The organism is Kitasatospora sp. NBC_01560 (genome assembly GCF_045208415.1).
Classification (GTDB): domain Bacteria; phylum Actinomycetota; class Actinomycetes; order Streptomycetales; family Streptomycetaceae; genus Kitasatospora.
Genome location: NZ_CP109364.1, coordinates 1,891,153 through 1,946,841, shown reverse-complemented (window position 1 = coordinate 1,946,841; position 55,689 = coordinate 1,891,153). Strand labels below are relative to the sequence as shown.

51 protein-coding genes and 3 pseudogenes (2 of these 54 cut by a window edge) are annotated in these 55,689 nt (G+C 74.9%); 26 read left to right on the top strand and 28 right to left on the bottom strand.

The window, feature by feature from the left end:
• From OH807_RS08010 to OH807_RS08000, 3 genes are all read right to left on the bottom strand, one after another.
• On the bottom strand, window positions 1-153 hold the beginning of the coding sequence (locus tag OH807_RS08010; RefSeq protein WP_406195678.1) for a RidA family protein. The gene continues 255 nt to the left of window position 1, outside the view; the window shows 153 of its 408 coding nt (coding positions 1-153); its start codon is at window positions 151-153; its stop codon lies beyond the left edge, outside the window.
• Window positions 154-264: 111 nt separating this feature from the next.
• Window positions 265-1,017 carry an IclR family transcriptional regulator gene (locus tag OH807_RS08005; RefSeq protein WP_406195675.1) on the bottom strand — a complete coding sequence of 251 codons (753 nt, stop codon included), beginning with the start codon at window positions 1,015-1,017 and terminating at the stop codon, window positions 265-267.
• Window positions 1,014-2,207: a sugar kinase gene (locus OH807_RS08000; protein ID WP_406195672.1), complete on the bottom strand. Its 1,194-nt coding sequence runs from the start codon at window positions 2,205-2,207 to the stop codon at window positions 1,014-1,016. The genes OH807_RS08005 and OH807_RS08000 overlap by 4 nt, the downstream gene beginning before the upstream one ends.
• 128 nt (window positions 2,208-2,335) lie before the next feature.
• Here OH807_RS08000 and OH807_RS07995 point away from each other — a divergent pair, with 128 nt between their 5' ends.
• The 5 genes from OH807_RS07995 (at window position 2,336) to OH807_RS07975 (ending at window position 8,838) form a co-directional block, all read left to right on the top strand.
• Window positions 2,336-3,649 (top strand): alanine racemase, encoded by a 1,314-nt coding sequence (locus OH807_RS07995; protein ID WP_406195670.1) that lies wholly within the window; start codon window positions 2,336-2,338, stop codon window positions 3,647-3,649.
• The gene (locus tag OH807_RS07990) at window positions 3,649-5,307 is read left to right on the top strand and encodes an amidohydrolase family protein (protein ID WP_406195668.1); all 1,659 of its coding nucleotides are present in this window, start codon (window positions 3,649-3,651) and stop codon (window positions 5,305-5,307) included. Before OH807_RS07995 ends, OH807_RS07990 begins: the two co-directional genes overlap by 1 nt.
• Window positions 5,304-5,954, top strand: coding sequence for a bifunctional 4-hydroxy-2-oxoglutarate aldolase/2-dehydro-3-deoxy-phosphogluconate aldolase (locus tag OH807_RS07985; RefSeq protein ID WP_406195666.1), 651 nt, complete (start codon window positions 5,304-5,306; stop codon window positions 5,952-5,954). Before OH807_RS07990 ends, OH807_RS07985 begins: the two co-directional genes overlap by 4 nt.
• A 322-nt stretch (window positions 5,955-6,276) precedes the next feature.
• Entirely contained in the window at window positions 6,277-7,857 is a 1,581-nt protein-coding gene (locus OH807_RS07980; RefSeq protein ID WP_406195663.1) for an alpha-amylase family glycosyl hydrolase, read from the top strand.
• Between the two features lie 108 nt (window positions 7,858-7,965).
• Entirely contained in the window at window positions 7,966-8,838 is an 873-nt protein-coding gene (locus OH807_RS07975) for a hypothetical protein (protein WP_406195661.1), read from the top strand.
• A gap of 118 nt (window positions 8,839-8,956) precedes the next feature.
• On the opposite strand, the gene OH807_RS07970 is transcribed toward OH807_RS07975, so the two are convergent.
• On the bottom strand, window positions 8,957-10,264 hold the full coding sequence (locus OH807_RS07970; protein ID WP_406195658.1) for a CaiB/BaiF CoA transferase family protein: 1,308 nt from the start codon (window positions 10,262-10,264) through the stop codon (window positions 8,957-8,959).
• A gap of 385 nt (window positions 10,265-10,649) precedes the next feature.
• Between OH807_RS07970 and OH807_RS07965 the strand changes: the two genes are divergently transcribed.
• The gene (locus tag OH807_RS07965; protein ID WP_406195656.1) at window positions 10,650-11,615 is read left to right on the top strand and encodes a hypothetical protein; all 966 of its coding nucleotides are present in this window, start codon (window positions 10,650-10,652) and stop codon (window positions 11,613-11,615) included.
• 43 nt (window positions 11,616-11,658) lie between these two features.
• On the opposite strand, the gene OH807_RS07960 is transcribed toward OH807_RS07965, so the two are convergent.
• From OH807_RS07960 to OH807_RS07950, 3 genes are all read right to left on the bottom strand, one after another.
• Window positions 11,659-12,189 (bottom strand): hypothetical protein, encoded by a 531-nt coding sequence (locus OH807_RS07960; protein WP_406195654.1) that lies wholly within the window; start codon window positions 12,187-12,189, stop codon window positions 11,659-11,661.
• Window positions 12,190-12,339: 150 nt separating this feature from the next.
• A complete protein-coding gene (locus OH807_RS07955) occupies window positions 12,340-13,068 on the bottom strand; it encodes a (2Fe-2S)-binding protein (protein ID WP_406195652.1) in 729 nt (242 codons plus the stop codon).
• A gap of 272 nt (window positions 13,069-13,340) precedes the next feature.
• Entirely contained in the window at window positions 13,341-13,628 is a 288-nt protein-coding gene (locus tag OH807_RS07950; RefSeq protein WP_406195650.1) for a hypothetical protein, read from the bottom strand.
• 249 nt (window positions 13,629-13,877) lie between these two features.
• On the opposite strand from OH807_RS07950, the gene OH807_RS07945 reads away from it, so the two are divergent.
• The 4 genes from OH807_RS07945 (at window position 13,878) to OH807_RS07930 (ending at window position 16,665) form a co-directional block, all read left to right on the top strand.
• Entirely contained in the window at window positions 13,878-15,176 is a 1,299-nt protein-coding gene (locus OH807_RS07945) for a sensor histidine kinase (RefSeq protein ID WP_406195647.1), read from the top strand.
• A 66-nt stretch (window positions 15,177-15,242) separates the two neighbouring features.
• On the top strand, window positions 15,243-15,494 hold the full coding sequence (locus OH807_RS07940; RefSeq protein ID WP_406195644.1) for a hypothetical protein: 252 nt from the start codon (window positions 15,243-15,245) through the stop codon (window positions 15,492-15,494).
• Window positions 15,495-15,629: 135 nt separating this feature from the next.
• Window positions 15,630-16,289, top strand: coding sequence for a response regulator (locus OH807_RS07935; protein WP_406210788.1), 660 nt, complete (start codon window positions 15,630-15,632; stop codon window positions 16,287-16,289).
• Between the two features lie 73 nt (window positions 16,290-16,362).
• Window positions 16,363-16,665 (top strand): hypothetical protein, encoded by a 303-nt coding sequence (locus OH807_RS07930; RefSeq protein WP_406195642.1) that lies wholly within the window; start codon window positions 16,363-16,365, stop codon window positions 16,663-16,665.
• 378 nt (window positions 16,666-17,043) lie between these two features.
• Here the strand turns inward: OH807_RS07930 and OH807_RS07925 are convergent, their stop codons facing one another.
• On the bottom strand, window positions 17,044-18,867 hold the full coding sequence (locus OH807_RS07925; RefSeq protein ID WP_406195640.1) for a helix-hairpin-helix domain-containing protein: 1,824 nt from the start codon (window positions 18,865-18,867) through the stop codon (window positions 17,044-17,046).
• Between the two features lie 338 nt (window positions 18,868-19,205).
• Here OH807_RS07925 and OH807_RS07920 point away from each other — a divergent pair, with 338 nt between their 5' ends.
• From OH807_RS07920 to OH807_RS07910, 3 genes are all read left to right on the top strand, one after another.
• Window positions 19,206-19,901 carry a hypothetical protein gene (locus OH807_RS07920; protein ID WP_406195639.1) on the top strand — a complete coding sequence of 232 codons (696 nt, stop codon included), beginning with the start codon at window positions 19,206-19,208 and terminating at the stop codon, window positions 19,899-19,901.
• A gap of 141 nt (window positions 19,902-20,042) precedes the next feature.
• Window positions 20,043-20,762 (top strand): ArsR/SmtB family transcription factor, encoded by a 720-nt coding sequence (locus tag OH807_RS07915; protein WP_406195636.1) that lies wholly within the window; start codon window positions 20,043-20,045, stop codon window positions 20,760-20,762.
• A complete protein-coding gene (locus tag OH807_RS07910; RefSeq protein ID WP_406195634.1) occupies window positions 20,759-22,147 on the top strand; it encodes an MFS transporter in 1,389 nt (462 codons plus the stop codon). The genes OH807_RS07915 and OH807_RS07910 overlap by 4 nt, the downstream gene beginning before the upstream one ends.
• 17 nt (window positions 22,148-22,164) lie before the next feature.
• On the opposite strand, the gene OH807_RS07905 is transcribed toward OH807_RS07910, so the two are convergent.
• The 3 genes and pseudogenes from OH807_RS07905 to OH807_RS07895 all read right to left on the bottom strand — a co-directional run.
• Complete coding sequence (locus OH807_RS07905; protein ID WP_406210785.1) at window positions 22,165-22,566, bottom strand: DUF6629 family protein; 402 nt, start codon at window positions 22,564-22,566, stop codon at window positions 22,165-22,167.
• Window positions 22,567-22,694: 128 nt separating this feature from the next.
• A pseudogene (locus tag OH807_RS07900) lies at window positions 22,695-22,808 on the bottom strand (DUF6629 family protein); the annotation flags it as partial.
• Between the two features lie 243 nt (window positions 22,809-23,051).
• Window positions 23,052-23,891 (bottom strand): annotated as a pseudogene (locus OH807_RS07895) (DMT family transporter); the annotation flags it as partial.
• 420 nt (window positions 23,892-24,311) lie between these two features.
• Here OH807_RS07895 and OH807_RS07890 point away from each other — a divergent pair.
• Entirely contained in the window at window positions 24,312-24,575 is a 264-nt protein-coding gene (locus OH807_RS07890) for a dsRBD fold-containing protein (protein WP_406195632.1), read from the top strand.
• A 138-nt stretch (window positions 24,576-24,713) separates the two neighbouring features.
• Here OH807_RS07890 and OH807_RS07885 read toward each other — a convergent pair whose 3' ends face one another.
• A complete protein-coding gene (locus OH807_RS07885; protein ID WP_406195630.1) occupies window positions 24,714-25,031 on the bottom strand; it encodes a hypothetical protein in 318 nt (105 codons plus the stop codon).
• Window positions 25,032-25,092: 61 nt separating this feature from the next.
• Window positions 25,093-25,920 carry an oxidoreductase gene (locus tag OH807_RS07880; RefSeq protein WP_406195628.1) on the bottom strand — a complete coding sequence of 276 codons (828 nt, stop codon included), beginning with the start codon at window positions 25,918-25,920 and terminating at the stop codon, window positions 25,093-25,095.
• Window positions 25,921-26,014: 94 nt separating this feature from the next.
• Here OH807_RS07880 and OH807_RS07875 point away from each other — a divergent pair, with 94 nt between their 5' ends.
• Complete coding sequence (locus OH807_RS07875) at window positions 26,015-26,458, top strand: MerR family transcriptional regulator (protein ID WP_406195625.1); 444 nt, start codon at window positions 26,015-26,017, stop codon at window positions 26,456-26,458.
• A gap of 63 nt (window positions 26,459-26,521) precedes the next feature.
• Here OH807_RS07875 and OH807_RS07870 read toward each other — a convergent pair whose 3' ends face one another.
• Window positions 26,522-27,427 (bottom strand): alpha/beta fold hydrolase, encoded by a 906-nt coding sequence (locus tag OH807_RS07870; RefSeq protein ID WP_406195622.1) that lies wholly within the window; start codon window positions 27,425-27,427, stop codon window positions 26,522-26,524.
• 200 nt (window positions 27,428-27,627) lie between these two features.
• Complete coding sequence (locus OH807_RS07865; RefSeq protein ID WP_406195620.1) at window positions 27,628-28,617, bottom strand: alpha/beta fold hydrolase; 990 nt, start codon at window positions 28,615-28,617, stop codon at window positions 27,628-27,630.
• A 116-nt stretch (window positions 28,618-28,733) separates the two neighbouring features.
• Here OH807_RS07865 and OH807_RS07860 point away from each other — a divergent pair, with 116 nt between their 5' ends.
• A complete protein-coding gene (locus OH807_RS07860; RefSeq protein WP_406210783.1) occupies window positions 28,734-29,168 on the top strand; it encodes a MarR family winged helix-turn-helix transcriptional regulator in 435 nt (144 codons plus the stop codon).
• 49 nt (window positions 29,169-29,217) lie between these two features.
• Here the strand turns inward: OH807_RS07860 and helR are convergent, their stop codons facing one another.
• Window positions 29,218-31,368 (bottom strand): RNA polymerase recycling motor ATPase HelR, encoded by a 2,151-nt coding sequence (gene helR / locus OH807_RS07855; RefSeq protein WP_406195617.1) that lies wholly within the window; start codon window positions 31,366-31,368, stop codon window positions 29,218-29,220.
• A 409-nt stretch (window positions 31,369-31,777) separates the two neighbouring features.
• Window positions 31,778-32,716 (bottom strand): AEC family transporter, encoded by a 939-nt coding sequence (locus tag OH807_RS07850; protein ID WP_406195614.1) that lies wholly within the window; start codon window positions 32,714-32,716, stop codon window positions 31,778-31,780.
• A 115-nt stretch (window positions 32,717-32,831) separates the two neighbouring features.
• Between OH807_RS07850 and OH807_RS07845 the strand changes: the two genes are divergently transcribed.
• Window positions 32,832-33,281, top strand: a complete 450-nt coding sequence (locus OH807_RS07845) for an HD domain-containing protein (RefSeq protein WP_406195612.1) — start codon at window positions 32,832-32,834, stop codon at window positions 33,279-33,281.
• A gap of 257 nt (window positions 33,282-33,538) precedes the next feature.
• Here OH807_RS07845 and OH807_RS07840 read toward each other — a convergent pair whose 3' ends face one another.
• Complete coding sequence (locus OH807_RS07840) at window positions 33,539-33,913, bottom strand: transglycosylase SLT domain-containing protein (RefSeq protein WP_406195610.1); 375 nt, start codon at window positions 33,911-33,913, stop codon at window positions 33,539-33,541.
• 498 nt (window positions 33,914-34,411) lie between these two features.
• Window positions 34,412-35,203, bottom strand: coding sequence for an NAD(P)H-dependent oxidoreductase (locus tag OH807_RS07835; protein WP_406195608.1), 792 nt, complete (start codon window positions 35,201-35,203; stop codon window positions 34,412-34,414).
• A 98-nt stretch (window positions 35,204-35,301) separates the two neighbouring features.
• Between OH807_RS07835 and OH807_RS07830 the strand changes: the two genes are divergently transcribed.
• Complete coding sequence (locus OH807_RS07830; protein WP_406195606.1) at window positions 35,302-36,348, top strand: helix-turn-helix domain-containing protein; 1,047 nt, start codon at window positions 35,302-35,304, stop codon at window positions 36,346-36,348.
• A gap of 90 nt (window positions 36,349-36,438) precedes the next feature.
• On the opposite strand, the gene OH807_RS07825 is transcribed toward OH807_RS07830, so the two are convergent.
• The 3 genes from OH807_RS07825 to OH807_RS07815 form a co-directional block, all read right to left on the bottom strand.
• Window positions 36,439-37,971, bottom strand: a complete 1,533-nt coding sequence (locus tag OH807_RS07825) for a carboxyl transferase domain-containing protein (RefSeq protein WP_406195603.1) — start codon at window positions 37,969-37,971, stop codon at window positions 36,439-36,441.
• A gap of 253 nt (window positions 37,972-38,224) precedes the next feature.
• Window positions 38,225-38,977 carry a sirohydrochlorin chelatase gene (locus OH807_RS07820; protein WP_406195601.1) on the bottom strand — a complete coding sequence of 251 codons (753 nt, stop codon included), beginning with the start codon at window positions 38,975-38,977 and terminating at the stop codon, window positions 38,225-38,227.
• A 95-nt stretch (window positions 38,978-39,072) separates the two neighbouring features.
• On the bottom strand, window positions 39,073-40,221 hold the full coding sequence (locus tag OH807_RS07815; RefSeq protein WP_406195599.1) for a uroporphyrinogen-III synthase: 1,149 nt from the start codon (window positions 40,219-40,221) through the stop codon (window positions 39,073-39,075).
• Between the two features lie 469 nt (window positions 40,222-40,690).
• On the opposite strand from OH807_RS07815, the gene nirB reads away from it, so the two are divergent.
• The 3 genes and pseudogenes from nirB to OH807_RS07800 all read left to right on the top strand — a co-directional run bounded on the left by nirB (window position 40,691) and on the right by OH807_RS07800 (window position 45,077).
• The gene (gene nirB, locus OH807_RS07810; protein ID WP_406195596.1) at window positions 40,691-43,288 is read left to right on the top strand and encodes a nitrite reductase large subunit NirB; all 2,598 of its coding nucleotides are present in this window, start codon (window positions 40,691-40,693) and stop codon (window positions 43,286-43,288) included.
• Window positions 43,285-43,569, top strand: a pseudogene (nirD, locus tag OH807_RS07805) (nitrite reductase small subunit NirD); the annotation flags it as partial. The gene nirB and the pseudogene nirD, both read left to right, overlap by 4 nt.
• 146 nt (window positions 43,570-43,715) lie before the next feature.
• Window positions 43,716-45,077, top strand: coding sequence for a nitrate/nitrite transporter (locus OH807_RS07800; protein ID WP_406195593.1), 1,362 nt, complete (start codon window positions 43,716-43,718; stop codon window positions 45,075-45,077).
• Window positions 45,078-45,144: 67 nt separating this feature from the next.
• On the opposite strand, the gene OH807_RS07795 is transcribed toward OH807_RS07800, so the two are convergent.
• Both OH807_RS07795 and OH807_RS07790 read right to left on the bottom strand, forming a co-directional pair.
• On the bottom strand, window positions 45,145-46,263 hold the full coding sequence (locus OH807_RS07795) for a hypothetical protein (protein WP_406195590.1): 1,119 nt from the start codon (window positions 46,261-46,263) through the stop codon (window positions 45,145-45,147).
• Between the two features lie 285 nt (window positions 46,264-46,548).
• Entirely contained in the window at window positions 46,549-47,337 is a 789-nt protein-coding gene (locus OH807_RS07790) for a DNA alkylation repair protein (RefSeq protein ID WP_406195587.1), read from the bottom strand.
• A 331-nt stretch (window positions 47,338-47,668) separates the two neighbouring features.
• Here OH807_RS07790 and OH807_RS07785 point away from each other — a divergent pair, with 331 nt between their 5' ends.
• Together OH807_RS07785 and OH807_RS07780 are read left to right on the top strand one after the other, a co-directional pair.
• Complete coding sequence (locus OH807_RS07785) at window positions 47,669-48,244, top strand: universal stress protein (RefSeq protein WP_406195584.1); 576 nt, start codon at window positions 47,669-47,671, stop codon at window positions 48,242-48,244.
• A gap of 170 nt (window positions 48,245-48,414) precedes the next feature.
• Window positions 48,415-48,804 (top strand): hypothetical protein, encoded by a 390-nt coding sequence (locus OH807_RS07780; protein WP_406195581.1) that lies wholly within the window; start codon window positions 48,415-48,417, stop codon window positions 48,802-48,804.
• Here the strand turns inward: OH807_RS07780 and OH807_RS07775 are convergent.
• Window positions 48,794-49,519, bottom strand: a complete 726-nt coding sequence (locus OH807_RS07775) for an alpha/beta hydrolase (RefSeq protein WP_406195578.1) — start codon at window positions 49,517-49,519, stop codon at window positions 48,794-48,796. The two genes, OH807_RS07780 and OH807_RS07775, sit on opposite strands and share 11 nt — an antisense overlap.
• A 452-nt stretch (window positions 49,520-49,971) precedes the next feature.
• Window positions 49,972-50,952, bottom strand: a complete 981-nt coding sequence (locus tag OH807_RS07770) for an IclR family transcriptional regulator (protein ID WP_406195575.1) — start codon at window positions 50,950-50,952, stop codon at window positions 49,972-49,974.
• A 323-nt stretch (window positions 50,953-51,275) separates the two neighbouring features.
• Between OH807_RS07770 and OH807_RS07765 the strand changes: the two genes are divergently transcribed.
• From OH807_RS07765 to OH807_RS07755, 3 genes are all read left to right on the top strand, one after another.
• Entirely contained in the window at window positions 51,276-52,589 is a 1,314-nt protein-coding gene (locus OH807_RS07765; protein WP_406195572.1) for an extracellular solute-binding protein, read from the top strand.
• 75 nt (window positions 52,590-52,664) lie between these two features.
• A complete protein-coding gene (locus tag OH807_RS07760) occupies window positions 52,665-53,648 on the top strand; it encodes a carbohydrate ABC transporter permease (RefSeq protein ID WP_406195568.1) in 984 nt (327 codons plus the stop codon).
• Complete coding sequence (locus OH807_RS07755; protein ID WP_406195565.1) at window positions 53,645-54,493, top strand: carbohydrate ABC transporter permease; 849 nt, start codon at window positions 53,645-53,647, stop codon at window positions 54,491-54,493. The genes OH807_RS07760 and OH807_RS07755 overlap by 4 nt, the downstream gene beginning before the upstream one ends.
• Window positions 54,494-54,735: 242 nt before the next feature.
• Here OH807_RS07755 and OH807_RS07750 read toward each other — a convergent pair whose 3' ends face one another.
• Both OH807_RS07750 and OH807_RS07745 read right to left on the bottom strand, forming a co-directional pair.
• Window positions 54,736-55,512 carry a VOC family protein gene (locus OH807_RS07750; protein ID WP_406195562.1) on the bottom strand — a complete coding sequence of 259 codons (777 nt, stop codon included), beginning with the start codon at window positions 55,510-55,512 and terminating at the stop codon, window positions 54,736-54,738.
• Window positions 55,513-55,600: 88 nt separating this feature from the next.
• A protein-coding gene (locus OH807_RS07745; RefSeq protein ID WP_406195559.1) for an alpha-ketoglutarate-dependent dioxygenase AlkB crosses the window boundary here: on the bottom strand, window positions 55,601-55,689 show its 3' portion. Its footprint extends 553 nt past the window's final position; 89 of the gene's 642 nt are visible here — the last part of the coding sequence; its start codon lies beyond the right edge, outside the window; it ends in the stop codon at window positions 55,601-55,603.

Below are 55,689 nucleotides of genomic sequence, written 5' to 3'. Positions count from 1 at the left end.
CTTCACGTCGCCGTGGTGCAGGTACTCGCCGGTGGCCGGGTCCTGCGGGCCCTGGCCGGAGACCTGGAGGATCGGGCCCTTGCGGACGCCCTGGGAGAACATCCACGCCGGGGCGGGGGCGTTGTCGGTGCGGATCTCGGTCTTGTCGCTCATGGGCTTCCTCGGCAGGGGACTCGGTGGGAGTGGGACTCGGTGGGACTCGGTGGGAGCGGAAGGGCCGGGCCGGCCGTGGGTGTCCGGCCCGGGCAGCGGCCCCCGGCGGGGTCAGCCGGCCGGGGGCCGCTGCCCGCAGTCGGCGGAGACCGCCCGGGCGGCGGCGAGCAACTGCGGCAGCAGCTCCAGCACCTGCTCGTACGGGAGGACGACGTCCGGGACGGAGATCGAGGCGGCCGCGACGACCCGGCCGCTTGCGTCCCGGATCGGTGCGGCCACGCAGTTGATGAAGGCCTCGTGCTCGGCGTGGTCCTGGGCCCAGCCCTGGGCGGCGACCTTCTCCAGCTCGCCGAGCAGCGCCTCGGGGGTGGTCAGCGTGCGGGGGGTGTGCGGGGTGAAGTCGATGCCGGCCACCACGCGGCGGCGCTCGGCCGGCGGCAGGTCGGCCAGCAGCACCTTGGAGACGGCCGCACTGTGCAGGGCCGCGCGCAGCCCGATCCGTGAGTACATCCGCACCGGGTGCCGCGAGTCGTACTTGTCGATGTAGACCACCTCGCCGCCCTCGTACGCGGCCAGGTGCACGGTCTGGCCGGTGGCGGCGTTGAGCTCGGCGAGGTGCGGGGCGGCGATCCGGCGGACGCCGCGCTGCTCCAGCGCGAGGCCGGAGAGGGCGAAGAGGCCGGCGCCCAGGTGGTAGCGGTAGGCAGGGTCCCGGTAGACGAAACGTTCCTCTTCGAGGCTCTGGAGCAGCCGCAGCACCGTGGTCTTGTGGACGCCGAGCACCTCGGCGAGCTGGTCCAGCGAGCGCTCGCCCTCACCGAGCTCGGCGAGGATGCGCAGGGCGCGGGTGACGGTCTGGCTCATGGTGCTCCAAGGGCCGGGGAGGGGGCCGGTCGAGGGTCCGCGGCAGGGCGGGGGCGGGCGTCGCCGCCCGCGGCCGCGGGCAGTACGGGAGACACGATGCCATCCGCCGACACCCGGGTGGCCGCCCAGTCCTCGGCGGAGGCCGCCAGCAGGGCGTCGACCACCGGCGCCGGCGGTAGTTCGGCCTGGTCCCCGTGCGCGGTCAGCGCGCAGGCGGCGCTGAGGTGGCCGAGCCGGAGCCGGCGGCGCTGGTCGAGACCGCGCAGGGTGGCCGCGAGGTAGCCCGCGGCGAAGGCGTCGCCCGCACCGGTCGCCTCGACCACCTCCACCACCAGGGCCGGCTCGGTCACGCCGGCGCCGTGCCGCTCCAGCGCGGTGACCGTCCGGGCGGCGTCCTTGACCACGACCGTCGCCGGGGAGGGGAAGCGGCGGCGCAGCTCCAGCGGATCCCCGGTGCCGAAGGCGGCCTCGGCCTCGTCCGCGCCGAGCAGCAGCAGGTCGGCGGCGTCCAGCAGCGGCGGCAGCACGGACGGGTCGCGGTCGCGCCACAGGGCCGGGCGCCAGTTGAGATCGAAGCTGACCAGCCGGCCCGCGCGGCGGTCGGCCAGCAGGGCGCGCAGCAGGGCCAGGCAGTCGTCGGAGAGGGCGGCGGTGATGCCCGACAGGTGCAGCAGCCGGGCGCCGGCCAGCAGCCGGGCGGCGTTCGGATCGGCCAGCAGGGCGGGGGAGAGCGCGGCGGCGGCCGAGCCGCGGCGGTGGTAGTGCAGCCGGCTGCGTCCGGGCCCGAGGTCGTGGCGGCTGCCCGTGCTGCCGCCGACCTCCTTGAGGTAGAGCCCGGTCGGACGGTGCTGGTCGACCGCGACCGCCGAGACGTCGACCCCGCGCGCGGCCACCTCGGCGACCAGCCGGCGGCCGAAGCCGTCGTCACCGACCCGGCTGATCCACGCGCTCGGCACGCCGAGTGCGGTCAGCGCGCCCGCCACGTTCGACTCGGCCCCCCCGGCCGAGAGGCTGAACCGCTCCACCGACTCCAGCGGGCCCGGGCGGTCCGGCAGCAGCACCGCCATCGACTCGCCCACGCAGACCGCGGCCGGGCCCTGGGCGGCTGCGCCCCCCACGGCCGGGCTGCCCAGGGGCGGAACGCCCGGGTTCGCGGTGCCCGGGCTCGCGGCGCGGTCCTGTCGGGGCATCTGTGGGGCTCCTCGTGTGCGGCTGCCGAACCGTTCCGTTGACCTTGGTCCGGCGCCGATGCTAGAACCGTGACGCCAGCATGTGCAACCCTCGTTGCGCATGTTGCAACAGCACAAGGAGGAAGACGGTGGACCAGACCTTCGCAGGCACCTTCGCCAGCACCGGCACCGGCCCGGGGATCGACCCCGACAAGGTGGCGGCCCTCGCGGACGAAGTACTCGACTGGCGGTTCAAGGCGCTGCCGCCCGCCGCCTGGGGCCTCAGCGTCCGCGACTACCTCGCCACCGGACCGGCCCTCGCCGGGTTCGGCACCCCGCTGCTCACCCTGGACGCCGCCGCCCTCGACCACAACCTCCGCACCATGGCCCGCTGGTGCGCCGAGGCCGGCGTCGCACTCGCCCCGCACGGCAAGACCACGATGGCGCCCGCGCTCTGGCAGGCGCAGCTGGAGGCCGGCAGTCACGGCATCACGCTGGCCAACCTGCCGCAGGTCCGGGTCGGGCGGGCCTTCGGCGTGCAGCGCATCCTGCTCGCCAACACCCTGATCGACCCGGCCGGGCTCGGCTGGCTCGCCGCCGAACTCGCCGCCGACCCGGCCTTCGGCTTCACCTCCTGGGTGGACTGCACCGAGAGCGTCCGGCTGATGGACGAGGCGCTGCGCGCGGCCGGGGCCGGGCGCCCCGTCGAGGTCCTGGTCGAACTGGGCGGGCCCGGCGGGCGGACCGGCGCCCGCAGCGTCGACGCCGCGGTCGAGGTGGCCGCCGCGGTGCTGCGCGCGCCCACCCTGCGGTTGGCCGGCATCGCCGGGTACGAGGGCGCCCTCGCGCACGACGCCGGGGAGCAGGGGCTCGCCACCGTCCGCGGCTACCTGCGCGACCTCGCGGACCTGCACGGGCGGCTCGCCACCGCCTACTCCGACGCGGCGCCGCCGGTGGTCACCGCCGGCGGCAGCGCCTACTTCGACCTGGTGACGGAGGAGCTGTCCGCCCTGCCGGATGCCGCCGTCGTGCTGCGCTCCGGCGCGTACCTCGCCCACGACGACGGGTTCTACCGGGGCATCTCGCCGCTCGCCCGCGGCACCGGCGCGACACCGTTCCGCAGCGCGTTGCACGGCTGGGCCCGGGTCGTCTCCCGGCCGGAGCCGCAGCTCGCCCTGCTCGACGCCGGCAAGCGCGACCTGCCCTTCGACGAGGGCCTGCCCGAACCGCAGCTCGTGCGCGGCGGAGCCGAGCTGACGGGCACCGCGGCGCGGATCGGCGCACTCAACGACCAGCATGCCTTCCTGCGCGACGCGGGTGACCTCGCCCCCGTCGGCGCCGTGCTGCGGCTCGGCGTCTCGCACCCGTGCACCGCCTTCGACAAGTGGGCGCTGATCCCGGTGCTGGACGACGCCTCGGCGGCGGAGCCGAAGGTCACCGGCCTGGTCAGGACGTTCTTCTGATGGCCGGGGGTGGTGCGGGCGCGGCGGGCGGAGCCGGAACGGAGGCCGGTGCCGGGGCACCAATTGTCTTCAGGGGCGCCACCGTCGTCGACGGCACCGGCGCGGACCGGTACCGCGCCGACGTCCGGATCGAACGGGGCCTGATCGCCGGGATCGGCCCGGGCCTCGGCGCCGCCCGGGTGGTCGACGCCGACGGGCTGGTGCTGGCCCCGGGGTTCATCGACCTGCACGCCCACTCCGATCTCGCCCTGCTCCTCGAACCCGAGCACCCCGCCAAGGTCACCCAGGGCGTCACCTGCGAAGTCCTCGGCCAGGACGGCCTGTCCTACGCGCCGGTCGACGACACCACGCTGCCCGCGCTGCGCCGCCAGATCGCCGGCTGGAACGGGGACCCGGACGGCTTCGACTGGGACTGGCGCACCGTCGGCGAGTACCTCGACCGCCTCGACCGGACGGGCACCGGCGTCAACGCCTGCTATCTCGTCCCGCACGGCTCGCTGCGGATGCTCGCGATGGGCTGGGCGGACCGGGCACCGACCCCGGCCGAACTCGACCGGATGCGCACCGTCCTGGCCGAGGGGCTGGCCCAGGGCGCGGTCGGGATGTCGAGCGGGCTGACCTACACCCCCGGGATGTACGCCGGCACCGCCGAGCTGGTCGAGCTCTGCCGGGTGGTCGCCCACCACGGTGGCTTCCACGCCCCGCACCAACGCTCCTACGGCGCAGGGGCGTTGGAGGGCTACGCCGAGATGGTGGAGATCGCCCGGCAGTCCGGCTGCCCCGTCCACCTGACCCACGCCACGATGAACTTCGGCGTCAACCAGGGCCGGGCCGGCGAACTGCTCGACCTGGTCGACCAGGCGCTCGCCGACGGCGTGGACCTCACCCTGGACAGCTACCCCTACCTGCCCGGTTCGACCACCCTGGCCGCCCTGCTGCCGAGTTGGGCCACCGAGGGCGGCCCGGCGGCCACCCTGGCCCGGCTGGCCGACCGGGACATCTGCGAGTGGATCCGGTACGAGGTGGAGGAGAAGGGCAGCGACGGCTGCCACGGCGTGGTCACCGACTGGGCGACCATCCAGCTCTCCGGCGTCCGAAACCCGGCGCTGGCCACCGTGATCGGCCGGACCGTCGCCGAACTCGCCACCGAGCGGGGCGCGACCGGCACCGACGTCTTCCTCGACCTGCTGCGCCGCGACGAACTGGCCACCACCATCCTTCAGCACGTCGGCCACGAGGAGAACGTCCGCGCGATCATGCGCCACCGGGTGCACACCGTCGGAAGCGACGGGCTGCTGGTCGGCGCCCGGCCGCACCCGCGCGCCTGGGGCACGTTCCCCCGGTACCTGGCCCGCTACAGCCGGGAGTTGGGGGTGCTCACCCTGGAGGAGACGATCGCCCGGATGACCGGCCGCCCGGCCGCCCGGCTCGGGCTGGACCGGCGCGGCGTGATCGCCCCCGGCCACCACGCCGACCTGGTGCTCCTCGACCCCGACACCGTCCAGGACACCGCCACCTTCGAGCACCCGCGGCGGCCCGCCGCCGGCATCGAGCACGTCTACGTCAACGGCACCGCCGTCGTCCGGCAGGGCCGCACCACGGGCGCCCGGCCCGGGCGCGCCCTGCGTCGAACCGATCGAGGAACCCGAGCCCTATGAACCCCACGCCTTCCGTGCTCGCCCGTCTCCGGGCGGTGCTGGCCGCCTCGCCCGTCATCGCCGTGGTCCGCGCCCCCCGGATACCGGACGCCGTCGCCCTCTGCGCCGCGCTCGCCGAGGGCGGCATCAATCTGACCGAATTCACCTACACCACACCGGATGTGACGGACCATCTGCGACGCGCCGCGCGGGAGGGGTGGCGGGTCGGCGTCGGTACCGTGCTGACCGCGGAACAGGCCGAGGAGGCGATCACCGTCGGTGCCTCGTTCCTGGTCACCCCCGGACTGCGGCCCGAGGTGGCGCGGGTCGCGCATGCCGCCCGGGTACCGGTGGTGCTCGGTGCGCTCACACCGACCGAGGTGCAGCAGGCCACCGACCTCGGCGCCGCCGCCGTCAAGATCTTCCCGGCCCGGGCGTTCGGCCCCGGCTACTTCAAGGACCTGCGCGGCCCGTACCCGGACGTCCCGCTGGTCGCCTCCGGCGGCGTCAACGCGGGCAACGCCGCGGAGTTCCTGGCCCAGGGCGCGCTCGCGGTCTGCGCGGGGACGGACGTGGTGGCGCCGGACGTCGTCGCGGCGGGCGACTGGGCGGAGATCACCCGGCGGGCGAAGGTGTTCACCGAGGCGTGCGGGGCGCGGGGCGCGTAGCGGCGGGGGCCGGGGCCGGGGCCGGAGGGCGGTGGGCGGTGGTCGGGGTCGGGGGCCGGTGGTTGTGGCGGGTGGTTGTGGCGGGTGGTCGTGGCGGGTGGTCGTGGCGGGGGCGGCGGGTGGCGGCGGCCGGCGGTGTGTGCCGAGGCGGACTGTCGGGACGGCCGGGATTGGACGAGAATCGGGGCCCTGGACACTGGGCCGGGTGCTCGGTGCTCGGTGCTCGGTGCTGGGTGTCCGGTGCTGGGTGTTTGGTGCTTGGTGCCCGGCGCTCCGGTGTTCGGTCTCAAGGCCTTCGGTACTCGGCAGGAGGATCCACCTCATGACCTCGACCCGCCCCGGCCCCGACTGGCTGGCCGACGCCGTCCTCTACCAGATCTACCCGCAGACCTTCGCCGACTCCGACGGCGACGGCATCGGTGACTTCGCGGGCATCGCCGAGCACCTCGACCACCTCGCCTGGCTCGGCATCGACACGGTCTGGCTCAACCCCTGCTTCGCCTCGCCGTTCCGCGACGCCGGGTACGACATCAGCGACTACCTCGCGCCCGCGCCGCGCTACGGCACCACGGAAGGCCTGGCGGCACTGGTCGAGGAGGCCCGCCGCCGGGGTATCCGGCTGCTGCTCGACCTGGTCGCCGGTCACACCTCCGACCGCCACCCCTGGTTCCGGGCCGCCGCCGGGGATCCGTCCGACCACCGGTACATCTGGTCCGACCGCCCGGTGGACGGCTTCGTCCCCTCGCCCGGCAGTCGCCCCGGCTGGTACCGGCCGAACTTCTTCGACTGCCAGCCCGCACTCAACTTCGGCTACGCGCGCACCCGTTCCGACCAGCCCTGGCGCCAGCCGGTGGACGCCGACGGCCCGCGGGCCAACCGCGCCGCGCTGCGCGGGATCATGGCGCACTGGCTCGGCCTCGGGGTGGCCGGCTTCCGCGTCGACATGGCCTCCTCGCTGGTCAAGGACGATCCCGGGTACACCGAGACCTCCAAGCTCTGGACCGAGCTGCGCGACTGGCTCGACCGCGCCCACCCGCAGGCCGCGCTCTTCGCCGAGTGGGGCGACCCGGCCACCGCCGTCGCGGCCGGCTTCCACGCCGACTTCTTCCTCCAGTTCGGCGGCGCCGACCACGGCCTGCCGCTGCGCTCGCTGTGGAACAACAACGCCGGCACGGTGGAGGAACACTGGAAGCAGGGCCCCTGCTACTTCGAGGCGGAGGGTCGCGGCACTCCGCAGCTCTTCCTCGACGCCTGGCGCTCGGCTGCCGAACTCACCGAGGGCGCCGGGTACATCGCCCTCCCCACCGCCAACCACGACTTCTCCCGGCTCGCCACCGGCCCGCGCACCGCCGGTCAACTCGCCCCCGCCTTCGCCCTCCTGCTCACCTGGCCCACCCTGCCGGCGGTGTACTACGGCGACGAGATCGGCATGCGCTACGTACCGGGCCTGCCCGACGTCGAGGGCAGCGTGCTCGGCCCGCAGTACAACCGGGCCGGATCGCGTACCCCGATGCAGTGGGAGCCGGGCCCGAACGCGGGCTTCTCCACCGCGCCCGCCGACCGGCTCTACCTGCCCGTCGACCCCGACCCGCACCGCCCCGACGTCGCCGGCCAGCGGGCCGACCCGACCTCGCTGCTGCACACCGTCCGCCGGCTGATCGCGCTGCGCCGGGCCCATCCCGGTCTCGGCTCCGGTGGCTCGGTGGAGGTCCGGCACGCCGGGTACCCGCTGGTGTACGTCCGGGCCGGCCGGTACCTGGTGGCCGTCAATCCGCGGCGGGAGCCTGGGGCGGTTGCACTCGGGCCGGTCACGGCACGGCCGTTGGACGTCCAGGGGGTGCGGGTGACCGGCGGGGAGCTGCAGGCGGAGGGCTTCTCGTACGGGGTGTTCGAACTGGACTGAAGGACGCGGTAGGGGTGAGGCCCGGGGGTGAGGCCCCCGGGCTTTCGCATGCGCCCGATTTTGGTTGTACACTGCACCCAGGTTGTTGCATTTACCATCCAATGCAGCGTGCGGCCGCCCGCGAGGACGGTTCGTCACCGACGACAGCAACTCCGCGACCGCGACCTGGTCGGTGCCTTCCTGCCCGACCCCCGGCAGCCCGAGCTGCTGATCGCCAAGGCCGGCTCGGACACCTCCGCGATGGCGGCCGAAGCGGTGTTCCGGAACGTCACGGACAGGGAGGGCGTGCCGCTGCACGTCACCGACCTCGCCGCTCCGGGCAAGGGCGACCCGACCGGGCAGGGCCTGTTCTTCCTGCTGGTCGCGCTCAGCATCGGCTCCTACGGCAGCGTGGCGGTGATCGGCGCGGCCGGCGCGGCGCTGCGCATGCGGATCCGGGCCCTCGTCGGCCTGGCCGCCTCGCTGGCGGTCAGCGTGATCGGGGCCGTCACCGCCGGGCCGGTCTTCCATGTCGTCGACCACGACCTGGCGGCGGTCTGGGTACTCGGCTGGCTCTACTCGGCCGGCGTCGTCGCCATCGGCATCGGCCTGCACAGCTTCTTCAAGCGGTGGACGACGCTGGTGATGATGGTGCTGTTCGTCATGCTGAACTTCACCTCCTCCGGCGGTGTCTACCGGCCCGAGCTGCAGAACGGCTTCTTCGGCGGCCTGCACTCCTTCTGGACCGGCGCCGGCTTCCTGGAGGGCGCCCGCAGCCTGCTGTACTTCGACGGCGGGGCCGGCTTCGGCGGCCACCTGCCGACCCTGGTGCTCTGGCTGGTGCTCGGCGGCCTGGTGATGGCGGCCACGGCCCGCTTCGAGCGCCGCGAGCGGTCCGCCGCCCGGCGCGGGGGCGCGGCGGAGTCCCCGGCCGGTTCCGGGACGGCCGCCTGGGCCGAGGAGGAGGAAGAGATGGCGGAGGCGGTGGCGGTGGCGGTCTGACCGCGACCGCGGACGGAGCGTCCAGGGGCAGGCCGGCAGGCCCGGTGCGGCCCGGGGTGCCGACCCCGCGGGGCGCGCACGAAGCGAGCGCCGTCGAACCGCGCGCCGAGGGGCCTGCTCATGCGGAATCCCCGTGGCCCCCGGAGTCGGTGGGGGCGGGGGAGGGGAGGGCGGCGTCCAGCCAGGCCCGGAGCTCGGCGGTGTGCTCGCCGAGCCGGGGCGGGCGGCGCTCGTAGCGTGGTGGTGTGCGGGAGAGGCCGATCGGGTTGGCGACCAGGTCGATCGGCTCGTCGTCCGGGCCGGTGGCGGCTTTGGTCTTGGTGCCGGTGCCGGTGCCGGTGCCGGTGCCGGTGCCGGTGCCGGTGCCGGTGCCGGTGCCGGCTCCGGGGACGGTGGCGCGGGGCGCCAGGCCCAGCGTGTCGGCCAGGGCGAACGCGTCGGCCAGGTCGTTCACCGGCCCGCACGGAACGCCGAGCGGGGTCAGGAGGGCGAACCAGTCGGCGGCGGTGCGCTGTCGGAGCCCGGCGGACAGCTCGGCCGTGAGCACGTCCCGGTGCGCCACCCGGTCGGCGTTGGTGGCGAACCGGGGGTCGGCCGCGAGCTGCGGCGCGTCCAGCCCGTGGCACAGCGCGGCGAACTGGCGGTCGTTGCCGACCGCGACGACCACCGGCCGGTCCGCGGCTGCGAACACCTCGTAGGGCGCGATCGACGGGTGCCGGTTGCCGAGGATGCCCGGCACCACGCCGGCCAGCGTGTACCCGGCGGACTGGTTCACCAGGCTGGACAGCAGCGTGGAGAGCAGATTGACGTCCACCGACTGGCCCACCCCGGTGGCGTCCCGCTCGCGCAGCGCGGCCAGCACCCCGACGGCGGCGTGCAGCCCGGTCAGCACGTCGACCAGGGCGACGCCGGCCTTCACCGGCCGGCCGGGCTCCGGGCCGGTCACGCTCATCAGCCCGCCGACCGCCTGCACCAGCAGGTCGTAACCCGGAAGCGCGGCACCCGGCCCCGAGCCGAAGCCGGTGATCGAGCAGTACACCAGGCGCGGGTTGAGCAGCCGCGCCCGCTCGTAGTCGAGGCCGTGCTTCGCCATCGTGCCCGGGCGGAAGTTCTCCACCAGCACGTCGGCGCGGCGGACCAGCTCGACCGCGCGGGCGTGGTCCGCCGGGTCGCGCAGATCGAGGGTGATCGAGCGCTTGTTGCGGTTGACGGAGAGGAAGTAGGTGGCTTCGCCCCGCGCGTGCGGCGGTCCCCAGGCGCGGGTGTCGTCCCCCGTCCCGGGCTGCTCGACCTTCACGACGTCCGCGCCGAGGTCGGCGAGGAGCATCGTGGCGTACGGCGCGGCGAGCACCCGGCCGAAGTCGGCGACCAGGAGACCGGAGAGGGGGAGGGACGCGGGGTTCGGCGGGTTCGGCGGGGTCGTCATGCTGCGCCTCCGGGGGTGGGGTGCGGTGCGGCGGGCCGGTGCGCCGGTGAGTGTCGCTCGGGGCGCCCTCGTCGGTGCGCCGGTGCGGATCATTGTGGGGCGGCGGGACGGTGCTGTGCAGTGGCCGGGCAGTCGTTTCGTCGGCTGGTCGTTCCATCGGGCGGTCGGGCGGTTGTGTCGTCGGACGGGCCGTCGGGCGGTCGGGCGGTCGGGGGCGGTCGTTGCGTCGGGCGGCTCCTGGAGCGGTGTCCCCCCGAACGGTGGTGGTCCGAGCGGGGGACCGTCGGGTGGCACGGCGGCGGAGCTCCTGCGGCGGGGTGCCCGGCGATGCTCTGCTGGCAGGTACGCGTCCTGCCCCGCCCCGTTCGCACCGAGGAGAGCCCCCATGCCCCGCCCGCCCCACCGCCTCGCCGGACTGCTCGGCACCGCGACAGCCGTCTCCGCCGTCCTCGCCCTGCTGGCCGCGACGCCGGCCGTCGCCGTGGCGCCGCCGCTCTCCGACCCACGGGTCATCGCCCACTTCGACCTGGCCGAAGGCCTCCAGCCGGAGAATCTCGCGGTCGAGCCGGACGGCTCCGTCGACCTCACCTTCGTCTACGCCCGCGCGGTCGGCCGGGTGGACCGCGACGGCCGCCTCACCCTCCTGGCCACCATGCCCGCTCCCGCCGTCCCGGCCACCCCGCTGGTCGGCGTCGCGGCCGTCACGGGCCTGGCCCGCGCGCACGACGGGACCCTCTACTTCACCTACGCCACCGGCACCGACGACCTCACCGGCATCTGGCGGCTCTGCCCGGGTGGCACGCCCGAGCGGATCTCGGCGTTCCCGGCGAACAGCCTGCCCAACGGCCTCGCCCTCGACGAGCGCGCGGGCCGGCTCTACTCGGCCGACTCGGTGCTCGGCCTGGTCCGGTCCGTCCCCGTCGAGGGCGGCGCGCCGACGGTCTGGTCCGACGACGCCCGGCTCCGGCCCGTCGCGGCCTTCGGCGCCAACGGCCTCAAGGTGCACCACCACGCCGTCTGGGTGGGCAACAGCGACACCGGCACGCTGCTGCGCATCCCGGTCCGGGAGGACGGCTCGGCCGGCCCGGCCGAGCCCCGCGCCACCGGGCTCGCAGGCCTGGACGACTTCGCGTTCGTCGGGCGGGGCGACAGCGTGATCGCCGCGCTCAACACCTCCAGCCAGGCCGTCCTGATCGCCCCGGACGGGACGTCCCGCCCCGTGCTCGACGCCGGGGACGGCCTCTCCAACCCCACCTCGGTCGCGGTCGCCGGGAGCACCGTCTACGTCGCGAGCGCGGCGTTCGCCACGCGGACCGACCCGAACCTGCTGCGGGCGACCTTGAAGCGGTAGCGGGTAGCGGCCGGGCCGCGAGCGCCGACCGGCCGGGAGGGGCTCAGGACGGCGTGCTGCCGTCGGCGATCGAGGGGCTGATGGTGTCGAACCAGAGCAGGTCGGTGGCCGGGTCGAGGTAGAAGGTGCCCACGTACTGGGACTTCGTGATGCTCCGGTCGTACGCCGGGCTGGTCAGCCAGTGCGCGGCGCGGACGAGGTCGCCGTCCAGCGCCGGTGGGAGGTCACCCGGCGTGCCGGGGTGGAACGCGTACGCGGGGTCGGCGGTGAGGGTGGCGGCCGTGCCGACGGGGAGGTGCGCGAGACCGGCCACCCTGACCTGCGGATCCGGGTCGGGAACGGTCACCCGGCCGCCGTCGTCGTCCTTGTCGTACCCGACCCAGCGGGGATCGGAGAGCTGCCCGATCGCGAGGAAGCGACGCTGGAGCGGTTCGACGTCGGTCCGTACCTTGGCGCTCGCCGGATTCACCCCCTTGGCGGGAGCCCCGGACGGTCCGCCGGAACAGCCGGCGGCCGTGCCGGCGAGGAGCAGCCCCAGGACGGCGGAGGGCAGTGCGCGCGGCGGCCGGGTCATTCCGGCATTCTACCGTCCGGCAGTTCTCCTGCGCGGGAGCCGAGTTGGCGCTGCCGCCGGCCGGGCGACGGCCCGGCGGGGCAGTGGTCGGGCGGGGCAGTGGTCGGGCGCGCCCGAGCGGGGCGCGCGCAGGCACGGCCGGGGGTACGTTCAGGGGCGGCCGGGCGGACGGGTGAAGCAGCAGTCACCGCAGACCCCGGCGCCCGGGCCCACCCGGTAGTACAGGCAGCAGCTGTTCCGCCGGAAGCCGGCGCCCCGCAGCGTCCCCGTACCGGCCAGCGGCGGCCGGTCGAGCAACTCCGTCACGAGGGCGCGGGCCCGGCCGGGTGCCGCGTGGGGTTCGAGCATCCGCAGGGCGCCCGCCAGCGCGGAGGCGGCATTGCCGTGCAGCAGCCGCTCGGAGAGCGGCACCGCGGCGCGGACGGCGGCGGCGAGCGGCTCCAACTGGTCGTGCACGAGCGCGTGGTGGAGCCGGTCGACGGGCGGCGGGCCGTCCGTGGGGCCCGGCCCGTCCGGCGCCGCGGGGCAGGGCGTCCAGAGGTCGATCGGGCCCTGCTCCGGCACGCGCACGTACGCCCGGTCCGGTGCCAAGTCCGGGACGGCGCCCAGCAGGACGGCCGCACCCAGGCTCGCCGAACAGAACCGGGCGGCCAGTCCGAGGTGCAGGATCGAGGCCGCCACCCGCGGCTCGTTGCTGCCGAGCCGCCGCCCGAACTCCCGGACCCGTGCTGCCAACGGCGCGTCCGGCCCGGGCGCGTAGAACTCGCGCAGCGGCCGGAACCCGGCCGGCGGCAGGTCCGTGGGCGCGGTGGCGGCGTCCAGGGCGAAGTACGGGCCGACGGCGGCGAGCCGACCGTAGCCGGGTGCGGTGCCGCTCACCGGACGGCCGCCTCCGCGGCCCCGCGGGCCGGGGCGGGCCGGTGGCGGCCCGGGGTGGCGGTGGCCGGTGGGCGGCGGTGGGGCATCGGGCGGTCCTCCGGCAAGCGGGTCGGGCGGGTGCTGCGGTCGGGGCGGGGCGCCCCGTACGGTGGGGCGGCCGCGGTGGGCACCGCTGAACGCTATCGTGCCCGGGTGTCCCCGCGGTCGGGACGCCGGGGGCGCCGCAGCACCGACCGCCCGGCGGGGCCCTCGTCATCGGGTCAGTCGCCGGGTCAGTCGCCGGGGCGGCCGTCCTCGGCAGCGGGCGGGCCGGTCGGCACGAAGAGGCTCAGCCGGTAGGTGGTTGGCTGCACCGACCGGCCGCAGAACGTGTCCATCCGGACGGCCGTCCAGTCGATCCGCGTCCTGCCGGCCCGCAGGCGCCGCACCTCGGCGAGCCATGCCGACTCGTCCTGGGTCTCGAAGAGGACCTCCCACCGCCCCGTCCCGGGGGCGAAGCGGGCCGCCGCCTGCCGATGCGCCTCCTGCTGACGCTGCTTGCGCTTCCGTTGTCCCGGCACGGGTCCAGCATCGTGGCGGGCGGCCGCCCGGGCAAGGCCGGCGCCTGTGCTCACCCGGCGTCGGAAGGCCGGTCGTCCGGCGGGCCGTAAAGCCGCCGATCGCCTGTCGATCTCCTGCCGACCACCGGGCCGGCGCGGCGGTGGCGCACCCGTAGGCTCAAGGCCATGCGTACCGAAACCCCGCCGCCCGGAGCCCGGTTCACGTCGGCCGCCCCGGCCCGGCCGGGCTCGCCCCGGCCCGGGAGGTCCGTGGCAGAGCGGCTCCGCGGGCCGCTGGCGGTCGTCATGGTGCTCGGCCTGCTGGCGCCGGTGGTGCTGGCGCACCCGGGCGACCGGGCGGCCGCACTGCTCCTGGCGACGGCGGCCGCGCTGGTGTCGGCGGTGGCGATCCTGCCGTGGCCGCTCCGCCGGGTGACGCTCGTCCGGGCCGCAGGTACCGTCGCGGTTGGGTCCTTGCTGCTGGACGCCGGCTACCCGGGCTCCCACCAACTCGCCGCCCTCTGGCTACCGTTCGAGTGGCTCGCCCTGCTGGTGCTGCTGGGCCGGGCGGCTCGGCGGGCGTCCGGCCGGTGGGCCGGGCCGGCCGGAGCGGCGGTCGCCCTGGCCGTGCTGCTGGTGCCGCTCCGCTTCACCCTCCGGGTGCCCACCGGCAGTTGGGGCGGCTCGCTGATGGCGCTGCTGCTCTCCTTCGTGCCGGCGGTCGGCGTGGCGGGCGCCGGGTTCTACCTCCGGGCCCTGGACGCCCGCCGGGAGCGCGCGGTGGCCGGTGCCCGGCGCGAGCAGCGGCTCGACGTGGCCCGCGGCCTGCACGACTTCGTCGCCCACGAGATCACCGGCATCGTGCTGGAGGCCCAGGCCGGCCAACTGCCCGGCCAGGACGGCGTGGAGACGGCCGCGTTGCTGCGCCGCCTGGAGGAGGCCGGTCTGCGCGCGCTGGACTCGATGGACGAGATGGTGGGCGCGCTGCGCGATCCGCAGGCCGACGGGGTGGCGGAGGGGGCGGCCTTCGGCGCCACCCGGCGGTACGGGCTGGCCGACCTGCCGGAGCTGGTCGGCCGCTTCTCGGGGACGGGCGCCGCCCGGGCCGTCGTCGAGCCGGCGCCGGACGCCACCGGGCTGCTGTCACCCGAGGCCGAGGCCACCGCGTACGCCGTGGTGCTGGAGGGGCTGACCAATGTGCGGCGGCATGCGCCCGCCGCGGCCGGGGTGGTGGTACGGGTACGGGTACGGGGCGCGTCCGGCGGGGAGCCGCGGACGGGCGGTGGCGGGGCGGACGGCCGCGCGGAACTCGGTGACGGCTCGCCCGCGGGTGGCGGGGCCGGAGCGGCCGGCCGGCGTGGGGCGGAGGGCCGATGGGTGGAGGTGTCGGTGACGGACGGCGGCGGCCGGGGGCGCGGCCCGAAGGGCCTGCTGCTCCGGCGCCGGGGCAGTGGCGGTACCGGGTTGGCGGGGCTGGCCGAGCGGGTGGCCGCCCACGGCGGGACGCTGGTCGCGGGGCCGCACCGGCCGTCGGGCTGGCGCATCGACTGCGTGCTGCCGGTGCTGTAGTGCCGATCGGCAGGGTTTCGGTCGTGGTGTTCGCCCAGCGCCTACAGCGGCACCACGCTCAACGTCGTGGCCCGGCACGAGGTCCCGACCGACCTGGTGGCGACGGACCGTCATGACGTCAAGGTCATCCGCTGGTTCACGGCGGACGTCATCGGCAAGCAGAGGAGCGAGTGGGTGCTGGAGGGCGACACCCTCACGCTGGAGCCGAGCTGCAGCGGCTTCGCCAACTGCGATGCCAGGTTCCGCGTCGAGGTCCCACCGCACATAACCGTCCTGCGCGACGGTCGGGCGACGGAGCTCAAGGGCAGCGCCTCCTGAGCCGTTGGGCAGCCCCGGGTGGGCCGGTCGGGGCGTGCGAGACTGCTCCCCGTGACGAGTCCCGACCCGGAGTACAGCCAGGTGCCCGCCGCGCCGTCCGCCACTGCACCGTCCATTCCGGCGCCGTCCGTTCCTGTGCCCATCCGGACGTTGATCGCGGACGACCAGGAGGCGGTCCGGCGGAGCGTGCGGCGGATCCTGGAGGCGCAGCCCGACATCATCGTGGTCGGCGAGGCCGCCGACGGCGTCGCCGCGCTCGAACTCGCCGGACAACTGCGGCCGGACGTTGCGCTCGTCGACATCCGGATGCCGCGGATGGACGGCCTGGAGCTGACCAGGCGGCTGGCCGGTCCGGGCGCCGTGACGCCGGTGCGGGTGGTCGTCTTGACCACCTTCGACCTCGACGAGTACGTCTACCCGGCCCTGCAGCACGGCGCGTCCGGATTCCTGCTGAAGCGGTCCGGTCCGGCCCTGCTGACCGAGGCGGTCCGGGCGGCGGCGAGTGGTGAGAGCCTGATCAGCCCGTCCGTCACGGTCCGGCTGCTGCGGCACGTCACGGCCCCGCGACGCCCGGAGACCCGGCGGGCACCCGTGGTGCCGCTCACCGAACGGGAGGTCGAGATCGCGGGCCAGGTGGCGGCGGGCCGGACCAACGCCGACATCGCCGCCGAGCTCTTCATCTCGCCGGGCACGGTGAAGACCCACGTCGCGAGCATCCAGCGCAAGCTGGGTGTGCAGAACCGGGTCGGCATCGCCGTGTATGCCTGGGAGATGGGCTACGCGGTGCCGGCGTAGGGCGGGAGGAGTTCGGAGGCCGCGTTTTCCCGTCATGGCACGGACGGGCGAGCATACGGGGGTGAGATCCGAGGTGCAGTACTTCATCGCAGAAGGACCTCTTCCTGACTGGAACGGCAGCGAAGTGGACATCGACAGGCGGGCCCGGCAACTGGACGGGATTCCCCGACCGGTCACGGCCGAGGAAGCGGCGGCGCTGGCAGCCTGCTTCGGCCCGGACGACTGCTACGGCGTCGCCTGGACCCTCCTCCATCTCATCGAGACGGGGCCCGGGCCGGTGCCTGCCGTGTCCGCGCCCGGTCCTGATGCCGACGACAACGACTGGGGGCACATTCTCCGGGGCCGGTGGGGGAGACGCGGGGAGAACTCGGTCTGACGGGGTCCGTGGCCGGCTCGCGCTTCGGGCGGGCCGCGGGAACCGGCGGTGCGGCGGCGACGGGTGCGCGTGGACGGACCTGCGAGGAGGGGGATGGCCTCCGGACGTCCCGTCCTCCGGCCTGTCAGTTCGATCGTCGACCGAGGTACCAGCGGCAGACCCTGATCCGTCTCGATCTGTCGCCACTGCCTCCTGCGGTCGAACTCCCTCGGCTGCCTCGCAGGTCCACCTCCATCATGCTCCTCCCCTTCCTGGCGCACCAGCTTTTTCCGACACGGAATCGGACAATTCGGTCGGCATGGCGGGCCGATGCGGGGGCCGGCGCGCCCGGCCCGCCCGCGTCCTTGCGCGCGCCCGTGCCCGTGCCCGTCGCCGTTGCTACCGCAGGGCGTCCTTGCGCAGGAAGCGCTTCAGCCGCTGCCACGGCCAGGTGTTGATCACGTCCTCGGCGGTCAGCCAGGCCCGTTGGGCGGTGCCGATTCCGTACCGGGGGTAGGCGAGGTGCCCGGTGGCGTGGGCGTCGCTGTCGATCGAGAACTTCACGCCGAAGCGCTTCGCCCGCAGGACGTCCTCGTCGCGGAGGTCGAGCCGCTGCGGCGAGCTGTTGATCTCGATCGCGGTGCCCGTCCGGGCGGCCGCTTCGAAGACGGCGTCCAGGTCGACGTCGATCGGGCCGCGCCGGCCGATCCGCCGGGTGGTGAGGTGGCCGATGACGTGCACGTGCGGGTTCTCGCAGGCGCGGACCAGCCGGCGGGTCTGGGCGGCCCGGTCGGCGCCGAAGTGCGAGTGGACGGACGCCACGCAGACATCGAAGCCGGCCAGGAACTCGGCGGGCCAGTCCACCCCGCCGGCCGGGCCGATGTTCAGCTCGGTGCCGTGCAGCAGGCGCATCCTCCGGTGCCGGCCGGCGAGTTCGCGCAGCCGTTCGCGCTGGGCGAGCATCTTCTCGTCGGTCATCCGCTGCATGACCAGGTCGGGTGCGTGATCGGTCACCGCGTAGTAGGCGTAGCCGCGGGCGGCCGCCGTGTCGATCATCTCCTCCAGGGTGGCGAGCCCGTCGGTCAGGTCCGTGTGGGTGTGCAGGTCTCCGCGCAGGTCCGCCTCGGTGACCAGCTCGGGGAGTCCGCCGCGCAGCGCCGCCTCGATCTCGCCGCGGTCCTCGCGCAGCGGCGGTGCGATCCACGGCAGCCCGAGGGCCGCGTAGACCTCCTCCTCGGTCGCCGAAACGACCTTCCTGCCGTCCTTGCCGTCCCTGCCGCCGCCGTTGTCGTCCCCGTCGTTCCCGCTGTCGTCGCCGCTGCCGTCCCCGCTCCCGCTTCCCTCGCCCGGCTCGCCGCCGGCGGCTTCGAACAGCCCGTACTCGGAGAGCTTCAGACCCGCGCGGACGGCCATCGTGCGCAGTTTGATGTTGTGCGCCTTGGAGCCGGTGAAGTACACCAGCGCGGCGCCCCAGTCCCCCTCCGGCACGACCCGAAGGTCCACCTGGAGCCCCTTCGTGGTGCGGACCGAGGTCTTCGTCGGGCCGCTCACGACCACCTCGGCGACGGAGGGCAGCCCGGTGAGTGCGGCCATCAGCGGCGCGGAGTCCTCGGCGGTGGCGAGCACGTCGATGTCGCCGACGGTCTCGCGCATCCGGCGCAGCGAGCCCGCGTACGCGCAGCGCGTGCAGCCGGGGACGGCCGAGATCGTCGCGACGATCTGTTCGGCCTGCTCGGTGGCCGCGTCGAGGAGCGTCCGGCCACCGGACTGCCGCATCAGTTCGATGCCGTGCAGGATCCTCTCGCCGCTGCGCTCGCCGAATCCGGCGACCCCGCTCAGCCGGTCGGCCCGGACGGCCTCGGCGAGTTGGTCGACGGAGGCGATGTCGAGGTCACGGTAGAGCGCGAGGGCGCGTTTGGGGCCCACGCTGGGGACGGCCATCATCTCCCGCACCCCGGGCGGGATCTTGGCGCGCAGGGTCTCCAGCGCCTCCATCCGGCCGGTGGCGAGGTACTGGGCGATCTTCTCCGCGGTGGACTTCCCCACACCGGGGATCTGCTGGAGGCCCTTGGCGTCCAGGCCGGCGATGTCCTCCGGGTACCCGGCCACGGACCGGGCGGCCTTCTCGTGGGCGCGGGCCCGGAAGGCGTCCCCGCCGGTGATCGAGATCAGGTCGGCGTACTCCTGGAGCAGCTCCTGGACCTGGTCGTTGAGCCGGGTCATGGGGTCAGTCTAGGTTCGGCGGGCCGATCGGGCCGGGCGGGGCGGCGACCTCCCGGCGGCGCCTCCGGGAGGTTCCCCGCAGCCCCTCCCGGCGGGGTGCCGGGGGCCGCCGCCCCGCGGACGGGCGTCCGGGCGCGGTCCGGTCACGGGCGGGCCCGCCCGTAGGGGCAAGCCGGTACCCGCCGACCGGCGGGGTACGGCGGCCGTTCTGTGCCCTTCAGCCGGATTGTCACCCGGGTGGCGGGGGCGCAGGCTTGGCGGAGGGGCCGGAACAGCGGTCCGGTCCGGCCGGCCGCGGGTCTTCGCGGCGCCGGTCGGTGACGTACGAGGGGTAGACGATGGCACGCGGGAAGCTCTGGGGCTATGTCGCGTCGGGCGCCAGGGTGTTCGGCGGGTTGGGCGCGTTCGGGGGCGTCGGCGGGGCCGGGGCGGGTGGCGGTCACGGCGGTGGCGCGGACGGCGACGCGGCCGCGGCGGGCGGTCCGGTCCGCCTTCCGCGCGGTCCGATGGCCGGACCGCGCGCCCTCTCCCGGTCCGAGCTGGAGCGGGTGCACTGGACGGACCGGGGGGACGGTTGCGGCCCGCAGGCGCCGCACGTCCAGGTGGCCGAGTCGGTGCGGCGGGTGCTGCGCGGCGGTGGCCGGGCGGGCGCGGTGGTGACGCGGATACCGGCCGGCCTGCCGGTCGTGGTGGCGGACGGTCGGCAGCTGGAGTCCGCGCTGGCCGGGCTGGTCGACCACGCGATCCGGCGCAGCCTGCCGGGGGACAGGGTGCTGATCCGGGCCGACGTGGTGCCGGGGCGCCCCGGCTCCGGCGTGGCCGGCCGGGCCCGGGTGGAGCTCCGGGTGGTGGACCGCGGTTCCTCCGTGCTCCCGGAGGCCCGTCAGTGGTTGCTGGCGGGCCTGCCCGCGGCCGGCCCGGCGGGCGCGACCGGGGACGGACTGGTTCGGGCGGCGGGCGGGCGGCTGGCCGTCGAGCAGACACCGGGCGGCGGCCTCACCGTGGTGCTGACCCTGGCGGTGGCCCTCGACTGAAAGCTGGTCGGGTCGGGTCGGGTCGGGCCGGCGCGGGCCGGGGCGGGTCGGGGTTGCGGCGGGCTCCCGGGAAACAAACCGCAAAGACTTCTTCGCAAATAACCCTTTGCGAAGAAGTCTTTGTGGTTCTACTCTGCTGCCATGACCGAGGAGCAGCGGTGGCCGCACGGCCCGGATCCGCAGAACGATGTCGTCGTCCTGGACGCCAAGGGCCTGCGGGCGCTGGCCCATCCCGTGCGCGTCCAGCTCGTCGGGCTGCTGCGCCGGCACGGCCCGTCCACCGCGACCAGGCTCGCCGAGCGGATGGGGCTCACGTCGGGAGCGACCAGCTACCACCTGCGCCAGCTCGCCGCGGCGGGGTTCGTCGCGGAGGACACCGAGCGGGGCAACGCCCGCGAGCGCTGGTGGAAGCCGCTCCACCAGACGACGTGGTGGAGCGACCGGGCCTTGGCCGACGAGGAGCCGGAGGCGGCCTTCGCCTACCTGCGGTCGATCGTCGCGGCGAACGCCCTGACCACCCAGCGTGCCCTCAACGGCTTCGAGACGATGCCCCGGGCCTGGCGGCACTCCTTCGACTTGAGCGACTGGTCGCTGCTGCTGACGCCGGAGGAGGCACGGAGCCTCGCCGCCGAGATGGCCGAGGTGGTCGGTCGGTACCGGCGGGCCGATACGAAGGAGTCCGCGCCCGAGGGTGCGGAGCGGGTCGCGGTGGTGCTCCAGGTGCTGCCCGACCCCGAGGGTGAACCGGACGGGCCCCCGGGCGGCTCCGCCGGCTCCACCGGTGCGGGCGGTGCGGGCGGCTCCACCGGTGCGGGTGCGGAGCAGGGTGGGCAGGCCGACGGGGGAGAGGGCCGGTCATGACGGTCGCTCCCGTCCCGGCGCCCCGGGCCTCCGCTCCGCGCACGCTCCGGCCGCTGGTCGGGGTGCTCGGCGCGATGGCGGTCTCCCTGACGGGGACGCGGGTCTCCGCGATCGCCCTCCCCTGGTTCGTCCTCGCCACCACCGGCAGCGCCACCATGACCGGCCTGGTCGCGTTCGTCGAGATGACGCCGTACGTGCTGGTCAAGGCGTTGGCCGGGCCGGTCATCGACCGGTTGGGGCCGCGGGCCGTCTCGTGGACGACGGACGCGGTGAGCGCCGTGGCGGCGGGCCTGATCCCGCTGCTGCACGGTCTGGACGTGCTGCCGTTCTGGCTGCTGCTGGTCCTGGTCGGGCTGGTCGGCGCGGTCCGCGGCCCGGGGGACTTGGCCAAGGAGGTGATGGTCCCGGAGGCGGCCGACCGTGCCCGCGTACCGCTGGAGCGGGCCACCGGGCTCGCCGGTGTCACCGAGCGGCTGGCCTCGACGGTCGGTCCGGCGGTCGGCGGCAGCCTGATCGCACTGGTCGGTCCGATGGCCGGTCTGACGGTCAACGCGATCGCCTTCGCGCTCGGCTCGCTGGTCATCGGGCTGGTGCTGCCCGCCGGGATGGGCCGGCCGGCGGTCGCCGTGCAGCCGGCCGGCGGGGCTGCCGGCCCGGAGGAGCAGCCCGGGTACTGGCAGATGTTCCGGGAGGGGTTCACCTTCCTGCGGAGCGAGCCGCTGATGCTCACCGTGATCGTGATGATCGGCGTGACCAACCTGTTGGACGCCGGCTTCATGACGGTCCTGGTGCCGGTCTGGGCGCAGGAGTCCGGGGGCGGCCCGGGGGCCATCGGCCTGACCGGCAGCGCCTGGGGGATCGCGGCGGTCTGCGGCAGCCTGATAGCGGCGGCCGTGGCGCACCGGTTGCCGCGGCGGGCGGTGTTCTTCGCCGGCTTCCTGCTCTGCGGGGCCCCGCGGTTCCTGGTCCTCGCGCTGGACGCGCCGATGGGCGTGGTGCTCGCCGTCTTCGCGGTGGGCGGTTTCGGCTCGGGCTTCCTCAACCCGATCCTCGGGGCGATGACCTTCGAGCGGGTGCCGCGCCACCTGCTCGGCCGGGTCGGCGCCCTCGGCGACTCGCTGGCCTGGGCCGGTATCCCGCTCGGCGGCCTGCTCGCGGGCGGTGCGGTCGCGCTCACCGGTCTGATACCCGTGCTCTTCGTCTGCGGTGGCCTGTACTTCGCCACCACCATGCTCGCCGGGCTGCGGCCGGAGTGGCGCGAGATGGACCGCCTGCGCGGGCGCGGCCGAGGCCCGGCGGGCTCGGTGGGCGAGGCGGCGGAGCCGGGTGCGCCGGACGGGGCTGCTGCGGTGGGCGAACCGGCCCGGCCGACGCTGTCGACGTAACGGCAGCGCGGAGGCGCTCAGGTGCGTGGCGGGTGGGCGGTCCAGTGGAGGAGGAGCAGGCTGGCGACGGCGGCGAGGGCGCACCGGGTGGAGACGAACGCCAGCCGCCACAGGAGGGCACAGACGAGCGCACCGATGCCGGTGAGAAGCCCGAGACGACGGAGCAGGCGGTCGCCGCTGACAAGGAGGGAGCCGACGGTGGCGAGCAGGTAGCCGGTCAGGAGAACGGCCGGATGCGACAGGCCGACGGCATAGCCCCGGGTGTGGCCGTGCTCGGTGGCCGTCACCGGACGGGTCGCGACGGCCACGGCGAGCGCCGCGGCCACGAGCAGGCCGAGGACGAGGAACGGCAGCAGGATCCGCCGACGGTCCGGTGCGCGGGCCGCACACCCGACGCCTGCCGGGACGAGGACGGGCAGGAGCGGTAACGCGATGACGGCCCACGCGGTGCGCGCCCAGCCGGCCGGTCCGGCCGGGAGGTCGCCCTCGATTCCGCCCAGACGGCCGCCTCGATCAGCTGGTGCACGCCGAGGACAAGGGGGAGCGAGGCGAGCAGCAGCCGTTCCGGTCGGCCGGTCCGGTGGGTGCGGACGAGGCAGAGCACGCCGATGCCCGACACCACCCCTCCGGCGATCAGGTCCGCCTGCGCGCTCCAGCACATTCCGCCGCCGATCCGCTGCTGTTCCGTCGCTGTCCGGGCCGGTCACCGGGAGCCGTCGATGCCGGTGGAGCCCCGAGCGTCACCGGCGACTTCGGTGCCACCGGCGTCACCGGAGCCGCCTGCACCGGATGGCTCACCCGTACCGGAGGACGTACCCGTACCGGAGGACGGACCCGCGCCGGAGGATTCACCGGCATCCGGGTCCGGTGGTGGGCCGCCCTTCCGCTGGTCGTGGGCGGTGCCGGGCATGGCGGGGTGACGGCCGATCACGATCACGCCGACGACCACGGCGACCAGGCCGACGACCTCCCAGGCCAGCGCTCCCGGAGTGACGCGGAGACGGTCGCCGAGGAAGCCGACCGCGCAGGCGATGCCGGAGATCGGCTGGGCGGCCGTCAGCGCCGGCAGGGACATCCGCAGTGGTGCGGCCTCGAAGGCGCTCTGCACCAGCAGCAGCCCGACCACGCCCGCCGCCACGACCGCGTAGGGCTGCCAGCTGCGGAGGACGGCGCCCAGCCCGTCGTGGTCGAGGCGCTGGGTGGTGGTCCGGGTGAGCGCGTCCTGGAGGCCGTAGAGCAGGCCGGCGGCCAGGGCGAGCAGGGTGGCCTCCTCGAACAGCGGCAGCCGGCGGGCGAACGTGACCAGCAGCAGGGTCAGCCCGGTCACCGTGCCGACCACCAGCCAGTGGCGCAGTTCCCCGGCGGGTGCGCCGCCGCCGGTCGGGCGTCCGGCCACGATGAAGACGGTGACCCCGACGGCGAGCAGCAGGACTCCGGCCCAGCCGGAGCGGCCGAGGCTCTGGCGGGTGAGCACCCGGGCGAGCGCCATGGCGAACACCAGGTTGGTGGCGAGCAGGGGTTCGACGAGTGAGACCTCGCCCTTGTTGAGCGCGAGTGCGGAGAGGATCAGCCCGCTGACCATGAAGCCGGTGCCGAGCAGCCACTCGGGCATCCGCATCAGGTCGAGCAGCAGTCGCCAGTGCAGCAGGTCGGCACGCGGTGCCCGCTGTGCCGCGTGCTGCTGGAGGACGAATCCGAGGCCCAGGCAGCAGGCGGCGCTGAGTGCGAGAAGGAAGACCGCCACGGAGGGACCACCCGAACGTCGCTGCCTGCGCCGCTCCGGCGGTCCGGGGCCCGGACACGGCCGGACGAGGCCCGACTGCCCGGACGAAGCCCGACCACGGTGACCCGACCACGGTCGCGGCGCGCTGTCGCCAGCCTACCGCCGGGGCGCGGCCCCGACCCCCGGGGCGCGGCGGGCGCGATCGCACGGAGCACTCCGCGTGAGCAGCCGGTACCCGTCCCGGCACCCCTGCCGTACCCGTCCGGGCACCGGTCCCGACACCGGTCCCGACACCGGTCCCGACGCGGGACCCGACACCGGCCGCGGCCGCGCTTGCCGCCTCGGGTGGAGCGGGCGCACGCTGGTGAAAGCAGCCGCCACGGGCTCCGCATCCGTGCGGTCTGAGCAGGCAGGTCGGGGGCCGGCGCCAGGAGGTGTGGCATGCACAACCAATGGGATGTGGAGCTGAGTTTCGACGAGGACGGTGTGCACACGGGGTGCGAGGCGCGGCTGACCGGGGCGAGGGCTCCGGGGCTCAGCGCGCGCGGCGAGGCCGTCAAGAGCATCGACGACCGCCCGCTCGCCAGGATCGGCGAGGAGGTCGCGGCCTCCCGCGCCCTGGAGGCGTTGTCCCGCAAGCTGCGGGCGCAGGCCACCGGGGAGATCGAGGACGAGGGGCACCGGCCCGGTTACTTGGTCTACTGACGTCGGCTTCCACTGACCTCGGTGCGCGCGGAGGCCGCCCGCCGCCCAGCTCGCTGCCCCCCCGAGTGGCGGGCAGCGGCCAGGCGGCCCCGGCGGCCCCGGCGGCTCAGCCGTTCAGCGGCTCACTGGCTCACTGGCTCAGCGGCTCGGCGGCTCGGCGGCTCGGCGCGGTGCGCCCGCGGGCTTCCGCGCCGGTACGAACAGTGCCGCCAGCGCCGCCGCGACGCCCAGCATCCCCGCCGTCACCACGAAGGCCCGGTCGTAGCCGGCGGCCAGTGCCGCGGCCGGTGCGGAGCCGGATCCGGACGCGTGCCGGCCGGCGGCGACGGCGACGGTGGAGAGGACGGCCGGGCCGATGCTGCCGCCGCACTGCCGCCCGGCGTTGAGCAGCCCGCTGACCAGCCCGGCCTCGCGCGGGTCGACCCCGGTGGTGCCCATCGCGGTGTTGGCGACCATGCAGACCCCGGAGGACGCGCGCCTTGCAGGGGCGGGGGAGGAGCAGCCCCGGCCCGCCTGTTCAGAGGGCGGTGGAGAGTGCCACGTGGCGCCACCGGTCGAGTTCGCGTCGCACCAGATCCAGCTTCGCCTCGACGCGCTCGACGGCGTCCGCGCCCAACTGCAGGCGCAGTGGCGGCTCGGCGACCTCGGTGATGTCGACGATGGCCCTGGCCGCCTTCGCCGGATCGCCCGGCTGGCGGCCGTCGTTGTTCGCCAGTGCCTCGCGCACCGGCCCCGCGCCGGCGGTGTAGTCGCCGATGGCGGCCGGTTCGACCCGGATGCTGGAGCTGTTGAGGAAGTCGGTGCGAAAGCCGCCGGGTTCGACGATCGTGACGCTCACGCCCAGCGGGGCCAACTCGCCGAACAGCGCCTCGGAGATGCCCTCCAGAGCGAACTTCGTCGCGCCGTAGAGGCCCGCCGCCGGAGCGGTGGCGAAGCCGCCCACGGAGCCGATGGTCACGACATGCCCGGAGCGCTGGGCGCGCAGGGTGGGCAGGGTCGCCCGCAATGTGTTGAGCACGCCGAACACGTTGACGTCGAACAGGTCCCGGGCGGCCCGGTCGGACGTCTCCTCGATCGCGCCGACGAGGCCGTAGCCGGCGTTGTTGACCACGATGTCGATCCGGCCGAATGCCGCCAGGCCGGCCTCCACCGAAGCCGTCAACTGCTCCGGTTCGGTCACGTCCGCGTTCACCGCCAGCAGCCTGCCCGGCTCCTCCGGGTACGCCTTGAGCAGCGCCGACACGTCCCTCGCCGTAGCGATCACGCTGTGCCCGCGGTCCAGTGCCTCGCGGGTGATCGCGGCGCCGAGCCCGCGCGAAGCACCGGTAACGAACCACACGCTCATGTTCTCCCACTTTCCGATCGCCTGATTGGCCGACAGGTAGACGCTAGAAGCTAGAGTCGGGTCTAGATCAACAGCTGTGGGACGGGAGCCACTCGTGGATCTGAGCATCGGAGAGGTGTCGGAGCGCAGCGGGCTGAGCGTTCACGCCCTGCGCTTCTACGAGCGGGAGGGCCTGTTCGCCAATCCGGTGCGCCGCCTGGCCAACGGCCGTCGGATCTACCACGAGGAAGATCTGGAGTGGCTGGCGATCTGCACGAAGCTGCGCTCCTCGGGCATGTCACTGCCGACGATCCGGCAGTACATCGAGCTGGTCGGCCGGGGCCCGGGCAATGAGCAGGAGCGGCTGGAGCTGCTGCGCCGGCACGAGAGCCACGTCGAGGAGCAGATCCGGGAGCTGCGGGCGACGCTGGACGTGATGCGGCAGAAGGTGCGGATCTACGAGGATCATCTCCTCCGCGGTGAGGCCGACCGGCTCTGGAACCCGTCCCACCCGGATGCGGCCTGGGCCGGCGGTCACCCGGCGTGCCGGCCGTCCTAGGGCGGTCCGTGAGGCGACGTGCGTGGCGTCGTTCCGGCCGGAGTGAGTAGGCGGGCCTGTGGGTCAGCCGGCCTGCCGCTGGAGTGCCGGCAGTTCGCGGACGTAACCGCCGAGCAGTGAGGCCACGGCGTCCGGGGCTTCGAGGATCATGAGGTGGGTGGCGTCGAGGCGGGTGAAGGTGATCGACGGGCGGGCCTGCGAGAGTGCCGTCAACTCTGCGGTGAGTGCTTCACCGAATCGGGTGCGAAGGTCGTCGAACCACTCCATCGAGGGAATCGGCGGGTGGGGCCGGGCGGCCTGGACGAGCAGCAGCGGGCGCTCGACGTCGTGCAGCCAGCGGGTGGCTCCGAGGTCGCCGAGACGGTCGAGTTCGTCGTACATCTCCAGCGCGGCGGCCCGCGCCGGCAGCGTCTGCCACGCGCCCTCGGCGGTCGGCTGCACCGCTGCGAGCGCGGCGGACTCGGCCAGGTCGGCGGGGATCCCGTAGCGGGCGAGGTGGTGGACCTGCCCCTGGATGTACTCGGGCGGCGCGACGATCCCGGCGGACGAGCGGAGCCGTTCGCCGACCCGCTCGGCCTCGGGGTACTCGGCGCTGCGGCCCCACCAGAAGCCGTCCAGATTCACGGCGGCACGGGTGCGCTCGGGGTACGTGCGCGCGTACTCGACCGCCGCCAGCCCGCCGAGGGAGTGGCCCACCAGCACGGCCTCCGACCCTCCGCCGGCGTCGTGGGAGCGGCCGGCGTCGTGGGCGTCGAGCGTGTCCGCGATGCACCGCACGACGGCCGGAAGAGTCCAGGGGGAGATGCCGGGGGAGCGGCCGTGCCCGGGGAGGTCGACGGTGAGGACGCGGTGGTCGGCGCGGAGCAGGGCCGCGACGCTGTCCCAGTCGGCGCGGGACCGCCCCGCGCCGTGCAGCAGTACGAGCAGGGGACCGTCACCGCCGTGGTCACGGATGTGCAGGATCGTCATGACCGTCACGATAGGGGGAGGCGGTGGCGCGCCGGCGGACCGTGGGGGCGAACTGGGCGTTCCGCCAGGTGGGTTGGCGCTGGACCGGCCCGGCGTCCGGTACCCTGCCTGACCCGCGCCCGCGCTCGCGCCGGGCCTCGGCCGGAGTACGGGCCTCGGTCGGAGTATGGGCCGGGGCGTCCGGCAGGGGCGGGTGCGCGTCAGCTCCCCTCGGTGAGGAAGTCGGCGAGGAAGTCGGTGAGGTGGCGGTTGACCTCGGCGGCGTGGGCCATCGGCAGATTGTGGTGGGAGGCCTCGGGGAGGACGGTCACGGTGGCTTCGGGCAGGGCCTTGCGGGCCAGCACGGCGACCCGGTCGGCCCGGTGCGGGCCGCTGCGCCCGGCGAGCAGGACGAGGGTCGGGGCGGCGAGGGCCCGCAGCCGTCCGGCGGTCGGGCGCGGGCCGGTGACCGGCCGGGTCGCGGGGAACTCGGCGTGGCCGAGGGCGTACAGCGCGCGCCAGGCGGGGTCGAGGCCGGTGCCGCCGGTCTCCCGGTCGAGGTAGCGCAGCGCCCCGGCGGCGGTGCGCGGCGGCAGGAACAGCGGCAGGACGCGCAGCAGGTACCCGGGGCGGAACCCGGCGAAGCACTGGGTCGGGTCGAGCAGGGCGAGCCGGCGGACGCGGGCCGGGGCGTGCAGCGCGTACTCCAGCGCGATCCAGCCGCCGTACGAGTGGCCGCAGAAGTCGGCGCGGGGGACGCCGAGACCGTCCAGGACGGCGTCCAGCCAGCCGAGCAGGCCGGGTACGCCGTCGAGCGGCGGGCCGTCGGGGCGGCTGCGGCCGGGGTCGCCGAGGAGGTCGACGGCGAGGACGCGGTGGCCGGCGGCGGCGAGCGCGCCGACGTTGGCGAGCCAGCCGGTGGAGGTGGCACCGCCGCCGTGCAGCAGGACCAGCGGGTGGCCGTCGCGGGGGCCGCAGGCGTTGACCCTGGTGGTGCCGTGCGGGGTGCGGACGGAGAGTGCCTCGACGGGGACGGGCCAGCGGGCGAGGACGGCGTCGTAGGCGGCGAGGAAGGCGTCCGGTACGGCCCGGACGGCACTGCTGCCGGCGGGGCCGGAACCGCCACCGGAACCGCCACCGGTGTCGCCACGAGTGCCGGCGAGGTCAAGGGTTTTGGCGGTACGCGGGGTCCTGGAGTCGGGTGCTGGCATCATGCCCTCCGGTGGCCGACAAGCTAACTCGCTGAACAATAATCTCGCTGAGCGAGAGAATAGTCGCACGGGGACGTGCCGGGAAGGACGACAGGGTGGACGAATCCGAGGAGCCGATGCAGCTGGTCCATCTGCTGCGCGGGCTGACCGTCGAACTCGACCTGTTCGGGGCCGAGTTCGCCGGCCGCCACGGCTTGCATCCGACCGATCTGCGGGCGCTGATCCACCTGCTGGACGCGGCCCGGGCCGGCACGGTGGTGACGCCCGGCCGGCTCGGCGAGGCGCTGCGGCTCAACTCGGCCGGCACCACCGGCCTGATCGACCGGCTGGAGCGGCTCGGCCTGATCCGCCGCGAGCGGGACCCGGGGGACCGCCGGAAGGTCCGGCTGCTGGTGGAGGACCGGGCGACCGCGCTGGGACAGGCCTTCTTCGGCAGCCTGATCACCGACCTGGTGGCGACGATGGGACGGTTCGACGCGGCCGAGCTGGCGACGGCCCGGCGGTTCCTGCTGGCCGTGACGGAGGTGGTGGCCGCGGCCCGTGCGGAGTGACCGGCCTCCGGGCGGCGGCCGGTCACTCCGAGCTGTCGCGGCGGGGGTGTCAGGAGCTGGTGAGGACGACGAGTTGCCGGGTCGCCCTGGTCATCGCCACGTACCGGTCGACGGCTCCCTCGACACCCGTGCCGAGGTTGTCCGGGTCGATCAGGACGACAAGGTCGAATTCGAGCCCCTTGGTCAGTTCGGCGGCCAGCGACCGGACGCGGGGCGTCGCCCGGAACGACGGGTCGCCGATGACGCAGGCGACGCCCTCGGTGTTCTCGGCCAGCCAGGTGTCGAGGATCCCGTCCAGCTCCGACACGGATCCGTGCACGACGGGGATGCCGTTGCTGCGGATGGAGGTCGGCACGTTGGCGTCGGGGAGCGCGGCCCGGATGGCCGGCTCGGCCTCCGCCATGACCTCCTCGGGCGTCCGGTAGTTGATGCTCAGGGAGGCGACCTCGATCCGGTCGAGCCCGACCCGTTCGAGCCGCTCCTGCCACGACTCGGTGAACCCGTGCCGGGCCTGGGCGCGGTCCCCGACGATGGTGAAGCTCCGGGAGGGGCAGCGGAGCCGCAGCATCTGCCACTCCGCGTCGGTGAGCTCCTGCGCCTCGTCGACGACGATGTGCGCGAACGGGCCGGCGAGGGGCTCCGGGTCGGTGACCGGCAGGGCGCGGTCGTCGACCAGGCTCTCCTGGAGGTCCTCTCCGCGCAGCATGGTCACCGCTCCCTCGCCGTCGTCGTCGGCCTGGAGCAGGCGGTCGATCACGTCGGTCATGCGCGAGCGCTCGGCGGCGACGGTCGCCTCGTGCCGCCGCTTGCGCAGCGACGCCTCCGGATCCCCGAGCCGCTGCCGGGCCGCGTCCAGGAGTGGCAGGTCGGAGACCGTCCAGGCCTGGGCGTCCTTGCGCTGCAGCCTCCTGATGTCCTCGACGGCGAGCCAGGGGGCGCACTTGCGCAGGTAGGCGGGGACGGTCCAGAGGTCGCCGACGAGGTCGCTCGCCTCGATCATCGGCCACGCGCGGTTGAGGGTCCCGTTCAGCTCCCGGTTCTGCAGCAGCGAACGCCGGAGCAGCTCGGGCGGGGCGTCGCTGGTGTCCTTGTCCATCAGGATCGTGATCAGCTCCTCCCGGATCTGGTCGCGCGCCTCGTTGTGCGGGGTGCCGGGCTCGGGGGCCAGGAAGGCGTCCGCCCAGTCGTCCGCGCTCAGCCGGAGTTCGGACCAGTGGGTCGTGACCGTCATCCCCTCGGTGGGCGGCTCCTCGTAGATGCCGACGGCCGGCTCGACGGCCTTCACCATGAGCGCGGAAGCCTTCAGCCGGGCCACCTCCGGATCGGTCTCGACCGCCGCCCCCGCCCCCTCGGCGACGAGGTCCCGCAGGGTGCAGGTCTGCACGCCCTCCTCCCCGAGGCTGGGGAGGACGTCGGCGACGTAGGCCAGGTAGGGCTGGTGCGGGCCGACGAACAGGACGCCGCCGCGGCGGTGCCCGAGCCGGGGGTCGGAGTAGAGCAGGTGGGCGGAGCGGTGCAGGGCGACGACGGTCTTCCCGGTGCCCGGGCCGCCGTCGACGACGAGTGCGCCGCGGGAGCCCGCCCGGATGATGGCGTCCTGGTCGGCCTGGATGGTGGCGAGCACGTCCCGCATCCGGGCCGACCGGTTGCTTCCGAGGCTGGCGATGAAGGCCGACTGGTCGTCGAGCGCGGCGTGCCCTTCGAGCCCGTCGGTGCTGAACACCTCGTCCCAGTAGTCGCTGATCCGGCTGCGGGCCCAGCGGTACCTGCGGCGGCTCGCCAGGCCCATCGGGTTGGCGTGGGTGGCCGCGAAGAACGGCTCGGCCGCGGGCGAGCGCCAGTCGAGCAGCAGCCGGCGCCCGGTGCTGTCGGTGAGGCCGAGGCGGCCGATGTAGACGGGCTCGGGATCGTCGGTGCCGACGATGTGCCCGAGGCAGAGGTCCAGGCCGAAGCGGCGCAGCGTGCGCAGGCGCGAGGAGAGCCGGTGGACTTCGATGTCCCGGTCCATCGCCTCCCGGCCGAGCCCTCCGGGCGCCCTGCGCTCGGCGTCGAGGCGGCCGGAGATCTCGGCGATGGTCTCTTCGAGGCTCGCCGCGATGGCTGCGAAGTGCAGCTCGTCGCGGCCGATCAGCGCCGGGTCGGCCTTGGCGGCGAGGCGCTCGGGGAGGTCGAACGCGCTGGTGGTGGTCAGGCGGGTCATGTCATCGGCTCCGATCCGAAGTGGTTCCCGCGAAGGCGGGCGGCGCGCACATGCGCACGGCGGCGCGGGGGACCGGCAACCGCAGGGGTGGTCCGGCCGGCGGCGGGACTTCGCCGCACGGCCCGTGGACCGACAAGAACAGACGCACTTCGTTGATCTCCACATTGCCGCAGTTCCTGGCCTCGGCCTGCGATTCTGCGCCATGCCGGGGGCCTTGCCGCAAGCCCCCCGGTGCGCTATAGATTAAGAGTGGAGAGGGGTGGGTGCGTCCCCCGATCCGTCCCCGAACGACCGGTGTGTCCCTCCCGGTGTCCTCGTATTCTCTCGCGTTCGCGGCGTTCGCCCCGTTCGCCCCCGCAGCCCTCACCAACGCTCGCCGGCGGACGGACAGTTGACGGCCCCGGGAGGTTCAGGACGGGCCGAGTGCCCAGCTGACGGCGGAGAGCGTGGCCATCGAGACCAGGGTGGACCAGAGTACCGAGTCCCTGGCCAGCGCGGCCCCCTGGCCGTACTCACGGGCGTAGACGAACACGTTCTGGGCGGTCGGCAGGGCCGAGAAGAGGACGACGGTGAGCAGTTGGTGCGGCGGGAGGTGGAGCAGGAAGGCACCTGCGGTGAACGCGGCGAGCGGCTGCACCAGGGTCTTGACCACGACGGCCACCCCGACCTCCGCGGACCGGGCCGGCGCAGCTGCCGCCGGCCGGTGGTGCAGCGACATGCCGAGCGCCACCAGGGCGGTCGGCACGCCGGCGCCGCCGAGCAGGTCGCAGGAGCGGTTCACCTCGGCCGGCAGGTGCCACCCCGTCGCCGAGGTCACGGCCGAGACCACGGCGCCGAGGGCGGCCGCCAGCAGGACGGGGTTGCGCAGCGGCAGTGAGAGCAGGGCCCGCCGGCCCGCGCGCCGGCCGTCCAGCACGGTCAGGACGGCGGGCGTCACCAGCAGGCTCTGGAACAGCACCACCGGTGCGACGAAGGACGCGTCGCCGAGCACCTGCACGGCGACCGGGATGCCGAGGTTGGCCGAGTTGACGTAGCCCGCCGCCATGCCGCCGATCATCCGCTCGCCCGGGGGCCGGCCGAAGAGCCGGTGGGCGGCCAGCAGGCCCAGCGCGGTCGCGGCGGCCGTCCCGGTCACGAAGGCCAGCATCGCCGGGTTCGCGAAGCGGTTCAGCGGTGTGCGCGCGATCATCACGAACAGCGCGGCGGGCATGGCCACATGGAAGACGAACCGGTTCAGCACGGTGTCCGCGTGCGGCCCGAGCAGCCCGCTGCGGCCCACCAGGTAGCCGACCGCGGTGAGGGCCCAGATGGGGGCGAAGGCGGTGAGCAGTGGATGCAGGGTGGCCATGCTTCCTCGCGGTGGTGGTGGCGTCGCGCGGGCGGTCCGGGACACGGCCGGGGGTCGCCCGGCACCGCCGCAGTCAACCAGACGGCCGCGGGCCAGGAGAGCCTAGGATGGCCCGGTGGAGCATCTGAGCCCGGCCGAGGTGGAGACGATCGCGCGGCGCGCGCACGCGGGGCAGGTCGACAAGAACGGCCACCCGTACGCCGAACACCTCGCCGCGGTGGCGCACGGTGTCGAGGCGCGCGGCGGCAGTGCGGAGCAGATCGCGGCCGGCTGGCTGCACGACGCCGTCGAGGACGACGCGCTCAGCCGGGAGTGGCTGGCGGCGGCAGCGCTCCCCGACACCACCAAGGCGATCGTGGACGCCCTCACCAAGCGCCCGGGCGAGGCGCTGGAGCAGTACACCGCCCGGATCCTGGCCACCCCCGGCGCGCTGCTGGTCAAGCGGGCCGATCTGGCCCACAACGCCGACCCGGTGCGGCTCGCGAGCCTGGACGCCGCGACGGCCGCCCGGCTGGCGGAGAAGTACCGCCGCACCCGCGAGCTGCTCGGCCTGTCGGCGGACTGATCCCGCATCAGGGCCCTGCCCGGTGCGGCGCCGCCGCGGTGGGCGACGGCAACGGCGGGGGGACGGGGACGGGAACGGCAACGGCAACGCGAACGGGAACGGCGACAGGGCCCGTGCACGCGGATCACGCGTGCACGGGCCCTGTCGGTCACCCCGGTTCTCCCTGTCCGAGCCCCGGGGTGAGGGGGGACAGTGGTCGGTGGGCCCGGAGCGTCAGCTGTTCAGCGGCTCCGGGCGAGGCCTGTCGGCCGGTCCGATCAGTACCAGTGGTGGTTCTGCCAGAACGCCCAGGCGGCGTTCGGGCTGCCGTAGCGGGTGTTCATGTAGTCCAGTGCCCACTTGATCTGGGTGCTCGGGTTGGTCTTCCAGTCCGAGCCGGCCGAGGCCATCTTGGAGCCCGGCAGCGCCTGGGCCAGGCCGTACGCACCGGAGCTCGCGTTGGTCGCCGTCACGTTCCAGCTGGACTCGTGGGAGATGATCTGGCTGAACGAGGCGAGCTGGTTGGCCGGCACGATCTGGGCGGCGATGGCCTGCGGGGAGGCGGTCGCGGCCGAGGCGGTGGCCGGCATCAGGCCGACGCCCAGAGCGGTCACACCGGCGGCGCCGGCAAGAAGAGCAGCAGAAGTGCGCATACGGAGCTTGAAAGCGGGCATAGAGAACAAGACCTCAATCGGGTTGGGCCGTGTCACGCCCCGTCTCGACCGGTGGCCGGACAGGGGCCGAAGCGGTCGCGGGGCGTGACTCGGCAGTAAGCCGTTCTCCCGGCGGGACAGGTGCCGGGGGCGGCTGACGACTGAGCCATTGTTGCCAGACCGGATGGCCCGTCGCCAAGACCCCCTGGCTACGACCTCCCGTCGTAGTGCGGGGCCGGGCCGTGGAATCGAAGGAGCCGCCACGGCGGTCGTTCGCACGCCCGCTGACCTCGGTGGACGCGGGCCCGCGGTGGCGTGCGCCCTCGCCGTCCGGCGACCACTACGGGCCGTCGTGGCGGCCATTCGCGTGTGAGCGCACTCACCGGCGTGCCCGCCCCCGCCGTCACCGACCGGACGGCGGGGTTGACTGCGTGTACAGACGATCTGAGAGCGGCGCCACACCGGGCGCCGCACCCGGGCCCGCGCCGGGGTGCCGGCTCAGCCGCGCGGGCGGACGTGCAGGTCCAGCCCGGTGGTTCCGGGCGCCTCCACCCCCGGCAGGAGCCGCATGTCGTGGTCGTAGTCGCCCCCGACCAGCGAGCGGAACGGGACGGGCTCGTCCGTGAAGAGCCGGTCGAGCCGCTCCGCGTAGGCGCGCTGCGCCGTCGCGAAGCGCTCCGCCGGCAGCTCGTTGGAGTCGAACAGCCCGAACGGCTCCAGCGGCTCCATCCCGGCGAACCAGAACAGGCCGTGCTGCAGCGGGTACAGGACGTCGCCCAGCGGCCCGTGGATGCCCCGGTCGGAGAAGGCCGTCGGCCGGGCGCCCATCGTCACCGACAGCAGGGCCCGCCGCCCCGCCAGTGCGCCCTCGCTGTACGGCGGCGGGAGGGCCGGTCCGTAGCCGAAGCCGGCGGTGAACACCCGGTCGATCCAGCCCTTCATGATCGCGGGCACCGAGAACCACCACATCGGGAACTGCAGGACGACCGCGTCCGACCAGCGCACCTTCTCCTGCTCGGCGGCGATCTCCGGGGCCAGCCGCTCCGCCAGCGTGGCCCGCTCCGAGGCGGCCATCACCGCGAGCCGCTCGTCCGCGGGGTGGTCGGGGAAGTCGTCGGCGTCGAGTGCCGCCCGCCACTTCATCGCGTAGAGGTCGGAGATCTGCACCTCGTGCCCGGCCGCCCGCAGGTGGTCGACGGCGAAGGCGGTGAGAGTGGAGTTGAGGGAGCGCCGGTCCGGGTGGGCGGTGACGACGAGGATCTTCTTGGGCTGCGGCGTGGCTTCGGTCATGCCCTCACGTTCTCGCGGGCGGGCCCGGGCAGCCAGCACCCTGTTCGACCGGCGGACCGGTGGTCCTGGTAATGCGAGGGCCACCCATACTTGGGCGTATGAACGGGGTGGACCGCATCGAACGCGCACGCACGACGGACGGGACGGGTCGGCTGGGTGGTGAGACCGCGGCCGGCAGGGCCGGGGGGATCACCGGGCCCGACCGGCCCGACCGGGCCGACCCGGCGGAGGGGATCGCCGGGCCGGGCGGGGGAGCCGGGCCGGACGGGGTCGGTGACGCCCGGCGGGCGCTCGGGGGGTTCCTGCGGGCCCGCCGTGGGCAGGTCGCGCCGGAGCACGTCGGGCTGGCCGGCGGGCGGCACCGGCGGGTCCGGGGGCTGCGCCGCGAGGAGCTGGCCCAGCTCGCCGGCATCAGCGTCGACTACTACGTGCGCCTCGAACAGGGCCGGGCCACCCAGCCTTCCGTCGAGGTGCTGGACGCGCTCGCGCGGGCACTGGGCCTCGACGCGGCGGAGCGCGGGCACCTCACCACCCTGGCCTGCGGCCCGCGCGGGGCCGGGCCCCGGGTGACGGCCAGCCCGCTGCTGCAGCGGCTGCTGGACACCATGGAGCCCTTCCCCGCCTTCGCCACCACCCACCGGCTCGACGTGATGGCCTGGAACGACCTGGGTGCGGAGCTGATCGGCGGCCTGGCCGACCCGGCCCGCCGGGACCGGAACAACGCGGCCTTCCTCTTCCTCGACCCCGCCGCGCGCGACGTCCACCCCGACTGGGAGGACCGGGCGCGCGAGGCCGTCGGCCAGCTGCGGGTCTCCGCCGGACGCTACCCGGACGACGCGGAGCTGGCCCTGCTGATCACCGGACTGTCGGCCCGCAGCGCGGACTTCCGGCGGATCTGGGCCACCGGCGAGATCGTGATGTGCGCGGCCGGGCGCAAGCGGCTGCGGCACCCGGTGACCGGGCCGATCACGCTGGACTTCGAGACGCTGCACGTCCCGGCCGAGCCCGGCGAGACCGGCCTGGTGGTGCACGTCTTCAGCGCCGGGGAAGGGACGTCGGAGGCCGCCGCACTCGCCCGGCTGGCGGCCCACGTCGCCGAGCGGGGCCACGGCGCCGAGCCAGGCCTGATCGCGGGGCGGCCCTGATCGCCCGACCGCGTGTGCTCGCCGCCCGTGCGTGCTCGCCGTCCGGGCCTGGTCGGCGGGCACGCGCCGGGTGGTACGGATGCCCCGTGCTCAGCCCGCCAGGACGTCCCCCAGCCGGCGGTGCCGGGCGGCACGGGCGGTGAGCAGCCGCTCCGTCGGCACCGCGCCGAGGCCGCCGAGCGCGCTGCCGACGGCGAGCCCGACCCGCGCGCAGAAGGCGGCCGGCTCCTCCGCGGCGTCGGGCAGCTCCGGCAGCACCGCGTCGACGAGGCCGACGGCCGCCAGGTCGTGGGCGCCGATGCCCTGGGCGCGGGCCAGTTCGGGGGCGTGGGCGCCGTCGCGGTGGACGATGGCGGAGGCGCCCTCCGGCGGCAGCGGTGCCAGCCAGGCGTGCTCGGCGGCGAGGACGCGGTCGGCCGGCAGCAGGGCGAGCGCTCCGCCGCCGGAGCCCTGGCCGAGCAGGACGGCGAGGACGGGCGTGCGCAGCGCGAGCAGGGTGGTCAGGCAGTGGGCGATCTCGATCGCGATGCCGTCCAGCTCGGCCTGCGCGGACAGTTCGGCGCCGGACGTGTCGACCACCGTGACCAGCGGCAGTCCGAGCTGTTCGGCGAGCCGGGCGGTCCGGCGGACGGCGCGCAGGTCGGCCGCGGTGAACGGGCGCTCGTGGCCCGGCTCCTGGCGTTGCTGGCCCACCACCAGTGCGGGCCTGCCGTGGATCACCGCGAGCGCACGCACCAGTGCGCCGCCGCGGCCTCCGGGAGCGTCGAGCAGGACGAGCTCCGCGGCGGTGCGGCGCAGCAGTTCGCGCGCCCCCGGCCGGTCGGGCCGGCGGGAGCGGCACACCGAGTCCCAGGCGTCGGGGCGCCGCTCCGGCACGTCGGGGCGGGCCCCGGCCGGTGCGGTCTCGGCCTCCGCCGCGGCCTCCGTCCCGGCCTCGGTCGTGTCGAGGGTCAGGACGGTGAGTGAGCGGCGCAGCACCTCGCGCAGGTCCTCGGGGGGCACCACGGCGTCCACCAGCCCGCGTTCGGCGAGCGTCTCGGCGCGCTGGACGTCCGGCGGCAGCTCTACGCCCCGCAGCTCCTCGTACACGCGCGGGCCGAGGAAGCCCAGGCGCGCGGCCGGTTCGGCGAAGACCAGTTGCCCGAGCGTCCCCCAGGAGGCGAACACGCCGCCCATGGTGGGGTTGCGCAGGTAGGTGAGGTAGGGGAGTCCGGCCGCGCGGTGCGCCTGCACGGCGGCGGTGATCCGCAGCATGCAGAGGAAGGCCGCGGTGCCCTCCTGCATCCGGGTGCCGCCCGAGACCGGCAGGGCGATCAGGGGCAGCCGCCCGGCGGTCGCCCGTTCGACGGCCCGGGTGATGCGCTCGGCCGTCGCCACCCCGATCGACCCGCCGAGGAAGCCGAATTCGGACGCCACCAGCGCCACCGGCCGCCCGCCGATCAGCCCGAGGCCGGTGACCACCGCCTCGTCCACCCCGGTCCGCTCGCGGGCCCGGGCCAGCGCCGCCCGGTAGTCGGCGTCCGCCGGCTCCGCGCCGGGCGGTTCGTCCCAGCTCCGGTACGTGCCGGGGTCCACCAGCAGCCCGATGAGTTGACGTGCCGTCAGAGAAGTTCCCGTGCTCAACGTCCACCCCGTCGTCCGAGCCGCCCGTGCCGCCAAGATCCACCCTACGCAGCGGCGCCGGGCCCGTCCCGGTCCGCCGTGCGGATGTGAGCAGGCCGACAGCTTCGCCGGGGCTGCGGAAAACCGGTCGCCTTGCCGGTGGGGCGTTCGACACCATGTCCGCCGTGGACACCGAGCTGCGGGTCGTCCATGTGACGGACCGGCGCGGCCCGGCCTGACCCGTGCGGCCCGGACCGGCCGGTGCGCCGCCGTCTCAGGCGCGGGCGACCGCCCGTTCCGGGAGCGGGTGGGCCGTACGGCGGCGGGCGTGGTCGTAGCGCTCGCCGACCAGGCGGGCGAGGGCGTCGTGGGTACCGAGCGGGGCGGTGGTCCAGAGCGCGGAGGTGCCGGCGGCCCGGTCGGCGAAGAAGCCCGGGCCGAGCAGGTAGGTGGCGACGGCGACCCGGCGGTGGCCGGCGGCGTGCAGGGCGTAAACGGCCTCGGCCGGGGTCGGCCCGGCCCCGGCGAGCTGGGCGGGGACGACGGGCCGGCCGTCGGCGAGCCGGTCCGCGAGCAGGCGGGCGGTGCGGCGGGTGTCGGCGGCGGCCGCCGGATCGGAGGAGCCGGCCGCGGCGAGCACCACGGGGCCGGCCCCGGCCGGGCGCCCGCTCTCGGTGAGCCGGTCGGCGAGGACGGCGGCGAGCAGCCGGTCCGGGCCCAGAGCGGGCGCGAGCCGGACGTGCGGCAGCCGGGCGGCGGCCAGCGCGCCGGGGATGTCCGCCCGCAGGTGGTAGCCGGTGCCGAGGAGCAGCGGCACCAGGACGGCGGGTTCGCCGTCGGAGAGCCCCTCCAGTACCTCCGGGAGGGAGGGGGCGGCGAGGTCCAGGAAGCAGCAGCGGACGTCGAGTTCGGGGCGCTGCGCGCGTACGCGCGCCAGCAGTGCCCGGGTCGCCGCGACGCCGGCGGGGTGCCGGCTGCCGTGGGCGACGGCGACCAGCACCGGCCGGTCCCCGGGCGGTTCGGGCAAGGACGAGGGCGAGGACGGCTGGGACGAGGACGGCAGGGACGGTCGGAGCGCCGGTGGCCGGCTCCCGCGCACGGGGCGCGGCAAGGCGGCCCGCATCAGCCCGCCGCCAGTCGGTAGCCGCGTTTGGGGACGGTCCGGATCAGTGCGCCGTGCGGGCCGAGGGCCGCCCGCAGCCGGCCGACGGCGGCCTCCACGGCGTGTTCGTCGGCCGTCGCGTCGGCCCAGGCGGTGCGGAGCAGTTCGGCCCGGCTGAGCACCCGGCCGGGCTGTTCGGCGAGGGCGCGCAGCACGGCGGCACCGCGCGGGCTGAGCCAGTGGCTGTGGCCGTCGACGAGGACGGCGTTGCCCTGGAGGGTGAGCACCCGCCCGGCGAGTGCCAGCTCCCGGCGGCCCCGGCCGGGCAGCGTGTCGGCGAGCAGGCGGACCAGCGAGCCGAGCCGGCCGCGCTCCGGGTACACCGCGGTCAGGCCGAGTTCGGTGAACGGCCGCGCGCAGAGTGCGCCCACGCAGACCGGCAGCACGTCGCTGCGCAGCGCTTCCAGCAGTGGTTCGCGCAGGCCCTCGGCGGTGGCCGTCCCGACGAACGCCGAGACGGCCGGGGCACTGGTGAAGGCGAGGGCGTGGACCTGGCGCCGGACGGTCTGCTCGACCAGCCGCCGCACCGGAGCCGGGTCGTCCGGCGCCTCCCAGCGGTAGACCGGGACGGAGATCACCTCGGCGCCGCGTTCGCGCAGCGCCGCCGCGAAGGAGTCCAGCCGGATGCCGTGTTCCTGGACGGCGATCCGGCGGCCGGCGAGGGGCCGGGCGAGCAGCCAGGTGAGGAGTTCGCCGGTGGCCTCGGAGGCGGGTGCGAAACCCTCGCCGAGGCCGCTGGCCCGGACGGCGCCGGTGGCCTTGGGGCCGCGGCTGAGCACCACCGCGTTCCGGCAGGCGTCGGCGAGGGCGGAGCCGCGGCCCCAGCCCTCGGCGGCGCTCATCCAGCCGCGCCAGCCGACGCCGGTGGTGGCGACGACGTAGTCGAGCGGCGCGGCGAGGCAGAGTTCGGTGGCCCGGCGCAGGGCGTGGTCGTCGGCGAGCGGGGTGATCCGCAGTACGGGCGCCTCGACCACCTGGGCGCCGCGCCGGGTGAGCAGCGCGACGAGTTCGTCGCGGCGGCGCGCGGCGGTGACCCCGATGGTGAATCCGGTGAGCGGTCCCGGCTGTGCACTGGGGCGCGGGAGGTCGGGGGTGGGGGAGGGTGCCATGGCCGTAAGGGTGCGTGGGCCGCGTTACGTGGGGATTGCCCGCCCGTCACCTGCGGGTTAGCGAAACCACGGGCCCGGTTACGGCTGATGTCCTGCTGCGCACCCCGGTCCCGGTGGGGCGTGAGCGACGCGTACCCGGCCCGCAACACGGGGGACCCTGCGGCGAAACGATCACGGGCGACATTCATCGGGTACGACGACCACCTCCACCGGGTGGCCGCCGGGTGACCGGCCCCGCCGGCGGCCAGGCGGCGGGACGGCCCGCGCACCGGCCACCGGCTGCACCCGCCGCACCGCCCGTACCTGACGCACCGCCCGTACCCACGGCACTGCCGGCACCCACGGCACTGCCGGCACCCACGGCACCAGCTCCACCCACGGCACCCGTGACACCACCCGCACCCCGCCGCACCCGCTCGCCCGAGCGCCTCCGACCGCCCGGCGCCGCACGACCCCGAGGAGTACCGCGATGACAGCGCACACGCCCGACCGGCGACCACAGGACCTCGTCCTCGTCGGCCACGGCATGGTAGGCCAGCGCTTCCTGGAGGCGTTCACCGAGCAGCCCGCCGCCGGGCAGTGGCGGATCACCGTGCTCGCCGAGGAGCCCCGCCCCGCGTACGACCGCGTGCACCTCAGCTCGCTGTTCGACGGCGGGACGGCCGAGGACCTCACGCTCTGCCCGCCCGGCTTCCTCGCCGAGCACGGCATCGACCTGCGGCTCGGCGACCCGGTCGCCGCCGTGGACCGGGCCGCCCGCACCGTCACCACCCGGGCCGGGCACGAAGTCCGGTACGACGCCCTGGTGCTGGCCACCGGCTCGGTGCCGTTCGTGCCGCCCGTCCCCGGCCGTGAGGCGCCCGGCTGCCACGTCTACCGCACCATCGAGGACCTCGACGCGATCCGGGCCGACGCGGGGCGGGCGAGGACCGGGGTGGTGGTCGGCGGCGGCCTGCTCGGCCTGGAGGCGGCGGGCGCGCTGCGTGCCATGGGCCTGGCCACCCACGTGGTCGAGTTCGCCCCGCGGCTGATGGCCGTCCAGGTCGACGAGGGCGGCGGCGAGGTGCTCCGGCGCAAGATCGAGGAGCTCGGCGTCACCGTCCACACCGGCGCCGGTGCCGCCGCGGTGGAGACCGCGGGGGACGGCCGGGCCCGCGCGCTCGCCCTCTCCGACGGCCGCGAACTCGCCGCGGACCTCGTGGTGTTCTCGGCCGGCGTCCGGCCGCGCGACCAGCTGGCCCGGGACTGCGGCCTGCCGGTCGGCGAGCGCGGCGGCATCGTGGTGGACGAGCACTGCCGGACGGCCGACCCGGCCGTGCTGGCCGTCGGCGAGTGCGCGCAGACGGTGGACGGCCGGGTCTACGGCCTGGTCGCCCCCGGCTACCAGATGGCCGAGGCGGCGGCCCGGGCCCTGGCGGGGGAGGCCGGCCGCGGGTTCACCGGCGCCGACACCTCCACCAAGCTCAAGCTGCTCGGCGTCGACGTGGCCAGCTTCGGCGATCCGCACGGCACCGCCGAGGGCGCCCTCGACGTGCTCTACAGCGACCGCCGGCTCGGCGTCTACCGCAAGCTGGTGATCGGCTCCGACGGCGCGCTGCTCGGCGGCGTCCTCGTCGGCGACACCGAGGCCTACGGCACCCTGCGCCCGCTCGCCATGGCGGGCAAGCCGCTCACCACGCCGCCCGAGCAGCTGGTGCTGCCCGCCGGGGCCGGCTCCGCCGGGCCGGTCGCGCTGCCCGACGAGGCGGTGCTCTGCTCCTGCCACAACGTCACCCAGGGCACCGTGCGGGCCGCCGTCCACGAGCAGGGCTGCGAGTCCGTCACGGCCGTCAAGAAGTGCACCCGGGCCGGCACCGGCTGCGGCAGCTGCATCAAGCAGCTGACCGCCGTCGTCAACGAGGAGCTGGAGGCCACCGGCGCGGCCCCGCAGACCGGCCTCTGCGAGCACTTCGCGCAGACCCGCGCCGAACTGTACGAGATCGTGCGGGTCACCGGCATCGCCGGCTTCTCCGAACTGCTCGACCGGCACGGCAGCGGCGAGGGCTGCGACATCTGCAAGCCCACCGTCGCCTCCATCCTCGCCAGCCTCGGCGGCGGCCACATCCTGGACGGCGAACAGGCCGCCCTGCAGGACTCCAACGACCACTTCCTGGCCAACCTCCAGCGCAACGGCTCCTATTCGGTGGTGCCGCGCGTCCCCGGCGGCGAGATCACCCCCGAGGGCCTGATCGCCATCGGCGAGATCGCCCGCGACTACGGCCTCTACACCAAGATCACCGGAGGTCAGCGGATCGACCTGCTCGGTGCCGGCGTCGACCAGCTCCCCGGCATCTGGCACCGCCTGGTCGAGGCGGGCTTCGAGTCGGGGCACGCCTACGGCAAGGCGCTGCGCACCGTGAAGTCCTGCGTCGGCGAGACGTGGTGCCGCTACGGCGTGCAGGACTCGGTCGGCCTGGCGATCGAACTGGAGCTCCGTTACCGGGGGTTGCGCTCCCCGCACAAGCTCAAGTCCGCCGTCTCCGGCTGCGCCCGCGAGTGCGCCGAGGCGCAGAGCAAGGACTTCGGCATCATCGCCACCTCGGCCGGCTGGAACCTCTACGTCGGGGGCAACGGCGGCATGACGCCCCGGCACGCCGACCTGCTCGCCGCCGACCTGGACCGCGAGACGCTGATCCGCACCATCGACCGCTACCTGATGTTCTACATCCGCACCGCCGACCGGCTGGAGCGCACCTCGGTCTGGCTGGAGCGACTGGAGGGTGGTCTGGACCACCTTCGTGCGGTCGTCCTCGACGACTCGCTCGGCATCGCCGCCGAACTGGACGAGTTGATGTCCCGTCATATCGGTAACTACCAGGACGAATGGGCCGCAACGCTGGCCGACCCCGAGCGACTGCGCCGATTTTCGTCCTTCGTCAACTCTCCCGGCACTCCCGACCCTGCCGTTACGTTCGTCCCGGAACGCGGCCAGATCCGCCCCGCCCGCCCCGGTGAGAACGGAACCGTCCTCACCGCCCCCGCTCCGGTCCTGGTGGCCGGACCCCGACTGGAGGTGCTCACCCCGTGACCGTGGAGATCCACGACGGCATCCGCTGGCAAGCCGTCTGCACCCTCGCCGACCTGCAACCCGGACGCGGCGTCGCCGTCCTGCTCGACGGCGCCCAGGTGGCCGTCTTCCGCGACCGCGCCGGCGCCCTGCACGCCGTCGACAACCGCGACCCGTTCAGCGGCGCCCAGGTCCTCTCCCGGGGCCTGCTCGGCAGCCGCGGCGGCCGGCCCACGCTGGCCTCGCCGATGTACAAGCAGGTCTTCGACCTGACCGACGGCCGCTGCCTCGACGAGGACACCGCCCCCGACGGCAGCCCCGCCGTCCTGCGGCTCTGGCCGGTCCGGCACGACAGCCGCACCGGCACCACCACCAGTACCCGCACCGGCACAACCACCAGTACCCGCACCGGCACCACCCCCGGCACCACCACCGAGGAGGAGGCAGCATGAGCGCCGTCGTCGACACCCCGAGAACCGGCGCCGCGCCGCTGACCCCCTGGGAGCCGGAGGACGCGGCCTTCTGGGAGCGGACCGGCGCCCGGATCGCCCGCCGCAACCTGGTGTTCTCCGTCCTCTCCGAGCACATCGGCTTCTCGGTCTGGAGCCTCTGGTCGGTGCTGGTGCTCTTCCTCGGCCCCGAGTACCACATCGACGTCGCCGGCAAGTTCACCCTCACCGCCCTGCCCACCGCGCTCGGCGCCGCGCTCCGGCTGCCCTACACCTTCGCCGTGGGCCGGTTCGGCGGCCGGAACTGGACGGTGATCAGCGCCCTGCTCCTGCTCCTCCCCACCACCCTGGCGGCCCTGGTGCTCACCCCGGGCGTCTCCTACGGCACCCTGCTCGCGGTGGCCTGCGTGGCCGGCGTCGGCGGCGGCAACTTCGCCTCCTCGATGGCCAACATCAACGCCTTCTACCCGCACCGCCTCAAGGGCTGGGCGCTCGGCATCAACGCGGGCGGCGGCAACCTGGGCGTCCCGGCCGTCCAGCTGCTCGGCCTGCTCGTGCTGGCCACCGCGGGCGCCGCGCACCCCCGCCTGCTGCCGCTGCTCTACCTGCCGCTCATCGTGCTCGCCGCGGCGGGCGCCTGGGCACGGATGGACAACCTGGCCGCCCCGCCGCGGGGTGAGGGCCGGGCCCTGCGCGAGGTGGCCCGCGACCCGTACGGCTGGGCCGTCTCCACCCTCTACATCGGCACCTTCGGCTCGTTCATCGGCTTCGGCTTCGCCTTCGGCCAGGTGCTCCAGGTGCAGTTCCACGACCGCTTCGACACCCCGGTGAAGGCGGCGGCGCTGACGTTCCTCGGCCCGCTGCTCGGCTCGCTGCTGCGCCCGGTCGGCGGCCGGCTGGCCGACCGCTGGGGCGGCGCCCGCGTCACCCTGGTCACCTTCGTCGCGATGGGCGCCGGTACCGCGCTCGTCCTGGCCGCCTCCCGGGCGCACTCGCTGGCGCTCTTCCTGACCGGCTTCATCGCGCTCTTCGTGCTCAGCGGGATCGGCAACGGCTCGACCTACAAGATGATCCCGGCGCACTACCAGGCCCGGGCCCGGGCCGCCGTCGCGGCCGGCGCCGACCCGGAGGCGGCCGAGGCCGCCTCCCGGCGCCGCTCCGCCGCACTGATCGGACTGGCCGGCGCGGTGGGCGCGTTCGGCGGGGTGCTGGTCAACCTGGCCTTCCGGCAGTCCTTCCTGGCCAGCCACAACGGCGACGCCGCCTATCTGGGCTTCCTCGTCGCCTACCTGTGCTGCTCGGCGCTGACCTGGGCGGTCTGGCTCCGGCCGCGGGCGGGCGGCCGGCCGGCGGCGGTCTGACCGCGGGCCCGCCACCGGCGGGGGCGCACGGCCGGCCCCGGGGTTCCATGCCCCGGGGCCGGTCCGTTCAGGAGTGCAGGGCCTGTCCGCAGGCGACGCCCGGCAGCTGGAGGAATCCGTGGCTGCGCAGGTCGGCCGCGCCGTAGCGGCAGATCCACCCCGACGGCCCGAAGACGGCGCGCAGCGCGGCGCCGTGCGCGTCGGTGGCCTGCCACTCCGTCTGGCGGACGGTGTTGAACAGGATGCGGCCGTACGTCGAGGCGGCGAAGGGTCCGTTGACGGTGTGCACGGGGTTGAACGGCGCGATGCCGTTGATCGCGCGCGGGACGAGCGCCCCGGGCTCGTCGCCCGGTCGGGTGTGCCCGCCGTACGCCTGCCCGAGGTAGCGGCCGACGGAGTACGGCACGATCGCGTCCGGGTCGTGCAGGACGGCGTCCGCGCCCTGGTTCTCCCGTTCGACGACACGGACGCAGGAGTGGTCGGTCCAGCCGTCCAGGACGAGGGGGTAGCCGATGGCGCGCAGGAAGAAGGACGAGGAGTCCATCATCGGCCCGGACGGTCCGAGCCGGTCCACGGTGAGGTAGCCGGCCAGGAACGGGTGGATGGTGGCGTCGGGCAGGGCCGGGTCGATCTGGCGCCAGTTGGTGATGTCGCAGGTGTAGATCCCGCGCAGCTGGGCGGTGGTCAGACTGGCCGGGGCACGCCCACCGGTCGGGGCGGCCCAGCTGACGGCGTCCTTGGCCATGGCGACGAAGAGGGTGGAGACGGGGTCGCCGACGGCGGGGAACCGCGCGCTGCGCGCGAAGTCGAGCGTGCTGCTGGTGGTGGCGTTGAGGGCGGTGACGCCCGCGTTGGAGTTGTAGGGGCGGAACATCGAATACGCCCCCGACTTGGTCGTGATGCTCGTCGGGCCGTACGCGTCCCAGCTGTACAGCCGGGGCGAGGTGGTGTCCCCGGCCGCCGCCAGTGCGGCGTTGTAGTCGGTGGACAGCTGGTTGAGCAGCGCGTCCGTCCCCTGGGCCCCCACGCCGACGAGGTCGGTCGCGGCGGGCGCGGGCGGATCGGCGAGCGCGGGCGAGGTGGTCGCGAGGCCGAGGGCGACGGCCAGGGCGAGGACCGGGACGACCCGGGCGGCGAGGCGGGCAGTGCCGCGGGCGGCGGGGCGGGGCATCAGGGGGCGGGACATCAGGGGGCGGGACATCAGAGGGCGGGGCATCACGGGACGGGGCATCAGGCGGACTCCCGGACGGTGCGGGCGGGCAGGTCACCGGGATCCTTGCCCCGCCCGCCCGTGCCCCGGAAGGCCCCAGCGATCTGGGAGGTCCGCTCCCGCGCAGGTCGGCCGGGGTGGCGGCCCGTCCCGCCGGCGCACGTTCTTCCAGCGGTGGCGGCCCGCTGGCCCCGCGGACACCCGGACGTCACCCGGCCGCGGCGGCGAGCGGCGGAGGCACGGGCGTCCGGCGCCGCTGCCTCAGCCCTGCGGGCGGCGGCCGTGCAGTTCCCGGTGCGCCGCCAGCAGCCGGGTGGCCGCCTGCTCGTCCACCGGCCGGATCGCCTCGCGCAGGGTGAGCCCGGAGACCCGGTCCAGCCGGCGCCCCAGCCAGCCGGTGACCTCGGCGGGGTGGTGTTTGACCCCCTCTCGCAGCGTCCAGCCCACCGCCTTGCGCACGAAGAACCGGGGGTCGGCCAGCAGCGGATCGGCGAGCGCCGCGAACGCGTCGAAGTGGTGCGGGAACTCCGCCGGTTCGCGGAGCGCGAGGACGTAGGAGAGCACCCCGCCGCGCCGCACCCACTGCTCCTCGTCACGGCTCCAGCGCTGGAAGTCCGCCGCAGTCTCCGGCAGGCGCAGCAGTAGCGCGCCGGCCACCTTGGGGGCGAGCAGGTCGACGTGGGCCCAGGTCGCGCACTCCCGCAGCAGGCGCTCCAGGAAGGCCGTGTCCTCGGCGCGGAGCAGCTCGGCGCGGTACTCCAGGAGCAGCAGTGCGCAGGAGCGGGATTCGTGCACCGGCGGGGCCCACAACTCGGCGGCGAGCTCCAGGAGTTCGGCGCGGTCCAGCCCCGGCGCGGCCCGCAGCGCGTTGCGGACCACGGCACGCATCGCCGGCACCGGCACCCCGAGGTGCTGTAGTTCGCTCTTCAGGTACGCCCGTTCGGCCTCCGCGCGGCCCGGCACGGCACTGTCCTCCAACGCGGCCCGGAGCCGGCCGGCGAGGACCGCGGCCGGCTCCGCCGGGCGGACGGCATCCTGCTGACGAGCCATCAACTCACCTCGTGGTGGAGGGATTCCGCTGTTGCGGCCCAGGGTACTCGCCGGCCGGTCAGGGACGGCCTCCCCGCGGCCGGTGCGCCGCGCCGGTGCCCGCACCCCCGCCCGCGGCGGGGCCGGGGGCGCGGGCGGGGTCGAGGCCCGTCCCGGGGCCACGCCGAGCCCGCGTCAGGGCCGCGTACGGATCCGGGCCCCGCGCGTCAGAGCTCCGTCAACGAACGGCCCCTCCGCGGCCTGGCCGGGCTTTGCTGGAGGACGGCGGCGCCGCACCCGGCGCGCCGAACGCGGGGCACGGGACGCAGCAGCAGGAAGGACGGGAAGGGCCATGACGGAGAACGGCGCCGGAGCGGAAACCGGAGCGGTCGGCGGACCGTACGGGCGGGACGACGACGGGCGGGGCCGCATCGTCGTCGGCGTCAGCGGCTCCCTCGGCAGTCTGGCCGCCCTGCACCGCGCCGTCGCGGAGGCCCGCGGCGCCGACGCCGAGGTGCTCGCGGTGCACTGCTGGACGCCGGCGGGCGGCGAGTTCGGCTACCGCCGCTCCCCGTGCCCGCCGCTGCTCTCGGCCTGCCGCGACGCGGCCGCCACCCGGCTGCGCCAGGCCCTGGACGAGGCGTTCGGCGGCGGCTTCGCGGGCGTCCGGCTGCGCAGCCGGATCGTCCGGGGCGAGACCGGCCGGGCGCTGGTCGCCTCCGCCGACCGCCCGGGCGACCTGCTCGTCCTCGGCGCCGGCGGCCGCGGTCCGATCGCGCGGGTGCTGCGGCCGTCCGTCACCACCCACTGCGTCCGGCACGCGACCTGCCCGGTGCTGGCCGTGCCCAGGCCACCGCTGCAACGCGAACTGGAGGCCCTCGAACGCCACCACCAGACCCTGCTGAGCCCGCTGACGGTCGGACGGTGAGCGCGATGACCCACTCCGGACCTCGCTCCGGACCTCGCTCCGGACCTCGCTCCGAACCGCGCTCCGGACCCTGCGACGGTCCCTGCGACGGTCCCGAGAGCGGTCCCGAGAGCGGCCCCGATGGCGGTCCCCGTCCCCGTGTCCCGCGTGCCCGGCCGCAGTGCCTTCCGGTGGCGATGTCCGGCGCGGTGGCGCTGCTCGCCGGCGCCGCCCTGCTGCCTGTGCTCGCCGTCCTCGGCGAGCTGCGGCCCACCTGGGTGGCCCTCGCCGCCTACGCCGCGCTCTGCGGAGCGGTCGGCCGGCACTCCCGCCCGGCTGCCGCCCCCCTGGTCGCGGTGGCCGCCTGGCTCTTCCACAACGGCTTCGTCGAGCACCGCCACGGCGGCCTGGGCTGGTCCGGCCCCGTCGCCGAGGGCGCGCACCTACTCCTGTTCGCGGCCGCGGCCCTGCTGCTCGCCGTCCTGCCGGCGCTCCTCGCCGCGCTGCCGCGGCGGACCCGCGGCGGCGCGCCCGGACGGCGCGACGCCTGGCACGCCGAGGCCCGCCCGCTCAGCCGTTGATCACCCCGGCCGCCCGGGCCAGCACCCGGGCGGTCGCCCGCCCGGCGTCGACGGCGTGCCCGGCCAGGGCGGGCCGGCACCGCTCGACCGCCGGGTCGAACTCGGTCATGACGACGCCGGCGTGGTCGCTGTCCAGCTCCAGCAGCTGTGCATCCGGCAGGACCCGGGCCAGTTCGAGGGTCCGCTCGGCGGGCACCAGCTCGTCGCGCGAGCCGTGGACCAGCCAGACCGGTATCGGGGACGGCCGGTCGGCCAGCAGCTTCAGCGGTGCGTCGCCGGTGGTGCAGGCGGGGTTGACGTAGCTGGAGGCGATGCCGACCACCGCCGTCGGGCGGACGTCGGCAGGGGTGTCCGGGTGGGTGGCCAGGGCGACGGCCTCGCGCCCGCCGAGCGACCAGCCGGCCAGCACGAACCGCTCCGGGTCGCCGCCGTAGGCCGCCGCGTGCCGGCGGGCGTGCTCGAACGAGGCCAGCAGTTCGGCGCGGCCCCCGTCCTCCCCGTCGGACCGCCAGTCCGGTACGAGCACCAGCAGGCCGAGCCCGGCGGCCTCGGTCGCCAGGGGGCGCAGGACGTCGCGCTCGTCGGCGCCCCGGCCGTGCCAGAGCAGGACGACGGGCGCCGGTCCGCCGCCACCGTCGGTGGGTCGGTGGACGTCCATGAGACGCCCCTGGGTGTACTCGACGGTCTCCGGCGCGGTGGGCTGAGTGGTGCTCATTTCGGGTTCCCCTCGGAATCGTGCAGGTGCTCTGAGCTGGTACTGTTCTACCTGTCGCAAGGGAGATGATCTCTTGTCAGGCGTCAGTGGTGCTACTGGAGCACGCCCTACTTTCAGTAGGGAGAGTCCGTTCGACCCGGGCCTGGCGCTCCACTGCTGGACGAGGTCCGGTGCCGTTCTCGGCGCCGGGCCTCGTCCGCGTTACGTGGGGCTGTCGGACCGCTGTCCGGTTTCGCGACAGGGCCGCTGACCTGCTAGTCTTCTTCTCGTCGCAAGGGAGATGATCTCTTGTCAGGCGTCAGTGGTGCTACTGGAGCACGCCCTACTTTCAGTAGGGAGAGTCCGTTCGACCCGGGCCTGGCGCTCTACCGCTGGACGAGGTCCGGTGCCGTTCTCGGCGCCGGGCCTCGTCCGCGTTCCGCGGGGGCCCTCGGAGGCCCGCGACGGGCCCGTCAGCCGGGCTGCCGGTCGGAGCCGAGTTCGCGCGAGATCCGTAGGCCGACCTGGGCGACCACCGGCCCCAGCGACCGGACCCGGGCCGCGGTCATCCGGGAGGTGAGGCCGGAGACCGAGAGGGCGGCGGTCACCTCGCCGGTGTGGTCGAAGATCGGGGCGGCGACGCAGCGGACCTCGGGCTCGTTCTCCCGGTCGTCGATGGAGTAGCCGCGGGCGCGGATCCGCGCCAGGTCGGCCCGCAGGTGGGTCTCGTCGGAGATGGTCCAGGCGGTGACCGGGCGCAGGCCGGCGGCGACCACCTCGGCGACGGCCTCCTCGGGCAGCCAGGCCAGGATCGCCTTTCCGGTGGCCGTGCAGTAGGCCGGGGCGCGGCTGCCGACCCGGGAGGCCATCCGCACATTGGTCTCGTCCTCGACCTTGTCCAGGTAGACGATGCCGGGGGCCTGCCAGACGGTCAGGTGGACGGTCTCGCCGGCCTCGCGCTGCAGGCGTCTGAGGTGTTCGGCGGCCATGCTGCGCAGGTCGAGGGTGGAGAGGTAGGCCTGGCCGAGCCGGAGCGACCCGTGGCCGAGCCGGAACCAGCCGGTCTCCCGGTCGCGGTCGAGCAGGTGCTCGTCGAGCAGCGGGCCGGCCAGCCGCAGCACGGTGCTCTTGTTGAGGTCGAGCGCCTCGGCGAGCTGGGCGAGCGGGACGCCGCGGCCGTTGCCGTGGTCGCGCACGTGACCGAGGACGGCGAGGGCGCGGCGAAGCGAGGACGACTGGTTGCGGTCGGAGGTGGCCGCCTTCCTGGCCGGCTTCGCCGCTGCCGCTGCCGCTGCCGCCGCCGATTCCGTACCGGCTGCCGCTGCCGCTGCCGCTGCCGCTGCCGCCGCCGCATCCGGGCCCACCGCCGCGTCCGGCCCCGCGGTTTCCGCGCCGGCCGCAGTTTCCGGTCCAGCGCCGGTTTCTGGCTCCGCGCCGGTCCCCGTCTCCGTCATGGCTCCGTTCCCCTCTCGTTCCGCCGCCGGGCTGCGGCGGTGGTGTCAGACGGTACCCCGTGACGCCCGGTTCGCCGATTCTTCGATACGCCGTTGTGCAGTGCAAAACTTCCCGAATCGCCTCTTGTTGCCCCCGAGCGGGCCCGCCTAACGTCCTGGCATCGAGCAGGCGGCGCAGCCTCCACCCGGGCGGCCGCCCTGCCGTACCCCCACATCCTGCGTTCACGCACCCACCATCGGCCCCGGTCAGGGCCTGCTTCGACGCGCCCGTCCCCAGCGGTGCACGTCTCGGCGGCAGCTGTCGGGAGGGGAGGTTTCCACCCATGCGACTCATCGGACGGACCGCTGCGGCCGCCGTGCTCACCGCCACCTGTATCGCCGCCGCGGCCGCCTGTTCGCCCGGCACCGCACTGCCCGCCGGCGACAAGGCCGCGGACGAGAAGACCGGCACGCTGCAGGTCTGGCTGTACAACGAGGCCGGCAACGCGGCGAAGGAAGCGGTGATCGGCAAGGCGGTCACCGAGTTCCAGGCCTCCCACCAGGGTGTCACCGTCAACGTCAGCTACATCGACACCGACGCCTCGGCGCGCGCGGCCAAGATGAAGGGCGCGTTCAACGACCCGAACAGCGCCCCGGACCTCGTCGAGTTCGGCAACACCGACCTCCCCGGTTACGTCGCCGCCGGCGGGCTGGCCGAGATCGGCGCCGACCTCGACCGGTGGAAGGACAAGGCCGACCTCGACCCGGTGATCGCCGGGACGGCCGTGGTGGACGGCAAGACCTACGGCCTGCCGTGGTGGGTCGCCGTGCGCGCGCTGTACTTCCGCACCGACCTGTTCACCGAGGCCGGGCTGGCCGCGCCGACGTCCTACGACGAGCTGGTGGCCGCCACCCAGAAGATCCACGCCGCGCACCCGGACACCTTCGGGATCGCCGTCGGCGGCAAGTACACCTTCGGCGCGCTGCCGTTCGTCTGGGACGCCGGCGGCGACATCGCCGCCAAGGACGGCACCACGTACAAGGCCGCCATCAACTCGCCCGCCGCGCAGGCCGGCATCAAGCGCTACACCGACCTCTTCGGCGAGAACGGCTGCCCGGCGCAGCAGTGCGCCGACCTCACCGGCGGCAAGACCGTCGACCTGTTCGCGGCCGGCAAGTCCGCGATGGCGATCCTGCCCAACTCCAGCCGCAGCAAGGTCGACGCGGGCGCGGTCAAGGAGAAGTACGGGGTCGTGCCGCTGCCCGGGGCGAAGGCCGGCTCGATCGCCCCGGCGTTCGCCGGTGGCAACAACCTGGGCGTGATGAAGGCGGCCAAGCACCGCACGCTCGCGGTCGAGTTCGCCGAACTGCTGGCAAGCCCCGCCTACCAGGGCCAGATGTACGACGCGATGGGCAACCTGCCGACGCTCAAGTCCGTCAGTGCCGCGGTCGCGGCGAAGGACGCCTTCCTGAAGCCCTTCACCGACACCATCGCCGCCGGGACGAAGTTCGTGCCGCTGGACCAGGCCTGGGCCCAGATCGACGCGCAGGCGGTCATCCCGACCATGCTCCAGCAGGTCGTCACCGGCAAGGCGGACGTGGCCAAGGCCTCGGGCGACGCCGCCACGCAGATCACCTCGGCCTTCGCGGCCCACTGATCGCAGGCCCCGGCGGGCAGCCGGCTCCGGGAGGGGCCGGCCCCGCGAGGCGTATCCAGAGAGCAGGTCCCGCACGTGTCCGCATCCACCACGACCGCCCCGGCGGCGCCCTCCCCGAGCGGGCGCCGCCGCGGGGGCACCGCTCCGGCCGCGCCCCCGCGCGGCCGGGGCCGCCGCCGCCCCCCGCTGCTGCTCCTGCTGCCGGCCGCGGTCATCATGATCCCGCTGGTGGCCTACCCGATCTACCAGCTCGGCCTGCTGTCGGTGCTGGACTTCGGGCAGGCCCAGGCGTCCGGGGGAGTGCCGACCAGCTTCGTCGGCCTCGGCAACTACCGGACCATCCTGAGCGACGGCCAGTTCTGGTCGGTGCTCTCGCAGACGGTCGGCTTCGCCGCCTTCTGCGTGGTCGCCACACTGGCCGTCGGAGCCACCCTCGCCGTGCTGCTCACCAGGGTCGGCACGACCGCCCGGCTGATCCTGACCACCGCCGCGATGGCGGCCTGGGCGGCGCCCGCGATGACCGGGTCGACGGTGTGGAGCTTCCTCTTCGACACCAACCTCGGCCTGGTCAACAAGACCCTGGTCGACCTCGGGCTGAGCGGCTTCCACGAGTACAACTGGTTCTACGACAAGTGGACGGCGTTCCTGATCGTCGGCGCCGTGGTGGTCTGGCACTCCTTCCCCTTCGTCATGGTGACGCTCTACGCGGGCATCCGGGCGATCCCCGGGGAGATCCTGGAGGCCGCCGCGCTGGACGGGGCCGGCACCTGGACGACCTTCCGCCGGATCACCGCGCCGATGCTGCGCCCGATCCTGACCATCGTGGTGATCCAGTCGGTGATCTGGGACTTCAAGGTCTTCACCCAGATCTACGTGATGACCGAGGGCGGCGGCATCGCCGGCCAGAACCTCGTCCTCAACGTGTACGCCTACCAGAAGGCCTTCGCCTCCTCCCAGTACGGGCTCGGCGCGGCCATCGGCGTGATCATGCTGCTCGTCCTGGTGATCCCGACGGTCCTCTACATCCGCACCCTGCGACGGACGGGCAACGAACTGTGAACACCCGCAGCCGCCGGCGTCTCGCCGCCAACAGCACCGCCGTGCTGGTGGCCGTGGTGACCGCCTTCCCGATCTTCTGGATGGTCCTCTCCGCCTTCAAGCCCAAGGGCGAGGTGCAGTCGCTGGACCCGAAGCCGTGGACCGCGCACCCCACGCTGGAGAGCTTCCGGCAGGTGCTGAGCGTCGACGGGTTCGGCCGGTACTTCCTGAACAGCCTGGTGATCGCCCTCGCGGTGGTGGTGCTGTCGGCGGTGGTGGTCTTCCTCGCGGCGGTCGCGGTGACCCGCTTCCGGTTCAGGTTCCGCACCACGATCATGGTGATGTTCCTGATCGCCCAGATGATCCCGGTCGAGGCGCTGACCATCCCGCTGTTCTTCATGTTCCGCGACGCCGGCCGGGTCGCGCCGGGGATCGGCCTCAACACCCTGGCCTCGCTGATCCTGGTGCAGCTGGCGTTCTCGCTCCCGTTCGGGATCTGGATGATGCGCGGCTTCGTCGCCGCCGTCCCGGTCTCGATCGAGGAGGCCGCCCAGATCGACGGCGCGAGCCGGAGCCGGATCCTCTGGCGGATCCTGCTCCCGCTGGTGGCCCCCGGCCTGGCCGCGACCAGCGTCTTCTCCTTCATCGCGGCGTGGAACGACTTCGTCTTCGCCAAGACCTTCATCATCAGCGCGACCGAGAACCAGACCCTCCCCTCGGCGCTGCTGGTCTTCTTCAAGCCGGACGAGAACGACTGGGGCGGCATCATGGCCGCGTCCACGCTGATGACCGTCCCGGTGCTGATCTTCTTCATCGCGGTGCAGCGCAAGCTGGTCTCCGGGCTGGCCGGCGCGGTCAAGGACTGAACCGGCCGGCGTCCGGGCCCGCGAGGGAGGAGCTGCGACGGGTGTTGGCGTCCCGGTCATGGAGGTGGGGTCCGTGCACCGTGAACGAGCCGACGGGCAACTCGCGCAGATCGCCGGGACGGTGGGCCTCGCCCGCCGTCTCGGCGTCGACGTGTGGGCTCCCCGGGCTCCACGGACTTCCCGGGCTTCCCTGGCTCCCCGGGCGGGAGTGAGCTCCCCGGCGGTGGTCGGCCCGGCCCGGTTCAGGCCGCCTCGGGCGCGCCCTCCCGGCCGATGCCGATCAGGGTGAACACCGCCCCGGTGTGGTCCCGCAGCACCGCGATCCGCCCGAACGGCGTCGGCTCCGGCCCGTCCAGCACGATCCCGCCGAGCCGGACCGCCCGCGCCACCGTCCGGTCGGTGTCCGCCGCGCCGAAGTACACCGCCCAGAGGGCCGCCGGCCCGTCCGGGTCCACCCCCGGGTTCCCGCCGATCCCGCCGGCCGGCAGCCCGCCGGCCCGGAACACCGTGTAGTCGCCCGCCGGGCGGGCGTAGTCGTACCCGAGGACCTGCCGGTAGAACGCCCGGGCGCCGTCCGGGTCGGGTGACAGGTGCTCGTTCCAGGTGACCGTCCCGGGCTCGTTGACCAGGCCCGCACCCGGGTTCAGCCGGCCCTGCCAGAGCCCGAAGGCCGCGCCGAGCGGGTCCACGGCGAGCGCGCCCCGGCCCAGGTCGGCCACCTCGCCCGGCTCCCGGACGATCCGCCCGCCGGCCTGCCGGACGGCCCCGGCCGCCCGGTCGGCGTCGTCCACGGCGAGGTAGGTCGTCCAGCCGAAGCCGCCCCCCGCCGGGGCCCGGTGGACCAGCCCGGCGACCTGCGCCCCGTGCAGGGTGGCCACGGAGAGGCCGGTGAGCCCGTCCGGCTCGACGAAGTCCCAGTCGAACAGCTCCCCGTAGAACAGCTCGGCCCGCCGTACGTCCGGCACGGCCAGCTCGACCCAGCACGGCACGCCCTCCCGGTACCTGCCCGCCTTCGGCATGCCGTCCTCCGATCCCGGTGGAACCCCCGGCCAGCCTCCGCCGCCCCGGCCCCCGCGGCAACCGGGGCGGGCGCCGCGGGGGCCGGGCTCAGGCCACGCCGTGCGGGCGGAACTGGACGCTGATCCGCGGGCCCGCCGGCCGGGCGGTCTTGGGCACCGCGTGCTCCCACGTCCGCT

Bases quoted from the DNA above. Each gene is read 5' to 3' on its own strand.
- OH807_RS08005 (WP_406195675.1), bottom strand. From the start codon at position 1,017: ATGAGCCAGACCGTCACCCGCGCCCTGCGCATCCTCGCCGAGCTCGGT.
- OH807_RS08000 (WP_406195672.1), bottom strand. From the start codon at position 2,207: ATGCCCCGACAGGACCGCGCCGCGAGCCCGGGCACCGCGAACCCGGGC.
- OH807_RS07990 (WP_406195668.1), top strand. From the start codon at position 3,649: ATGGCCGGGGGTGGTGCGGGCGCGGCGGGCGGAGCCGGAACGGAGGCC.
- OH807_RS07985 (WP_406195666.1), top strand. From the start codon at position 5,304: ATGAACCCCACGCCTTCCGTGCTCGCCCGTCTCCGGGCGGTGCTGGCC.
- OH807_RS07980 (WP_406195663.1), top strand. From the start codon at position 6,277: ATGACCTCGACCCGCCCCGGCCCCGACTGGCTGGCCGACGCCGTCCTC.
- OH807_RS07970 (WP_406195658.1), bottom strand. From the start codon at position 10,264: ATGACGACCCCGCCGAACCCGCCGAACCCCGCGTCCCTCCCCCTCTCC.
- OH807_RS07965 (WP_406195656.1), top strand. From the start codon at position 10,650: ATGCCCCGCCCGCCCCACCGCCTCGCCGGACTGCTCGGCACCGCGACA.
- OH807_RS07960 (WP_406195654.1), bottom strand. From the start codon at position 12,189: ATGACCCGGCCGCCGCGCGCACTGCCCTCCGCCGTCCTGGGGCTGCTC.
- OH807_RS07925 (WP_406195640.1), bottom strand. From the start codon at position 18,867: ATGACCCGGCTCAACGACCAGGTCCAGGAGCTGCTCCAGGAGTACGCC.
- OH807_RS07920 (WP_406195639.1), top strand. From the start codon at position 19,206: ATGGCACGCGGGAAGCTCTGGGGCTATGTCGCGTCGGGCGCCAGGGTG.
- OH807_RS07915 (WP_406195636.1), top strand. From the start codon at position 20,043: ATGACCGAGGAGCAGCGGTGGCCGCACGGCCCGGATCCGCAGAACGAT.
- OH807_RS07910 (WP_406195634.1), top strand. From the start codon at position 20,759: ATGACGGTCGCTCCCGTCCCGGCGCCCCGGGCCTCCGCTCCGCGCACG.
- OH807_RS07890 (WP_406195632.1), top strand. From the start codon at position 24,312: ATGCACAACCAATGGGATGTGGAGCTGAGTTTCGACGAGGACGGTGTG.
- OH807_RS07885 (WP_406195630.1), bottom strand. From the start codon at position 25,031: ATGGTCGCCAACACCGCGATGGGCACCACCGGGGTCGACCCGCGCGAG.
- OH807_RS07880 (WP_406195628.1), bottom strand. From the start codon at position 25,920: ATGAGCGTGTGGTTCGTTACCGGTGCTTCGCGCGGGCTCGGCGCCGCG.
- OH807_RS07870 (WP_406195622.1), bottom strand. From the start codon at position 27,427: ATGACGATCCTGCACATCCGTGACCACGGCGGTGACGGTCCCCTGCTC.
- OH807_RS07865 (WP_406195620.1), bottom strand. From the start codon at position 28,617: ATGCCAGCACCCGACTCCAGGACCCCGCGTACCGCCAAAACCCTTGAC.
- OH807_RS07860 (WP_406210783.1), top strand. From the start codon at position 28,734: ATGCAGCTGGTCCATCTGCTGCGCGGGCTGACCGTCGAACTCGACCTG.
- helR (WP_406195617.1), bottom strand. From the start codon at position 31,368: ATGACCCGCCTGACCACCACCAGCGCGTTCGACCTCCCCGAGCGCCTC.
- OH807_RS07850 (WP_406195614.1), bottom strand. From the start codon at position 32,716: ATGGCCACCCTGCATCCACTGCTCACCGCCTTCGCCCCCATCTGGGCC.
- OH807_RS07840 (WP_406195610.1), bottom strand. From the start codon at position 33,913: ATGCGCACTTCTGCTGCTCTTCTTGCCGGCGCCGCCGGTGTGACCGCT.
- OH807_RS07835 (WP_406195608.1), bottom strand. From the start codon at position 35,203: ATGACCGAAGCCACGCCGCAGCCCAAGAAGATCCTCGTCGTCACCGCC.
- OH807_RS07830 (WP_406195606.1), top strand. From the start codon at position 35,302: ATGAACGGGGTGGACCGCATCGAACGCGCACGCACGACGGACGGGACG.
- OH807_RS07815 (WP_406195599.1), bottom strand. From the start codon at position 40,221: ATGGCACCCTCCCCCACCCCCGACCTCCCGCGCCCCAGTGCACAGCCG.
- nirB (WP_406195596.1), top strand. From the start codon at position 40,691: ATGACAGCGCACACGCCCGACCGGCGACCACAGGACCTCGTCCTCGTC.
- OH807_RS07800 (WP_406195593.1), top strand. From the start codon at position 43,716: ATGAGCGCCGTCGTCGACACCCCGAGAACCGGCGCCGCGCCGCTGACC.
- OH807_RS07795 (WP_406195590.1), bottom strand. From the start codon at position 46,263: ATGTCCCGCCCCCTGATGCCCCGCCCCGCCGCCCGCGGCACTGCCCGC.
- OH807_RS07790 (WP_406195587.1), bottom strand. From the start codon at position 47,337: ATGGCTCGTCAGCAGGATGCCGTCCGCCCGGCGGAGCCGGCCGCGGTC.
- OH807_RS07785 (WP_406195584.1), top strand. From the start codon at position 47,669: ATGACGGAGAACGGCGCCGGAGCGGAAACCGGAGCGGTCGGCGGACCG.
- OH807_RS07775 (WP_406195578.1), bottom strand. From the start codon at position 49,519: ATGAGCACCACTCAGCCCACCGCGCCGGAGACCGTCGAGTACACCCAG.
- OH807_RS07770 (WP_406195575.1), bottom strand. From the start codon at position 50,952: ATGACGGAGACGGGGACCGGCGCGGAGCCAGAAACCGGCGCTGGACCG.
- OH807_RS07765 (WP_406195572.1), top strand. From the start codon at position 51,276: ATGCGACTCATCGGACGGACCGCTGCGGCCGCCGTGCTCACCGCCACC.
- OH807_RS07750 (WP_406195562.1), bottom strand. From the start codon at position 55,512: ATGCCGAAGGCGGGCAGGTACCGGGAGGGCGTGCCGTGCTGGGTCGAG.